This is a genomic window from Kitasatospora sp. NPDC094015 (assembly GCF_040304075.1).
Taxonomy (GTDB): Bacteria; Actinomycetota; Actinomycetes; order Streptomycetales; family Streptomycetaceae; genus Kitasatospora.
The window spans coordinates 55,570-113,057 of sequence record NZ_JBEOUL010000005.1 but is presented as its reverse complement, the minus strand read 5'-3'; the positions used below and the strand labels follow the sequence as shown (position 1 = coordinate 113,057).

General features: G+C 74.5%; 46 protein-coding genes and 1 tRNA gene (2 of these 47 only partly in view). 15 read left to right on the top strand and 32 right to left on the bottom strand.

The genetic code is table 11. The features are described from left to right. From ABT014_RS08500 to ABT014_RS08490, 3 genes are all read right to left on the bottom strand, one after another. Positions 1 to 60, bottom strand: the start of a protein-coding gene (locus ABT014_RS08500) for a tetratricopeptide repeat protein (protein ID WP_350637904.1). It extends 927 nt beyond the left edge of the window; 60 of the gene's 987 nt are visible here — the first part of the coding sequence; it begins with the start codon at positions 58 to 60; its stop codon lies off the left edge, out of view. A 106-nt stretch (positions 61 to 166) separates the two neighbouring features. Further along, positions 167 to 1,492, bottom strand: a complete 1,326-nt coding sequence (locus ABT014_RS08495; protein WP_350637903.1) for an HD-GYP domain-containing protein — start codon at positions 1,490 to 1,492, stop codon at positions 167 to 169. Between the two features lie 17 nt (positions 1,493 to 1,509). Further along, positions 1,510 to 2,946: an HD-GYP domain-containing protein gene (locus tag ABT014_RS08490; RefSeq protein ID WP_350637902.1), complete on the bottom strand. Its 1,437-nt coding sequence runs from the start codon at positions 2,944 to 2,946 to the stop codon at positions 1,510 to 1,512. Positions 2,947 to 3,320: 374 nt separating this feature from the next. On the opposite strand from ABT014_RS08490, the gene ABT014_RS08485 reads away from it, so the two are divergent. Then, positions 3,321 to 4,598, top strand: a complete 1,278-nt coding sequence (locus tag ABT014_RS08485; protein ID WP_350637901.1) for a carbohydrate-binding protein — start codon at positions 3,321 to 3,323, stop codon at positions 4,596 to 4,598. Positions 4,599 to 4,726: 128 nt separating this feature from the next. Here the strand turns inward: ABT014_RS08485 and rsrA are convergent, their stop codons facing one another. The 4 genes from rsrA to ABT014_RS08465 form a co-directional block, all read right to left on the bottom strand. Next, on the bottom strand, positions 4,727 to 5,068 hold the full coding sequence (gene rsrA / locus ABT014_RS08480) for a mycothiol system anti-sigma-R factor (protein ID WP_350637900.1): 342 nt from the start codon (positions 5,066 to 5,068) through the stop codon (positions 4,727 to 4,729). Continuing rightward, complete coding sequence (locus tag ABT014_RS08475) at positions 5,065 to 5,748, bottom strand: sigma-70 family RNA polymerase sigma factor (RefSeq protein ID WP_350637899.1); 684 nt, start codon at positions 5,746 to 5,748, stop codon at positions 5,065 to 5,067. The genes rsrA and ABT014_RS08475 overlap by 4 nt, the downstream gene beginning before the upstream one ends. 362 nt (positions 5,749 to 6,110) lie before the next feature. After that, positions 6,111 to 6,764 carry an alpha/beta hydrolase family protein gene (locus ABT014_RS08470; protein ID WP_350637898.1) on the bottom strand — a complete coding sequence of 218 codons (654 nt, stop codon included), beginning with the start codon at positions 6,762 to 6,764 and terminating at the stop codon, positions 6,111 to 6,113. Between the two features lie 46 nt (positions 6,765 to 6,810). Then, positions 6,811 to 7,563, bottom strand: coding sequence for an SOS response-associated peptidase (locus ABT014_RS08465; protein ID WP_350637897.1), 753 nt, complete (start codon positions 7,561 to 7,563; stop codon positions 6,811 to 6,813). A gap of 240 nt (positions 7,564 to 7,803) precedes the next feature. On the opposite strand from ABT014_RS08465, the gene ABT014_RS08460 reads away from it, so the two are divergent. The 5 genes from ABT014_RS08460 to hisN all read left to right on the top strand — a co-directional run bounded on the left by ABT014_RS08460 (position 7,804) and on the right by hisN (position 12,289). Then, positions 7,804 to 8,517 carry a M50 family metallopeptidase gene (locus ABT014_RS08460; protein WP_350637896.1) on the top strand — a complete coding sequence of 238 codons (714 nt, stop codon included), beginning with the start codon at positions 7,804 to 7,806 and terminating at the stop codon, positions 8,515 to 8,517. A 63-nt stretch (positions 8,518 to 8,580) separates the two neighbouring features. After that, positions 8,581 to 9,900 carry a 3-phosphoshikimate 1-carboxyvinyltransferase gene (aroA, locus tag ABT014_RS08455; protein ID WP_350637895.1) on the top strand — a complete coding sequence of 440 codons (1,320 nt, stop codon included), beginning with the start codon at positions 8,581 to 8,583 and terminating at the stop codon, positions 9,898 to 9,900. Between the two features lie 16 nt (positions 9,901 to 9,916). After that, positions 9,917 to 10,972, top strand: coding sequence for a ribosome small subunit-dependent GTPase A (gene rsgA, locus ABT014_RS08450; RefSeq protein WP_350637894.1), 1,056 nt, complete (start codon positions 9,917 to 9,919; stop codon positions 10,970 to 10,972). A 116-nt stretch (positions 10,973 to 11,088) separates the two neighbouring features. Beyond that, positions 11,089 to 11,412, top strand: coding sequence for a DMT family transporter (locus tag ABT014_RS08445; protein ID WP_350637893.1), 324 nt, complete (start codon positions 11,089 to 11,091; stop codon positions 11,410 to 11,412). 79 nt (positions 11,413 to 11,491) lie between these two features. Continuing rightward, positions 11,492 to 12,289 carry a histidinol-phosphatase gene (gene hisN / locus ABT014_RS08440; RefSeq protein ID WP_350637892.1) on the top strand — a complete coding sequence of 266 codons (798 nt, stop codon included), beginning with the start codon at positions 11,492 to 11,494 and terminating at the stop codon, positions 12,287 to 12,289. A 113-nt stretch (positions 12,290 to 12,402) separates the two neighbouring features. Here the strand turns inward: hisN and ABT014_RS08435 are convergent, their stop codons facing one another. Then, the gene (locus ABT014_RS08435) at positions 12,403 to 13,881 is read right to left on the bottom strand and encodes a catalase (protein ID WP_350637891.1); all 1,479 of its coding nucleotides are present in this window, start codon (positions 13,879 to 13,881) and stop codon (positions 12,403 to 12,405) included. Positions 13,882 to 13,983: 102 nt separating this feature from the next. On the opposite strand from ABT014_RS08435, the gene ABT014_RS08430 reads away from it, so the two are divergent. Next, on the top strand, positions 13,984 to 14,400 hold the full coding sequence (locus ABT014_RS08430) for a Fur family transcriptional regulator (protein ID WP_350637890.1): 417 nt from the start codon (positions 13,984 to 13,986) through the stop codon (positions 14,398 to 14,400). 106 nt (positions 14,401 to 14,506) lie between these two features. On the opposite strand, the gene ABT014_RS08425 is transcribed toward ABT014_RS08430, so the two are convergent. From ABT014_RS08425 to ABT014_RS08415, 3 genes are all read right to left on the bottom strand, one after another. After that, on the bottom strand, positions 14,507 to 16,510 hold the full coding sequence (locus ABT014_RS08425) for a tetratricopeptide repeat protein (RefSeq protein ID WP_350637889.1): 2,004 nt from the start codon (positions 16,508 to 16,510) through the stop codon (positions 14,507 to 14,509). A 340-nt stretch (positions 16,511 to 16,850) separates the two neighbouring features. Beyond that, positions 16,851 to 16,924 (bottom strand) — tRNA-Met (locus tag ABT014_RS08420). Between the two features lie 56 nt (positions 16,925 to 16,980). Then, positions 16,981 to 19,974, bottom strand: a complete 2,994-nt coding sequence (locus ABT014_RS08415) for a UPF0182 family membrane protein (RefSeq protein WP_350637888.1) — start codon at positions 19,972 to 19,974, stop codon at positions 16,981 to 16,983. 182 nt (positions 19,975 to 20,156) lie between these two features. Between ABT014_RS08415 and ABT014_RS08410 the strand changes: the two genes are divergently transcribed. Further along, a complete protein-coding gene (locus ABT014_RS08410; RefSeq protein WP_350637887.1) occupies positions 20,157 to 20,735 on the top strand; it encodes a PPA1309 family protein in 579 nt (192 codons plus the stop codon). 86 nt (positions 20,736 to 20,821) lie between these two features. Here ABT014_RS08410 and ABT014_RS08405 read toward each other — a convergent pair whose 3' ends face one another. The 4 genes from ABT014_RS08405 to ABT014_RS08390 all read right to left on the bottom strand — a co-directional run bounded on the left by ABT014_RS08405 (position 20,822) and on the right by ABT014_RS08390 (position 24,031). Further along, positions 20,822 to 21,886, bottom strand: a complete 1,065-nt coding sequence (locus ABT014_RS08405) for a YlbL family protein (RefSeq protein WP_350637886.1) — start codon at positions 21,884 to 21,886, stop codon at positions 20,822 to 20,824. A 47-nt stretch (positions 21,887 to 21,933) separates the two neighbouring features. After that, a complete protein-coding gene (locus ABT014_RS08400) occupies positions 21,934 to 22,116 on the bottom strand; it encodes a hypothetical protein (protein ID WP_350637885.1) in 183 nt (60 codons plus the stop codon). A gap of 204 nt (positions 22,117 to 22,320) precedes the next feature. Continuing rightward, on the bottom strand, positions 22,321 to 22,761 hold the full coding sequence (locus ABT014_RS08395) for a molybdenum cofactor biosynthesis protein MoaE (protein ID WP_350637884.1): 441 nt from the start codon (positions 22,759 to 22,761) through the stop codon (positions 22,321 to 22,323). Between the two features lie 121 nt (positions 22,762 to 22,882). Next, a complete protein-coding gene (locus ABT014_RS08390) occupies positions 22,883 to 24,031 on the bottom strand; it encodes an NAD-dependent epimerase/dehydratase family protein (RefSeq protein ID WP_502894899.1) in 1,149 nt (382 codons plus the stop codon). Between the two features lie 190 nt (positions 24,032 to 24,221). On the opposite strand from ABT014_RS08390, the gene ABT014_RS08385 reads away from it, so the two are divergent. Together ABT014_RS08385 and ABT014_RS08380 are read left to right on the top strand one after the other, a co-directional pair. Next, a complete protein-coding gene (locus ABT014_RS08385) occupies positions 24,222 to 25,799 on the top strand; it encodes a zinc-dependent metalloprotease (RefSeq protein WP_350637882.1) in 1,578 nt (525 codons plus the stop codon). Further along, positions 25,796 to 26,380 carry an NUDIX hydrolase gene (locus ABT014_RS08380; RefSeq protein ID WP_350637881.1) on the top strand — a complete coding sequence of 195 codons (585 nt, stop codon included), beginning with the start codon at positions 25,796 to 25,798 and terminating at the stop codon, positions 26,378 to 26,380. The genes ABT014_RS08385 and ABT014_RS08380 overlap by 4 nt, the downstream gene beginning before the upstream one ends. A 92-nt stretch (positions 26,381 to 26,472) precedes the next feature. On the opposite strand, the gene ABT014_RS08375 is transcribed toward ABT014_RS08380, so the two are convergent. Further along, on the bottom strand, positions 26,473 to 27,186 hold the full coding sequence (locus ABT014_RS08375; RefSeq protein ID WP_350637880.1) for a M48 metallopeptidase family protein: 714 nt from the start codon (positions 27,184 to 27,186) through the stop codon (positions 26,473 to 26,475). A 282-nt stretch (positions 27,187 to 27,468) separates the two neighbouring features. Between ABT014_RS08375 and ABT014_RS08370 the strand changes: the two genes are divergently transcribed. Beyond that, positions 27,469 to 28,596: a ThiF family adenylyltransferase gene (locus tag ABT014_RS08370; RefSeq protein WP_350637879.1), complete on the top strand. Its 1,128-nt coding sequence runs from the start codon at positions 27,469 to 27,471 to the stop codon at positions 28,594 to 28,596. A 355-nt stretch (positions 28,597 to 28,951) separates the two neighbouring features. Continuing rightward, positions 28,952 to 30,295: an ABC1 kinase family protein gene (locus ABT014_RS08365; RefSeq protein ID WP_350637878.1), complete on the top strand. Its 1,344-nt coding sequence runs from the start codon at positions 28,952 to 28,954 to the stop codon at positions 30,293 to 30,295. Positions 30,296 to 30,429: 134 nt separating this feature from the next. On the opposite strand, the gene ABT014_RS08360 is transcribed toward ABT014_RS08365, so the two are convergent. The 4 genes from ABT014_RS08360 to ABT014_RS08345 form a co-directional block, all read right to left on the bottom strand. Next, on the bottom strand, positions 30,430 to 30,837 hold the full coding sequence (locus tag ABT014_RS08360; RefSeq protein WP_350637877.1) for a putative WhiB-interacting protein: 408 nt from the start codon (positions 30,835 to 30,837) through the stop codon (positions 30,430 to 30,432). Next, positions 30,834 to 31,199 (bottom strand): WhiB family transcriptional regulator, encoded by a 366-nt coding sequence (locus tag ABT014_RS08355; protein WP_350637876.1) that lies wholly within the window; start codon positions 31,197 to 31,199, stop codon positions 30,834 to 30,836. Before ABT014_RS08355 ends, ABT014_RS08360 begins: the two co-directional genes overlap by 4 nt. A 167-nt stretch (positions 31,200 to 31,366) precedes the next feature. Beyond that, positions 31,367 to 31,855, bottom strand: coding sequence for a hypothetical protein (locus ABT014_RS08350; RefSeq protein ID WP_350637875.1), 489 nt, complete (start codon positions 31,853 to 31,855; stop codon positions 31,367 to 31,369). 230 nt (positions 31,856 to 32,085) lie between these two features. Then, on the bottom strand, positions 32,086 to 34,431 hold the full coding sequence (locus ABT014_RS08345) for an ATP-dependent DNA helicase UvrD2 (protein ID WP_350637874.1): 2,346 nt from the start codon (positions 34,429 to 34,431) through the stop codon (positions 32,086 to 32,088). 223 nt (positions 34,432 to 34,654) lie between these two features. On the opposite strand from ABT014_RS08345, the gene ABT014_RS08340 reads away from it, so the two are divergent. Continuing rightward, positions 34,655 to 34,912, top strand: coding sequence for a mycoredoxin (locus tag ABT014_RS08340; RefSeq protein WP_350637873.1), 258 nt, complete (start codon positions 34,655 to 34,657; stop codon positions 34,910 to 34,912). Between the two features lie 58 nt (positions 34,913 to 34,970). Here ABT014_RS08340 and ABT014_RS08335 read toward each other — a convergent pair whose 3' ends face one another. From ABT014_RS08335 to ABT014_RS08310, 6 genes are all read right to left on the bottom strand, one after another. Further along, complete coding sequence (locus ABT014_RS08335) at positions 34,971 to 35,771, bottom strand: GntR family transcriptional regulator (RefSeq protein WP_350637872.1); 801 nt, start codon at positions 35,769 to 35,771, stop codon at positions 34,971 to 34,973. A gap of 381 nt (positions 35,772 to 36,152) precedes the next feature. Beyond that, complete coding sequence (nudC, locus tag ABT014_RS08330; protein WP_350637871.1) at positions 36,153 to 37,109, bottom strand: NAD(+) diphosphatase; 957 nt, start codon at positions 37,107 to 37,109, stop codon at positions 36,153 to 36,155. A 75-nt stretch (positions 37,110 to 37,184) separates the two neighbouring features. Further along, positions 37,185 to 38,585 (bottom strand): dipeptidase, encoded by a 1,401-nt coding sequence (locus ABT014_RS08325; RefSeq protein WP_350637870.1) that lies wholly within the window; start codon positions 38,583 to 38,585, stop codon positions 37,185 to 37,187. 121 nt (positions 38,586 to 38,706) lie between these two features. Further along, positions 38,707 to 41,577 (bottom strand): FtsX-like permease family protein, encoded by a 2,871-nt coding sequence (locus tag ABT014_RS08320; protein WP_350637869.1) that lies wholly within the window; start codon positions 41,575 to 41,577, stop codon positions 38,707 to 38,709. After that, entirely contained in the window at positions 41,574 to 42,329 is a 756-nt protein-coding gene (locus ABT014_RS08315; protein WP_350637868.1) for an ABC transporter ATP-binding protein, read from the bottom strand. Before ABT014_RS08315 ends, ABT014_RS08320 begins: the two co-directional genes overlap by 4 nt. Positions 42,330 to 42,432: 103 nt before the next feature. Continuing rightward, complete coding sequence (locus tag ABT014_RS08310; RefSeq protein WP_350637867.1) at positions 42,433 to 43,038, bottom strand: PadR family transcriptional regulator; 606 nt, start codon at positions 43,036 to 43,038, stop codon at positions 42,433 to 42,435. A 64-nt stretch (positions 43,039 to 43,102) separates the two neighbouring features. Between ABT014_RS08310 and ABT014_RS08305 the strand changes: the two genes are divergently transcribed. After that, positions 43,103 to 44,083 carry an endonuclease/exonuclease/phosphatase family protein gene (locus ABT014_RS08305; RefSeq protein WP_350637866.1) on the top strand — a complete coding sequence of 327 codons (981 nt, stop codon included), beginning with the start codon at positions 43,103 to 43,105 and terminating at the stop codon, positions 44,081 to 44,083. Between the two features lie 28 nt (positions 44,084 to 44,111). On the opposite strand, the gene ABT014_RS08300 is transcribed toward ABT014_RS08305, so the two are convergent. From ABT014_RS08300 to ABT014_RS08285, 4 genes are all read right to left on the bottom strand, one after another. Continuing rightward, positions 44,112 to 45,302: a PP2C family protein-serine/threonine phosphatase gene (locus ABT014_RS08300; protein WP_350637865.1), complete on the bottom strand. Its 1,191-nt coding sequence runs from the start codon at positions 45,300 to 45,302 to the stop codon at positions 44,112 to 44,114. 191 nt (positions 45,303 to 45,493) lie between these two features. Continuing rightward, a complete protein-coding gene (locus ABT014_RS08295) occupies positions 45,494 to 48,685 on the bottom strand; it encodes an ATP-dependent helicase (protein WP_350637864.1) in 3,192 nt (1,063 codons plus the stop codon). A gap of 36 nt (positions 48,686 to 48,721) precedes the next feature. Next, a complete protein-coding gene (locus tag ABT014_RS08290) occupies positions 48,722 to 52,237 on the bottom strand; it encodes an ATP-dependent helicase (RefSeq protein ID WP_350637863.1) in 3,516 nt (1,171 codons plus the stop codon). Between the two features lie 152 nt (positions 52,238 to 52,389). After that, positions 52,390 to 52,734 (bottom strand): MGMT family protein, encoded by a 345-nt coding sequence (locus tag ABT014_RS08285; protein WP_350637862.1) that lies wholly within the window; start codon positions 52,732 to 52,734, stop codon positions 52,390 to 52,392. 143 nt (positions 52,735 to 52,877) lie between these two features. Between ABT014_RS08285 and ABT014_RS08280 the strand changes: the two genes are divergently transcribed. After that, positions 52,878 to 55,556, top strand: coding sequence for a flippase-like domain-containing protein (locus ABT014_RS08280; RefSeq protein ID WP_350637861.1), 2,679 nt, complete (start codon positions 52,878 to 52,880; stop codon positions 55,554 to 55,556). Positions 55,557 to 55,639: 83 nt separating this feature from the next. On the opposite strand, the gene moeZ is transcribed toward ABT014_RS08280, so the two are convergent. Together moeZ and ABT014_RS08270 are read right to left on the bottom strand one after the other, a co-directional pair. After that, positions 55,640 to 56,818 carry an adenylyltransferase/sulfurtransferase MoeZ gene (gene moeZ / locus ABT014_RS08275; protein ID WP_350637860.1) on the bottom strand — a complete coding sequence of 393 codons (1,179 nt, stop codon included), beginning with the start codon at positions 56,816 to 56,818 and terminating at the stop codon, positions 55,640 to 55,642. 192 nt (positions 56,819 to 57,010) lie between these two features. Beyond that, a protein-coding gene (locus ABT014_RS08270) for an NAD-dependent epimerase/dehydratase family protein (RefSeq protein WP_350637859.1) crosses the window boundary here: on the bottom strand, positions 57,011 to 57,488 show its 3' portion. Its footprint extends 476 nt past the window's final position; only the last 478 of its 954 coding nucleotides appear in the window; the start codon falls outside the window, past its right edge; it ends in the stop codon at positions 57,011 to 57,013.

Below are 57,488 nucleotides of genomic sequence, written 5' to 3'. Positions count from 1 at the left end.
GTCGGTCGTCTGCCGCCAGGTGGCAGACGGCCGGTGCCGTGCGCGGTGGAAGATCCTCACGTTCCGTCCCTGCCGTTTGTCGTCACCGGGTCGCCCCGCCTCGGGTGTTCCCGCCACGACCGCATCCAACCACGGCACCCGTGACGCGCGCTTGCCGCGCGGCCGTTCAGCACGGCCCGCCGGCGCCGCCCACCGGCCCGCCGCCCGCCCCGCCACCCACTCTGACCAGGGCGTCCAGCACCACCGGGTCGTACGCCCGGCCGCGCTCCAGCCGCAGGCGCTCCAGCACCTCCAGGCGCCCCGCCGCCTCCGGCACCCCGGCGCCGCGGGCCGCCGTGAGCAGGTCGTCGTGGGCGTTGGCGACCCGGATGATCCGGGCGGCGACCGGCAGCGAGCGGTCCGGGCGCCCGTCCGGCAGCCGTCCGGGGTCGGCCAGCCTGGCCACCTGCTGCCAGACCTGTCGGGGCACCCCGGTGCGGCGGATCACTTCGCTGCCCAGCCGGGCGATCCGCTGCTGCTCCTCGGTGGGCAGCAGGGCGGTGGCGCCGCCCGGCACCGGCTCGACCAGGGACAGCTGGCCGATGTCGTGCATCAGCGCCGCGTACTCCAGCAGGGCGAGGTCGCGGCTGCCGAGCCCGAGCTCGCGGCCGAGCGCGCAGGCGGTGTCGGCGACCCGGCGGGCGTGCCCCGGGGTGGTGTACCCGGCCACCTCGGTGGCCCGGGCCAGCGCCTCGATGGTCTGGCCGGTGGTCGCCCGGGCCGCGGCCGCCCGGCGGAAGGCGGCCCGGGCGAGCAGCAGCGGGGTGCAGAACAGCGGCAGCGCCCACAGCCCGACCTCGCCGGCCAGCAGGCTGAGCAGCATGCCGGTGGCCACGATCGCGGTGCCGATGCCGGCCAGCGACCGCAGTTCGTCCTCCAGCACCGTGCCGAACCGGCCGCCCGTCCTGGCGTGCTGCAGCACGGCGGCCAGCGCCGCGTCGCACAGCGCCGCCAGCGCGGCCAGCACGATCAGGAACGTCCCGTAGCGGGGCCCGGTCAGCGGTAGCCGGTCGATCGTCCCGCTGGTGTAGAGCGGCTGGAAGAGCACCGCCGCGAAGGAGGCCGTCAGCAGCCGCCGTACGGCCGCGTCGGCCCGGGCCGGCGGCACCCGCGGCCCCGACCGCGGCCGGCCCGCCCGCAGGGTGCGGCGCAGCAGCGCGCCGGCCAACGTGCCGAGCCCGACCACCGCGACCACCTGGAGCGCGCCGTGCGAGGTCGGCAGTCCGCGCAGCGGGCCGAGCAGCGCGTAGGCGAGGCCGGCGGCGGCGGCCACCGGGGCCTGCTCCCGGTCGCCCGGCAGCACGCCCCGGACGCACTCGCCGGCCGCGACCAGCCCGGCGAAGGCCAGCGCCACGGTCGGCTCGGCCAGGCCGTGCAGGAGGGTGTGCAGCAGGGCCGCCCCGAGCAGTCCGGCCGCGGCGCCGTACAGCACCGCGGGCGCCGTGCCGGTCATCGCGGGCGCCGTGCCGGTCACGGCGAGCCGCCGGAGGAGACCGGGGAGCGCCGGCCGGGCCCGCGCCGGGTGGGTTCGGGGACGCCGAGCGGGATGTCCGGCACCTCGCCGTCCCAGCCGCCGGGCGGCGGCGGTTCGACCTGCCAGTCGTGCTCGGCCAGGGCGCGGACCAGGGCCCGGACCATCACCGGGTCGAACTGGCTGCCGGCGCACCGGCCCAGCTCGGCCACCGCCTCGTCGACCGGGCGCCCGCGCCGGTAGGAGCGGGTGGAGGTCATCGAGTCGAAGGCGTCGGCGACCGAGATGATCCGGGCAAACTCCGGGATCCGGGCGCCGGACAGGCCGTCCGGGTAGCCGCGGCCGTCGAGGCGCTCGTGGTGGTGCAGGATGCCGTCCCGGGCCTCGCCGAGGAAGGCCAGCTCGCGGACCAGCTCGAAGCCGGCCACCGGGTGCACCTCGACCGCCCGGCGCTCCGCCTCGCTGAGCGGGCCGTTGCGCCGCAGCAGTTCGGTGGCGACCGCGAGCTTGCCGACGTCGTGCAGGGTGCCGGCGAAGTGCAGGGTGCGGATCCGCTCCTCGGCCATCCCGAGCTGGCGGGCGATCAGCACGGAGGCGCGGCCGACCCGCTCGCTGTGGCCGCGGGTGTAGGCGTCCTTGATCTCCACCGCCTGCACCAGGGCCTGCACGGTGGCGCGGTGGGCCGCGTGCTCGATCTGCGTCTGGGCGCAGACCCAGGCGCAGATCGACAGCGGCAGCAGCGCCAGCAGCACCGCGAGCGGCCCGTACGCGCCCTGCCAGAGCACCGCGACCATCAGCCCGCCGGCGCCGTGCAGCAGCGCGGACGGCAGGCAGGCGGCCAGCTCGCGGAGCGCTCCCACCGCGGAGCCGCAGCCGGCCAGCCACCGGAGGAAGCCCACCAGCACGCCGTTGACCAGGCAGAACACCAGCACGGCGGCGAAGGCGCCGAGGGCCGCGCCGGGGAACCGGGCGCCCGCCAGCAGCCGCGGGCCGTCGACCAGGTGGAAGGTGGCGGCCGCCGCGAAGGCGGCCACCGCCAGCTGCCCGGCGTTCCACAGCCGGCGCGGCCCGCGCGGCGCCGGCACCCGCCCGACCAGCGCGGCCGGCACCGCGACCAGGGCGGCGGCGGCCGGCGGGAGCATCAGCACGCCGGTGAACAGCACCGGCAGGAAGCTGCTGCCCGGGCCCCCGGCCGGCTCGGCCGGGTCCTGGTCGCGGCGGCGCAGGACGCGCCAGATCCGGGCGCAGGGGGTGGGCAGCCCTTGGGCGATCGACTCCAGGCACAGGTGCAGCACGGCGAGCGGGGCCAGCCGGCGGAGGTCGACCGGCCCGCCGACCCACGGGGCCGGTTCGGCGACCAGCAGGGGCAGCAGGCAGCAGAGGGCGGCGGCGGCCACGGCCGCGACGCAGCCGACCACCGCGGGCGGCAGGGCCACCCGGTCGCGTTCACTGGTGATTCCGGCCTCCCCACGCCGCGTTCCGCCCATCTGACGTGAGGGCCAGACAGGAGGATAGGGCGCGGCCGGAGGGCTCGGACGCACGATGCGGGATTGCCGCTGTCGCCACCAGCCCAGCTCACCCGAACGAGTGAAACAGCTGGCCGTGGCGCCCAGTTGACGTTCTTTCCCGAGCCCCACCTTAAGAGAAGCCCAAGCCTTGGCCGCGCTCTTGACCCCCGCATGTGGTCCAGTCCATTTTATGGAGCAGCCCGGTCCGCGCCCGGGGCCCCCAACCCGCGTACCGCGCCACCCGCCTCCCCGCCGCCGTGCGCGCGGGGCGGTCCCCCACACCCCCGCTCGGAGAGGTTCCCATGGAACGAAACCGGCTCCGCTCCCCCGCCCCCGGCCGGCACCGCAGCCGCCGGGGCACCCTCGCGGCCGTCGCCACCGCCGCGCTCGGCCTGGTCGCCGGAGGCGTCGTCGCGCTGTCGACCGGCACCGACGCGCTCGCCGCCACCGACGCGCTGGGCAGCAACTGGTACGCCTCGGCGCCGTACCTGATGCCCGAGGACAACAGCCCGCCGGACCCGGCCGCCGTGATGGACGCCACCGGGCAGAAGGCCTTCCAGCTGGCCTTCATCCTGGACGCCGGCGGCTGCCGGCCGGCCTGGGGCGGCACCTCCTCGATCGACACCGACACCACCATGCCCGCGGTGATCCAGAAGATCCGCGCCAAGGGCGGCGACGTCTCGGTCTCGGTCGGCGGCTACGGCGGCAACAAGCTCGGCCAGAGCTGCGGCACCCCGGAGGCGACCGCCGCCGGGTACCAGAAGGTGATCACCAAGTACCAGCTGAAGGCGATCGACTTCGACCTGGAGGAGCCCGAGTACGAGAACACCGCGGCGATCCACAACGAGATCGGCGCGGCGCGGATCCTCCAGCGCGACAACCCGGGCCTGTACGTGTCGATCACGACGGCCGGCACCAACGCGGGCACCGGCTGGTTCGGGACCCAGATGCTGAACGAGGCCAAGTCCCAGGGCTTCACCCCGAACAACTTCTCGATCATGCCGTTCGACGGCGGCTTCAACGGGGCGTCCGCGCAGACCGACGCGCTGGTGAAGTTCAACCAGATCCTGCAGACCACCTTCGGCTGGAACGAGGCCACCGCCTACGCCCACGAGGGCGTCTCGCTGATGAACGGCCGCACCGACGCCGCCGAGTACTTCCGGCAGGCGGACTTCCAGACCGTGCTCGACTTCGCCACCGCGCACAAGCTGGCCCGCTACACCTACTGGTCCGTCAACCGGGACCGCCAGTGCGCCGGCACGGTCGACCCCGGCCTGTCCGGTTCCTGCTCCAGCGTCGCCCAGAACGACTGGGACTTCACCAAGTTCACGGTCCGCTTCGCCGGCGCGACCCCGCCCACCACGCCGCCGACCAGCCCGCCGCCCGGCAGCCCGAGCCCCAGCCAGACCCCGCCGCAGGGCAACTGCACCCAGCCCGCCTGGAGCCCGACCACCACCTACACCAACGGCAACGCGGTCTCGTACCAGGGCCACAACTACCACGCCAAGTGGTGGACGCTGAACGAGGTCCCGACCGCCAGCGGCCAGTGGGGCGTCTGGGCCGACGACGGCCCCTGCTGACGATCCGCCACGAACGGCGACGACCGGCCGCGACCGCCGGACAACGCCGCGGGCCGGCCACGGGAGATCCCGGGCCGGCCCGTACGCGGATGTCCGCGGTTGTCCGCGGCGACGAGGGGCTGCGGCTGTTACTCGGCCGCGGCGGTCGCCGGGGCGCCGTGCCCGGGTGCCGGGCCGTCACCGCCCTGCGCGGCCGCGGCGGCCGCGGCCCGCTGGCCGGCCCGGATCGAGTCGATCCTGGCCAGCACCTTGGTCCGCAGGTCGACCGGCGTGTCGTCGCAGCCGCAGGACCGCTTGATCAGCGCCTTGATGGCCTGTTCGAGACCGTACTTCTCCAGGCAGGGGGAGCACTCCTCGAAGTGCACCCGCAGCTTGGCGCAGTCGCCCTCGGCCATCTCGTTGTCGAGGAATTCGTAGAGGTGGTCGAGCACCTCGCCACACTCGGTGTCGTGCGGATCGCCGCAGCTCATGAGCCCGCGCCCTTCGCTTCCTGCCCTGCTCCACTGCCCGCCGGGACCAGCCCGCGGTCACGGGCGTAGTCCTCCAGCATGCCGCGCAACTGGCGACGGCCCCGGTGCAGTCGGGACATCACCGTACCGATGGGTGTACCCATGATGTCCGCGATCTCCTTGTAGGCAAAGCCCTCGACGTCCGCGAGATACACCGCGATGCGGAATTCCTCCGGGATCGCCTGCAGGGCGTCCTTCACGTCGCTGTCCGGCAGGTGGTCGAGCGCCTGGGCCTCGGCCGAACGCAGACCGGTCGACATGTGCGACTCGGCCCGGGCCAGCTGCCAGTCCTCGATCTCCTCCGCCGCGGTCCGCTGGGGCTCGCGCTGCTTCTTGCGGTACGAGTTGATGAAGGTGTTGGTGAGGATCCGGTACAGCCACGCCTTGAGGTTGGTGCCCTCGCGGAACTGGTGGAAGGACGCGTACGCCTTGGCGAACGCCTCCTGCAGCAGGTCCTCCGCGTCGGCCGGGTTGCGGGTCATCCGCAGCGCCGCCGAGTACATCGGATCGAGGTACATCAGCGCGTCCCGCTCGAAGCGGTCGCGCCGTGCCTCCTCGCTCTCGTCCGCGGAGACCCGGAAGGTGTCCTCACCGATCGCCTCGGCCAGCTCGTCACCGGAGAGCGCCTCGCCGGCGGGCACGCCCTCAACCGGACCGCCCACCTCCGGTACGGACTCGTCATCGGTCGCGACGACCGGACCCACCTCCTCGGCACTGCGGGCCCGGCCCACGGTGGGCCGACCCGAGATGGAGGATATCGGGCTCACGAGCTTCTCGCCCGCGACAAGCCACTCCGACCAGTCGGGAACGAGCGCACCTGGCACCGCTCGCTCCTCCGGCCGCTCGGGGCACGCGATCGAACCCATGGGCTGGGCCACCTTCCACCGGGACTGTGCTGACGGTGGGGTCAACCATCGGACCCCGGCCCGCATTCCCGGCCACGGACGGTGACCGCGGCCACGTCCCGTCGACACTTCCCGTCCGGCTCGCCTTCGGTGTCCGGTCAGGGCCGCCCGCCGGGCCCGGTCAGCTCGGTGAGCCAGCCGCCGACGGCGTCGGTGATCAGGGCGAGGACCTCCGGCCGGCCGAGCGCCGCCCGCTTGGGCACCTTGAACCCGTGGCCCGCCTCCGGCACCTCCACCAGCCGGTGGCCCGCCGGCAGCGCCGGGAACTCGGCCGGGCCGCCGAAGGTGTCGGCGCCGCCCTGCACCACCAGCGTGGGCAGGCCGGTGTCCAGCAGTTCCTGCGCCCGGCTCTTCTCCGGCCGCCCCGGTGGGTGCAGCGGGAAGGCCAGCGCCAGCACCCCGGCCGCGCCGCTCGCCAGCCCGGTCCGGCAGGCCACCCGGGCGCCCGCGCTGCGGCCGCCGACGTACAGCGGCACGCCGTCCGCGGCGAGTTCGGGCAGCACCGGCAGCCAGAGCGCGTCCAGCGTCCGGGGCGGCGGGGCCAGCTTCTTGCCGGCCACCCGCCAGGGCTGCTCGACCAGGGCGACGGTGAAGCCGAGCGGCGGCAGCGCGGCGGCCAGCGCCTGGAGGTCCGCCGCCTCGATCCCGCCGCCGGCGCCGTGGCCGAGGGCGAGCCGGGCGCGCGGGCGGCCGGCCGCCTCGAACAGGGTGATCCGGGCGTCGCCGGCGGGGGTGGGGACCAGGGTCTGCACGCGGGGCTCCGGGGATCGGGATCGGTTGCGCGAGGGGCGCAGCGGGTCAGAAGAGCGTGGTGCGGTCCTCGTCGGTCGGCTCGCGGACCAGCTCGGGACCGTTGTTGCGGATGTTGCCCACGGCCGCGCCGACCGGGTGCACCCGCAGCGCGCCGGGGCCGGGCGCCACCAGCAGCGAGCGCAGCTCGTCCGGGTCGGTGCGGGCCGGGTCGAGCCAGGCGTCGAAGCCGCCCGGGTCGAGGAACAGCGGCATCCGCTCGTGGATCGGCGCCAGCAGCGGCTCCGCCTCGGTGGTGACGACGGTGCAGGTCACCCGCCAGGCGTCCGGGTGGTCGCCGGGCACCGTGCGGTCGCGCCAGAACTCGTACAGGCCGGCCAGCGCGAGGACACCGCCGTCGGCCCGGGAGACGAAGTACGGCTGCTTGCCCGCCCGGCCCTTGGCCCCGGGTATGGACTGCCACTCGTAGTACCCGTCGACCGGGACCAGGCAGCGGCGGGCGGCGAAGGCCTGGCGGTAGGCCGGCTTCTCGTGCACGGTGTCGGCCCGGGCGTTGATCATCTTGACCGCGGTGTCCGGGGACACGGCCCAGGCCGGCACCAACCCCCAGCGCAGCACCCGCAGCTGGCGCACCGGCGGCCCGCCGCCGCCCCGGGGGGTGCGCTCCAGCACCACGAAGGCCGGATCGGTGGGGGCCACGTTCCAGCTCGGGGCGAGCGTCTCGGCCGGGTCCCACTGCCCCACCCCGAAGATCTCGACCAGGTCCTCCGGCTTGGTGGAGGAGGCGAATCGACCGCACATGGGGATCACTCTGCCACGCCCGCCGGCCCGCCACGGCGGCCTTCCACCGGTCGGGACCGGCCGGTCGAGCACCGGGGCGGACTGGGCGGGGCACCGGACCCGGAGCCGGCCGGAGCACCGGCGCGGAACCGTCCGGAGAACGGACGGAGAAACCTGACGGAGAACCGGACGCTACCGCCGGGCCGTCCTGGCATGGGAGGCTGCCGGTCCGGCAGCGGACCTGAGGGACGGGTGGTGAGGATGGACTACGCGGACGTGTGGCACCGGGTGGTGGACCCGCAACCGCTGCCCCCGGGCTGGCTGGCGCTGGCCACCGCCGGGGTCGCCCTGCTCGCCGTGCTGCCCGGCCCGGCGTGGCGGCTCAGCCGCAACGTGGTGACCATCGCGCACGAGGGCGGCCACGGCCTGGTCGCGCTGCTCACCCGGCGCCGGCTGTCGGGCATCCGGCTGCACTCCGACACCTCGGGGCTGACCCTCTCCTCCGGCCCGCCCACCGGCCCCGGCATGATCCTCACCGCCGCGGCCGGCTACACCGCGCCCTCGCTGCTGGGCCTGGGCGGGGCCGCCCTGCTGGCCGCCGGGCGGATCACCGCGCTGCTGTGGATCGCCATCCTGCTGCTGGCCGGCATGCTGATCATGATCCGGAACGCCTTCGGGGTGCTCTCCGTGGTGGTCACCGGGGCCGCCTTCGTCCTGGTCTCCTGGTACGGCGGCGACCAGCTCCAGGCGGCCTTCGCCTACCTCGGCATCTGGTTCCTGCTGCTGGCCGGCGTCCGGCCGGTGGTCGAGCTCCAGCGCAAGCGCCGCCACGGCGGGGCGCCCGACTCGGACGCCGACCAGTTGGCCCGGCTGACCGGGGTCGGCGCGCTGCTGTGGGTGACCCTGTTCCTGGTGATCGCCCTGGTCTGCCTGCTGATCGGCGGCGGCTGGCTGCTGGAGTGGCCGACCCGCTGAGCGCCCCCGCCGCGCCCCGGACGCCGCACCGGCGGGTACACCCACCACCCCTAGACTTGCCGCATGACCGACTCCCTGTGGCCCGCCCCCGTCGCCACCGCCGCCGTCGACGCGACCGTGACCATCCCCGGCTCCAAGTCCGCGACCAACCGCGCGCTGGTGCTGGCGGCGCTCGCCGACGGCCCGGGCTGGGTCCGCCGCCCGCTGCGCAGCCGCGACTCCCAGCTGATGGCGGACGGCCTGCGGGCGCTGGGCGTCGGCATCGAGGAGACGGTCAACGCGGCCAGCGGCGGCACCGGCGGCGGCGAGGCCTGGCGGGTCATCCCGGCCGGCCGGCTGCGCGGCCCCGCCCAGGTGGACGTCGGCAACGCCGGCACCGTGATGCGCTTCCTGCCCCCGCTCGCGGTGCTCGCCGACGGCGCGGTGCACTTCGACGGCGACCCCCGGTGCTACGAGCGCCCCCAGCACGGCGTGATCGACGCGCTGCGCGCCCTCGGGGCGCGCATCGACGACGGCGGCCGCGGCGGTTTCCCGCTCACCGTGCACGGCACCGGCTCGCTGGACGGCGGCCCGGTGGAGCTGGACGCGTCCTCCTCCTCGCAGTTCATCAGCGCCCTGCTGCTCTCCGGCGCCCGCTACAACAACGGCGTGGAGATCCGGAACACCGGCGGCAGCGTCCCCTCGCTCCCCCACATCCGGATGACGGTGGACATGGTCCGCAAGGCCGGTGGCCAGGTGGACGCCCCCGAGGACGGCGGTGAGAAGGACGTCTGGCGGGTCACCCCCGGCGCCCTGATCGGCCGCGACCTGGTGGTGGAGCCGGACCTCTCCAACGCCGCCCCGTTCTTCGCCGCAGCCCTGGTCACCGGCGGCCGGGTGGCCGTCCGCGACTGGCCCCGGCACACCTACCAGCCGGGCGACCAGCTGCGCGAGATCTACACCCGGATGGGCGGCAGCTGCCGGTTCACCGACGAGGGCCTGGAGTTCACCGGCACCGGCCGGATCCAGGGCATCGAGGCCGACCTGCACGACGTCGGCGAGCTCACCCCGGTGATCGCCGCCGTGGCGGCGCTGGCCGACTCCGAGTCCCACCTCTACGGCATCGCCCACCTGCGGCTGCACGAGACCGACCGGCTCGCCGCACTCGCCAAGGAGATCAACGACCTCGGCGGCGACGTCACCGAGACCGAGGACGGCCTGCGGATCCGCCCGCGCACCCTGCACGGGGGCGTCTTCCAGACCTACGAGGACCACCGGCTGGCCACCGCCGCCGCCGTGCTCGGCCTCGCGGTCAAGGGCGTCGAGGTGGAGAACGTGGCGACCACCGCCAAGACCCTCCCGGACTTCCCGCAGATGTGGGCCGACCTGCTGGGCCAGAGCTGACGGGGAGGGGGACCGCATGCGCCGCTACGGCAAGGACGCCGACGAGGACGACATCCGCAACCGCCCGGGCCGCAAGGGCTCCCGGCCGCGGACCCGGATCCGGCCCAAGCACGAGGACGCCGCCACGGCGATGATCCTCACCGTGGACCGGGGTCGGCTGACCTGCCTGGTGGACGCGGGGACCAAGCAGGAGCGCCAGGTCACCGCGATGAAGTCGCGCGAGCTGGGCCGCAAGGGCGTGGTGGTCGGCGACGTGGTCCACGTGGTCGGCGACCTCTCCGGCGAGCCGGACACGCTGGCCCGGATCGTCCGGGTCGAGGAGCGCAGCTCGGTCCTGCGGCGCACCGCCGACGACGACGACCCGTACGAGCGGATCGTGGTCGCCAATGCCCAGCAGCTGGCCATCGTCACCGCGCTGGCCGACCCGGAGCCGCGGCCCCGGCTGATCGACCGCTGCCTGGTCGCCGCGTACGACGCGGGCATGGAGCCGCTGCTGGTGCTCACCAAGTCGGACCTGGCGCCGGCCGCGCCGCTGCTGGAGTCGTACGCCCCGCTGGGCATCCGGTACGTGGTGACCCGGCGGGACGAGCTGGCGACGGCGGGCGCGGAGGCGGTCCGCGAGCACCTGCGCGGGCGCTCCACGGTCTTCATCGGGCACTCGGGCGTCGGCAAGACCACCCTGGTCAACGCGCTGGTGCCGGACCGGCAGCGGACCACCGGCGTGGTCAACGCGGTGACCGGCCGGGGCCGGCACACCACGGTTTCGGCGCTGGCGCTGCGGCTGCCCCCGCCGCCCGGGGCGAAGCCCGGCTCGAAGAAGGCGCTCGACCCGGGCTGGGTGATCGACACCCCGGGCTTCCGCTCCTTCGGGCTCTCGCACATCGACCCGTCCCGGGTGATCCTCGCCTTCCCGGACCTGGAGCCGGGCACCGTCGACTGCCCCCGCGCGTGCAGCCACGACGAGCAGGACTGCGCCCTGGACGCCTGGGTGGCGGACGGTCACGCCGATCCGGCCCGGCTGTACTCGCTGCGCCGGCTGCTGTCGACCCGCGAGGCCGGCGAAGGGGACTGACCGGCGCCGCCGAACACCGTTCGGCCGGTCGGAGGTGTCAGCGGCCGCCACGCTGGTGATCATAAGGAGGTCGGACCGTCCGGTCCGGCACCACCAGGTGGCAGGGAGTCAGCTCGATGCCATGGGCCATGGTGATCCTGGCCGGTCTGCTGGAGACCGGCTTCGCGGTCAACCTCAAGCTGAGCCACGGGTTCACCAAGCTCGGGCCCACGATCGCGTTCTGCGCCTTCGCCCTGGGCAGCTTCGGCCTGCTCACCCTCTCGCTGAAGTACCTCCCGGTCGGCAGCGCCTACGCGGTGTGGACCGGCATCGGCGCGGCCGGCACCGCCGTGTACGGGATGGTCTTCCTGGACGAGTCCAGCAGCACCCTGAAGCTGGTCTCGATCAGCCTGGTGATCGCCGGCGTGGTGGGGCTCCAGATCAGCGGCAGCGGGCACTGACCCGGCCGCGGCCGGGGCCGGGGCGTCCGCTGTGCGAGCCGTGGTGCCGGGAGGGCGGGCGGCTCGCTATCGTTCGGGCATGGCCGACTACCACGACGATCTCCGCCTTGCCCACGTCCTCGCCGACTCGGCCGACTCCGTCACCATGGAGCGCTTCAAGGCCCTGGACCTCAAGGTCGAGACCAAGCCCGACCTGACCCCGGTGAGCGACGCCGACAAGGCCGCCGAGGAGCTGGTGCGCAGCGTGCTCCAGCGCGCCCGGCCGCGCGACGCGGTGCTCGGGGAGGAGTACGGCCTGCAGGGCAGCGGCCCGCGGCGCTGGGTGATCGACCCGATCGACGGCACCAAGAACTACGTCCGCGGGGTGCCGGTCTGGGCCACCCTGATCGCGCTGCTGGAGGAGGGCGTGGACGGCGAGGCGCAGCCGGTGGTGGGCATCGTCTCCGCCCCCGCGCTGAACCGCCGCTGGTGGGCGGCGAAGGGGCTGGGCGCGTACGCCGGCCGCAGCCTCGCCAAGGCGAGCCGGATCTCGGTCTCGGGCGTGGCCGACCTCGCCGACGCCTCGCTCTCCTACTCCTCGCTGACCGGCTGGGAGGAGCGCGGGCGGCTCGACCCGTTCCTGGACCTCACCCGGGCCTGCTGGCGGACCAGGGCGTACGGGGACTTCTGGTCCTACATGATGGTCGCCGAGGGCGCCGTGGACATCGCCGCCGAGCCCGAGCTGAGCCTGTGGGACATGGCGGCGCCGTGCATCGTGGTGCAGGAGGCGGGCGGCCGGTTCACCGGTCTGGACGGCTTCGACGGGCCGAACGGCGCGGACGCGGTGGCCAGCAACGGGCTGCTGCACGAGGAGGCGCTGCGCCGGCTCAGCGTCTGAGCCGGACCGGCCTGCGGGCCGGGGCGCCCGGTGACGTGGCCGCGGGCCCGGGGGGATGCGGTGATCCCCCCGGGCCCGCGGGTGCTTCGGCGCCCGGTCGCCGGGGCGGGCCGCTACCGCTGCTTGCGCAGCGTGCGGACGGCCTCCGCCAGCCGGCGGCCGTAGTCGGCGTCGGCGCGGCGGAAGTTCTCGACCGCGCGCTCGACGATGTCCTCGCGGTCGGGCGAGACCTTGGCGATGAAGCCGGCCAGGTTGGCGATCAGGCGCTGCTTCTCGTCCTCGGAGTAGAGCCGGTAGAGGGCGCCGGCCTGCACGAAGTCGTCGTCCTCGGCGTGCGAGGGCGCCTCGTGGGTGCCGGTGGCGCCGGTGACCGGGAGGGCGGACCAGAGCGGGCGGCCGGTCTGGACCGGGCCGCCGAAGCTGTTCGGCTCGTAGTTCTTCTGCCGGCCGTGGCGGCCGTCGTAGAGGTGGCCGTCCCGGTGGTTGGTGCGCGCCTCGGCGGCGTGCGGGCGGTTCACCGGCAGGTGGTCGGCGTTGATGCCGACCCGGTAGCGGTGGGCGTCCGCGTACGCGAACAGCCGGCCCTGGAGCATCTTGTCCGGGGACGGGCCGATGCCGGGCACGAAGTGCGCCGGGGAGAAGATCGACTGCTCGACCTCGGCGAACACGTTGTCGGGGTTGCGGTCGAGCTCCAGGCGGCCGATCTCGATCGGCGGGTAGTCGGCGTGCGGCCAGACCTTGGTGAGGTCGAACGGGTTGAAGCGGTAGGTCGCGGCGTCGGCGGCGGGCATGATCTGCACCTGCACCGTCCAGCTCGGGAACTCGCCGCGCTCGATCGCCTCGCGCAGGTCGCGCTGGTGGCTGTCCGGGTCCTCACCGGCGAGCGCGTTGGCCTCGGCCTGGGTGAGGTTGCGGATGCCCTGGTCGGTCTTGAAGTGGTACTTCACCCAGAAGTGCTCGCCGGCCTCGTTCTGCCACTGGTAGGTGTGCGAGCCGTAGCCGTTCAGGTGGCGCAGCGTGGCGGGGATGCCGCGGTCGCCGAACAGCCAGGTCACCTGGTGGGTGGACTCCGGCGACAGGCCCCAGAAGTCCCAGACGTTGTCGGCCTCCTGGGAGCCGGTGTACGGGTCGCGCTTCTGGGTGTGGATGAAGTCCGGGAACTTGATGGCGTCCTTGATGAAGAAGACCGGCGTGTTGTTGCCGACCAGGTCGTAGTTGCCGTCCTCGGTGTAGAACTTCAGCGCGAAGCCGCGCGGGTCGCGGACGGCGTCCGCGGAGCCCAGGTTGCCCGCCACGGTGGAGAACCGCAGGAAGGTCTCGGTCTGCTTGCCGACCTCGGACAGGAACGCCGCCCGGGTGTACGGGGTGACGTCGGCGGTGACCGTGAAGGTGCCGTAGGCGCCGGCGCCGCGGGCGTGCACCACGCGCTCCGGGATGCGCTCGCGGTTGAAGTGGGCGAGCTTCTCGAACAGGTGCTGGTCCTGGAGGAGCGCCGGGCCGCCCGCGCCGGCCGTCTCGGTGTTCTGGTTGTCGGCGACGGGTGCGCCGGCCTCCGTGGTGAGGATGGGCCGCAGGTGGTCCTGGGTGGTCATGGCGTGCCTCCGCGTGGTCCGTTCGAGTCGAATCGATCCTAGCTTGGACATTGTCCAAGTCAAGAATCAATCCTGGATGAGAGCGTGCCTTACCCTTGGGCCATGAGTGACCTGCTGGAAAGACTCCGGACCCGCGGCTGGCGGCTGACCTCGCAGCGGCGCGTCGTGGCCGAGGTCCTCGACGGCGAGCACGTGCACCTCACCGCCGACGAGGTGCACGCCCGCGCGGTCGAGCGACTGCCCGAGATCAGCCGGGCCACCGTCTACAACACGCTGGGCGAACTGGTCGGCCTCGGCGAGGTCCTGGAGGTCGCCACCGACGGCCGGGCCAAGCGGTACGACCCCAACGCCCACCACGCGCACCAGCACCTGGTCTGCTCGGGCTGCGGCGCCATCCGCGACGTCCACCCCCAGGGTGATCCACTCGACGCACTTCCGGCCGGCGAGCGCTTCGGCTTTGTCATCTCGGGCGCCGAGATCACCTACCGCGGCCTCTGCCCGGACTGCGCCGGCCGCTGAGCCGCCGCCCGGCGCCGATCACCGCACAGCCGGGTCACCGCACAGCCGTCGCCGCACAGCCGTCGCCGGACACCCGCTCGCCGGGCACCCCGGGCCGGGCCTGTGGTCAGGCGCTCAGCTCGGCGTGCAACGCCCCGAGCAGCCGGCCGGCGCGCTCCGCGACCTCGGCCGGCCCGTACTCCGCCGCCCGGCGGCACCAGTTCTCCGCCTGCACCGGCTCGCCCCGGCGCAGCGCCAGCAGGGCCAGCCGCAGCGCCGCCCGCCCGTGCCCGGCGTCCGCGGCCCGGGTGTACCAGAGCACCGCCTCGGGCTCCGCGTCCTGCCGCGCGAGCAGCAGTCCCAGGTTGAAGGCCGCGCTGCGGCTGCCCGCCTCCGCCGCCCGGCGGTACCAGCTCTCGGCGATCTCCAGTGCCCCGCGCTCGGCCGCCCGCACGCCCATCCGGACCTGGGCCCGGCGGTGCCCGGCGTCGGCCGCCGTGGCGTACCAGTGCTCGGCCTCCGCGTCCGCGTCACCGCGCCGGTCCAGCACCGAGGCCAGCCGGAACGCGCCCTCGGCCGAACCGCCGGCCGCCGACTGCCGGTAGCGCTCCAGCGCCGCGGCCAGGTGGCCGCGCTGCTCCTGGGCCACCGCCAGCTGGAGCGCGGCCTCGCCGTGCCCCTCCGCGGCGGCGCGCGCGTACCACTCGTGCGCCTGCTGCTGGTCGCCGCGCCCGGCGTGCAGCACGCCGAGGTTGAAGGCGCCGTCCACGCTGCCGGCCTCGGCGGCCTTGGAGAACCACGGCTCGGCCCCGGACTCGTCGCCGCGCTGGAGCAGGATCACCGCCAGCGCGTTGCAGGCCTCCCGGTGCCCCGCGTACGCGGCCCGGCGGTACCACTGCTCGGCCTGCGCCTCGCGGCCCGCCCCCGCGCACAGCAGGCCGAGGTTGAAGGCGCCGTTGTGGTCGCCGGCCTGCAGCGCCACCCGGTACCAGCGCTCGGCCTCGGCCTGGGCACCGCGGCCCGCGTGCAGCGCCCCGAGCGCGTTGGCCGCCGTGCCGTCGCCCGCCTCGGCGGCCTCCTGCCACCACTCGGCGGCCGCGGTCAGGTCGCCGGCGTCGCGCAGCAGGAAGCCCAGCGCGCAGGCCGCCCGGGCCTCGCCGTTCTGGGCCGACTGCCGGTACCAGCGGGCGGCCTCCTCGACCAGGGACGCGTCCTCCTGGGCCCGCTCCTCCAGCAGCACGCCGAGCCGCAGCGCCGCGCGGGCATGGCTGCGCGCCGCGGCGGTGCGGTACCAGGTCTCGGCGGTCTCCTTGTCGCCGGCGGCCTCGCGCATCCGGGCCAGCCGGTACGCGGCCTCCCGGTGGCCGGCGTCGGCGGCGGCCTTGAACCAGCGCTCGGCGCGCACGTCGCGCCGGTGCTCCATCAGATCGCCCAGCGCGTACGCCCCGAGCGGGTGGCCGTGCTCGGCCGCGAAGTGCAGCCAGTACTCGGCCGCCTCCTCCTCGCCCTGGTCGCGCAGTTGCAGCCCGAGCGCGTGCGCCGCCGGGGCGCTGCCGGCCACCGCCGCCTGGCGCCACCACTGGGCGGCCTCCGCCCGCTGGCCCTGCTGGTGCAGCAGCACGCCCAGGTTGTTGGCGGCGGCCCGCAGCCCGGCCGCGGCGGCGGTGCGCAGGTACGGCTCCGCGTCCGCCAGGTCGCCGCGGCGCAGCAGCAGCGCGCCGAGCTGGCTGGCGGCGTTCGGGTCGCCGGCGTCCGCCGCGCGGCGGTGGCGGGACTCCAGGGCGGCCTGCTCGCGTGCGGCCAGCGCGCTCTCGAAGCTGGTGGCGTCCGGGTCGGCGTCCTCGCCCGCGGCGGGGCCGGCCGGCCCGGCGCCGGGCACGTAGGCACCGATGGCGTCGACGAGTTGCTGCGCGGAGACGTGCACCAGGCTCTCCGGGCCGTAGCCCTCCGGCCTGGGGGCGGTGCGGGCGGTGGCGCGCTGGGCGGGCAGAGCGGTGTGCGTGTCGTCCGGGCCGATCGCCCAGCCCTCGGTGTCCGCCTCGATCACGCGCGCGGCGGCGGCCCGGCCGCGGTCCGCGTCGCGGTCGGCCGCGATCCCCGCTCCTCGCTCGTTCCTGCCGATCAGCTTCATGCCGACTCCCGCTCCCCCAGAGTGCTGCGGCATCCTCCCCCGGCCTTCGACCGGGGGGAGCTCCGGGGGGCGTGACCGGGTCGACGGCGCGTCAACGGCCGTACTGCGTCCCCCATGTGCTCCATCGTCGCATCACCCGCAACCCGCGTACACCTGCCCCGGCCGAATTTGGCGGGGCGGGGCCGAAGCCCGGCGAGATTGCTTCAGCGCTTTGTCGATTTCCCGACACCTGCCCCCCACAAACCCCGGTCAGGCATCGTACCGGAGTTGATCACCCCTTTGCCCGACACACGGCGAAGGCCCGGAGGATTCTGGATCCTCCGGGCCTTCGGCTACTGAGTAGCGGGGACAGGATTTGAACCTGCGACCTCTGGGTTATGAGCCCAGCGAGCTACCGAGCTGCTCCACCCCGCGTCGGTACCTGAACAGTAGCACGGACGCGGGGCAGATCATCAATCGATTGCCGCAGCTCAGCCGGAGGCCGACGGCGAGGGTGCGGCGCTCGGCGTCGCACCGGCCGTCGCACCGGCCGTCGCGCCCGGCGTGGCGGGGGCGCTCGGCGAGGGCGCCGGCGCCGGCGTGGAGCCGGGCTTCTGCTGCGCCGCGGCGGCCCGGTTGATCGCGTCCTGGAGCGCCTTCTGGGCCTCGCCGTACTTGGCCCAGTCGCCGTTCTTCAACGCCTCCTGGCTGTCGTTGTACGCCTTCTGGGCGTCCTGGATGGCCTGGGTGACCACCGGGTCGGCCCCGGTGCCCGGGGTGGGCGTGGTCGGCGTGCCCGGCGTGGTGGTGCCGGGGGTGGTGGGCGTGGTGGGCGCCGTCGGGGTGGTCGGGGTCCCGGCCGCCGCGTTGCCGAACACCTTGGCGAGCGCCTTCTCCAGGGTGTCCTCCAGCGCGACGTTGTCGTTGCCGTACACCGCGAGGACCTTCTTCAGCACCGGCACCCGGGCGCCGCGGCCGATCAGGTAGACCGGCTCGACGTTGAGCAGGCCGCCGCCGACCGGGAGGGTCAGCAGGTTGCCGTACTCGATGTCGGAGTCGGTGCCGGTGCGCAGCAGGGTGAGCTGGTTGGCCACCGACTGGTCGGAGTTGAACTTCGCCTGGGTCAGCTTCGGTCCGAGCGCGCCCGAACCGCTGGGCACCTTGAGGATCCGGATCTTGCCGTAGTCCGGCCCCGGGTCCGCGCTGACCGCCATGAAGGCCGCCAGGTTGTCCCGCCCGCTGGGCACGAAGCTGGTGGTCAGCGAGAAGTTGGCCGCCTGGGCGTCGGGCATCCGCAGGGTCAGGTAGTACGGCGGCTGCACCTCACCGGTGTTGGTGGTCGGGTCGACCGGCACCTGCCAGATGTCCGTGCCGTTGAAGAAGCCGCCGGCGTCGGTCATGTGGTACTGCGAGAGCAGGTCGCGCTGGACCTTGAACAGGTCCTGCGGGTACCGCAGGTGCGGCATCAGCGTGGCGGGGATCTCGCTCTTGGCCCGGACCGTGCCGGGGAAGGCCTTCATCCAGGTCTTCAGCACCGGGTCGGCGTCGTCCCACTGGTAGAGGGTGACGTCGCCGGTGTAGGCGTCGACGGTGGCCTTCACCGAGTTGCGGATGTAGTTGACCGTGTTGACGGCGGTCAGCGTGCGGCCGCGCTGGTCGGTCAGCGAGTCCTTGGTGACGTCGCCCAGGGTGGTCTTGGAGGAGAACGGGAAGCCGTCCGAGGTGGTGTAACCGTCCAGCACCCAGACCAGCTTGCCGTCCTGCACCACCGGGTACGGGTCGGCGTCGATCGACAGCCAGGGCGCGACCTTCTCGACCCGCTCCTTGGGGGTGCGGTCGTAGATCACCTTGGCGCCGTCGGCGATCGCGCCCGAGTACAGGATCTGCGGCTCGGCGAACTTCACCGCGTACGCGGCCCTGGTCAGCGGGTTGTTCAGCGAGACGCCGCTGCCGCCGGTGTACTTGTAGGTCTCCGCGGCGCCCGACTCCGAGGTGTAGTCGATCTCCTCGTTGGTGCCGCCGACGATCGAGTAGGTGCTGGTCTTCTCGCCGTAGTAGACCCGCTGCTGGTAGTCGCCGAGGGTGCCGGTGGTCGGCAGCGAGGACTCGGTGTAGACCGGGTTGCCCAGCGCGTCGACCTGGTTGCCCTTGGCGGCCACCAGGCCGTAGCCGTGGGTGTACTTGAAGTGGTCGTTGATCCAGTTGCGCTGCTGCACCCCGCCGAGGTCCAGCTCGCGCACGCCGACCACGGTGTCCTGCGGGCCGTAGCGGTCCACGTCCAGGGTCTTCGGGAAGCCGTAGTACTTACGCAGCGCCTCGTTCTGCTGGAAGGTCGGCGCGACCACGTTCGGGTCCAGCAGGCGGATGTCGGCGATGGTCTGGGCGTCCGGCTTCAGCGCGTCCGCGCTGGTGGTGCCCTTCGGCTCGTAGCTCTGGGTCTGGCTGTCCGCGATGCCGTACGCCTGGCGGGTGGCGTCGATGTTCTTCTGGATGTACGGCGTCTCCTTGGCCTGCTCGTTCGGCTTGACCTGGAACTGCTGCACGATCGCCGGGTAGACCCCGCCGATCAGCACGGCCGACAGCGCCATCAGGCCGAAGCCGATCAGCGCCGGCGCCCAGGTGCGGCGGACCGGGGTCAGGAAGAACAGCAGGGCGCAGATGATCGCGACGAAGAACAGGATGTTCTTGGCCGGCAGGAAGGCGTTGGCGTCCACGTAGCGCAGGCCGGTCCAGCCGTCCACGCCCTTGTACGAGCCGGACTTCACCGCCAGCGCGTACCGGTCCAGCCAGTACGCCACCGCCTTCAGCAGCACGAACACGCCCAGCAGCACCGCGAGGTGGCCCTGCGCACCGGCACTGGCGCGCCGGCCGGGACCCTGCAGCCGCAGGCCGCCGTACAGGTAGTGCACCAGCAGCGAGGCCAGCAGCGAGACGATCACCGCGCTGAACGCGAAGCCCAGCAGGAACTCGTACCAGGGCAGTTCGAAGGCGTAGAAGGAGACGTCCAGGTGGAACTGGCTGTCCTTGACCCCGAACGAGGTCTCGTTGGTCCACAGCATCCAGGTCCGCCACTGCCCGGAGGCGGCGGCGCCGGCGACCAGCCCGATCAGCAGCGAGACGCCGATCAGCAGCCACTTCTTGTACGGCGCGACGCCCATCCGGTAGCGGTCCAGGCTCTGCTGCTCCACCGACATCGCGGCCAGCGGCGGGCGCAGCCGGTACGCCAGCCAGAGGTTGGCGCCCACGATCACGGCCATCAGCAGGCCGAAGACCGCGAACAGGCCGGCCTTGGTCCACAGCTGCGAGGTGAACACCGAGGAGTAGCGGACCGACTTGAACCAGAGCCAGTCCGTCCAGAGTCCGGAGAACATCACGAACAGCACGAACAGCAGGGCCAGTACGCCCGCGGTGAGCAGGAGCACCTTGGTGCGACGGGAGGGCGGACCGACTCGGGCACGGAACCCCGGGCCCGGGCGATCCGGCATCTGGAATACCAAGGTGGCACCTCTGCTGTTGTGTCGTGGACTTCGTGAGGGGTCGGACTCCAGTGCAACTTAATCGGTCTTTACCGGAGTTCCCACGGTTGGGAACGAGATCGCACCGTCACCGGACCCGGCCCGCGGCCCGGCGGGCCACCGGCCGCCCGGCCCCGTGTGAGGATTGGGGCATGTCCGATGCCCACAACACCCCCTCCGGCACGCCGTCCGAGGCCGCCGGCCTGCCTCCCGCCGCGACCCCGCTCACCCGGGCCGCGCTGGAGATCGACGAGTACGCCGCCACCCTCGGCTGGGACCTCCCGGCCCGCCTGTTCGCCCTGGTGGACACCGCGAAGCTGCGCAAGGCCGACCCGCGACTGGCCAAGCAGCTCGGCCTGACCGACGGCGACAGCGCCGGCCTCACCCCGGTCGAGCAGGAGGAGCTGCCGGCCGGCACGGCGCTGGACAAGTTCCTCGGCACCATCGCCTGGCCGGACCAGGTCGTGGGCTGCGCGCTGGTGGTCGAGCGCCTGATGCTCCCGCCGGGCGCCGAGCAGTCCCGCCCGAAGAACGCGACCGAGGCCGAGCTGGCCGACTGGGTGGCCAACCACCCGGCCCGCCAGGAGGTCCGGATCACCGCCGCGGTGCTGCGCGACGGCTCCCGGGAGATCGCCCTGCGGCTGCGCGAGAAGGACGTCGCGCGCGAGGTGCTGACCGGCCCCGACCTGGTGCCGGGGCTGACCGAGGCGCTGCTCGCCACCTTCTCCTGACCGCCGGCCGTCCCACCGGGCTGCCAGGGGCGGCCCGGTGGGACGGCCGAGGCCGGACAGGACGGGGACTCGGCGCGCCCCGCGGTTCAGCGGGGGCAGGCCGGCAGCGCGGAGGTCTGCCCGGAGCGGATCCCGTCCAGTGCCTTGAGCGCGTCCGCCAGGGTGTCCACCTTGACCAGGGTGAGGCCGCCCGGCGTGCCCTGGACGGCCTCCGAGCAGTTGTCGGCCGGGGTGAAGAAGTACTGGGCGCCCTTGTTGCGGGCCGCGATCAGCTTCATCTGGATGCCGCCGATCGGCCCGACCTTGCCGTCGTCGGCGATGGTGCCCGTACCGGCCACGAACTTGCCGCCGGTGAGGTCGTCCGGGGTGAGCTTGTCGACGATGCCGAGCGCGAACATCAGGCCGGCGCTGGGGCCGCCGACGTCCTGCAGCCCGATGTCGATCTTGAACGGGTAGGTGTGGTCGATCCCCGGCACGATGCCGACGATCGCCCGGTCCGAGCCCTGCGCCTGCGCCGTGGTGATGGCCACCTCGGCACGGTCACCGTCGGCCGCGCCGCGCGGGACGACCGTGAACACCGTGGTCTCGCCCGGCTTGTGCTTGGTGACCTGCTCCGCCACCCCGGCCGCGGTGGTCACCGCCGTGCCGTCCACCGCGAGGATCCGGTCCCCGGCGTGCAGCTTGCCCTCGGACGGCCCGCCCGCCGCGACCGAGGCCACGATCACCTGCGCGCCGACCGGGATGCCCAGCTGGGTCAGGGCGGCGGTCTTCGCGCTGTCCTCGGAGGAGGCGAACTCCTCCGCGTTCTGCTGCTGCGCCTCGCTGTCCGTCTGGCCCTTGGGGTAGACGTTGTCGTGCGGCACCACCAGCACGTCGTCCCGCAGCCAGCCGACCACCGCGGAGACCAGGCTCGGCTGGTACTTGGCGCCGGTGACCTGGACCGTGGTCATGTTGAGGTGACCGGTGGTCGGGTAGGTCTCGTGCCCGGTGATGCTGATCACCGGCTCCCCGGTCTTCTCCTGCACGCCGAGGGTGTTGTACGTCGGCCCCGGGCTCATCTCGGTGTACGGGACCTTCATCACGACCGAGGCACAGAGCAGGCCTATCAGCAGCAGGGTGGCGGCGAGCATCGTCGCGGAGCGGCGTGGCATGGCTCGACAGTACGGGAAGCGGGTGACCGGCCGCGGGCGGGGCCGGACTACCGTCCGCCGCGACGGGCGTCGGCGGCGGTACTGCGTTCCATCGCGGCCCGGAACCGCTCGTGCTCGGCGAGCGAGGCCGGATCCGCGGTGGCCCGCGGGGACCGGGCGGCCCACAGGGCCCAGAGGGTGCCCAGCAGCAGGGCGGCGACCGGAATGATCAACCAGGCGAGCGCAGCCATGTCCGTACTCCCAGCTCGTCGTGTCTATGAGCAGATTAGCCGCCCGGTGGAGAACGGCCACGGCGGCATCCGGGTTACGGCGGCGGCGTCCGGCTCACCAGCACGGGGGAACCCGTGCCGGGAGCTGGGCCGAAAGGGTGAGCCGGGTGGGAGCATGCGGGCCGGGCGGCGGTCCGGGCCGGTCCGGGAGCGGTCCGGGGCGGGTCAGCAGCTGCCGGCGCCGACCCACTCCTCCTCGCCGTCCGCGAACACCTGGTGCTTCCAGATCGGCACCTCGTGCTTGAGGTCGTCGATCAGCCGGCGGGCGGCGGCGAAGGCCTCGCCCCGGTGCGGGCAGGAGACCGCGACGATCACGGCCTTGTCCGTGATCTCCAGCCGGCCGACCCGGTGCACCGCGGCAAGCGCCCGGACCGGGAAGTCCGCCACGATCTTCTCGGCGATCCGGCGCAGCTCGCGCTCGGCCGTCGGGTGGGCGCTGTACTCCAGCGCGGCGACCGATTTGCCGCCGTCGTGGTCGCGCACCGTCCCGACGAACACGGTGGTGCCGCCGGCCGCGTCGTCGCCGACCGCCTCGTAGACCTCGTCGAGCGAGAGCGGGGTCTCGCGGATCGCGAGCAGGCGGATCGGGTCGTGGTTCTCGGACATGCTCCCCATGATTGCCCATGCCGGGTACCGGAGGACAAGGCCCTTCCGCATCACGATTGGGAAATTTCGCATCGCGGTAATGCGGTGCGCAGCCCCTGCGGAAGGCCGAGGTCGGCGGCGATCAGAAGCGGCGCCGCTTGCGCGCCCGGCGGACCAGCGCCGCCGTACCCACCAGCGCCACCGTCGCACCGGCCGCGCCCAGGCTGGTCGCCGCCTCCTTGCCGCCGAGCCGCCGACCGGCCACCGCGTGCTTCCCGGCGACCTGGGCCAGCAGTTCGGCCAGCACCTCCTCGTTGCTGTAGACGGGCCGCCAGCCCGCCTCGTGCAGCCGGCTGCCGGACACCACCCAGGGGTACATGGTGTACGCCAGGTCGCCGGCCGGGGCCGGGGTCAGACCCAGCCGGTGCAGCCGGGCCGCGGTCCCCAGGGCCAGCGAGGCGGGCAGCTCCATCCGCCGGATCCCGGAGAGCGTCTCCACGTCCTCCTGCTCCAGCCAGCCGTCGCAGCCGACCGTCACCTCGCCCTCGACCAGCCCGAGCGCCGCGTACTCCAGCGCGGCCGCCAGGTCGTCCACGTGGCAGAACTGCCAGCAGGGGCGGGAGCCGGCCACCACCAGCAGCCTCGGCGCCTCGAAATGCCTGGTCAGCACGGTGTCGACACCGGGGCCGACCACCACGGCCGGGCGCAGCACGGTGACCTGGAGGCCCGGGTGGGCGCGCGGCGCCCGGCGGGCCAGGCGCTCGATCTCCAGCAGGTCACCGACCAGCGAGGCCTCCTCGGTGGCGCGCAGCTCGGAGTCCTCGGCGAGCGGCACCTCGTTGTCCGCGAGGGCTCCGTAGACCATCGCCGAGGTACACAGCACCACCCGGTGCACGCCGGCGGCCGCAGCGGCGGTCACCACCGTCTGCGCGCCCCTCACGTTGTACGCGCTCCGGGCGCGCGGGTCCGACTCCATCCCCAGGTCCATCGCCAGGTGGACCACCACGTCCACGCCGGCCAGCCGCTCGGCCACCGCCGGGTCGCGGATGTCCAGCACCCGCCACTGGGCGCCGGGCACCTCGCCGCGCCGGTCGTCGACCGCGAGCACCTTGCGCACCGCTGGCGAGGCCACCAGCCGTGCGGCGACCCGCTCACCGAGCACACCGGCCGCGCCGGTGACCGCCACGGTGAGCGGCCGACCGCCGTAGGCTGGAGACGGCGAACCCGTGGTGACAGGGGCGTCCTCATCTCCGGTCAGCCCAGAGCGAACGTCCGAAGGCGGGGAACTCACCGACCATCCTCCACGGTTAGCTTATGTGCGTACGTACGAGTGTCACGTACGGTCCATCCTGCCCGAGGCGCGGGCCCAGCGGTGCACCCGGCGCGGTCAGGCCGCGAGACCATTGCCCCGCCCGCCGCCGCGGGTGCGACGTTTCCCCCCGCCACACCACCCCGTGACGGCCGACCAGATCGAGGACCCCGTGAGCGACCTCCCCTTCGGATTCTCCAACACGCCCGAGGAGCCTGAGGACGGCAAGGGCAAGCCCGAAAAGAGCGGCCAGGACAGCGGCGGCCAGGACCAGGGCTCCCCCTCGGAAGGTACCCCCCAGCAGCCGTTCGGCTTCGGCCCGGGGAACCCGCTGGGCGCGTTGTTCGGCATGGGCGCCCCCGGCGGCCCGGCCGGCGACAACCCGTTCGGTGCGATGCTCGGCAACCTCAACCCCAACGACCTGGGCGCGGCGTTCCAGCAGCTCGGCCAGATGCTCTCGTTCGAGGGCGGGCCGGTCAACTGGGACCTCGCCAAGGACATCGCCCGCCAGACCGTGGTCGCCGAGCAGCCCGAGGGTCGCAGCAAGGACCGCTCGGTCGGCGCCGCCGAACGCACCGCCGTCGCCGACGCGGTCCGGCTGGCCGAACTCTGGCTGGACTCCGCCACCGAGTTCCCGGCCGGCGCCAACACCGCCGTGGCCTGGAGCCGGGCCGAGTGGATCGAGGCCACCCTGCCGGTCTGGAAGGACCTGGTGGACCCGGTCGCCGAGCGGGTCGGGAACGCGATGGGCGGGGTGCTGCCCGCCGAGATGCAGGCGATGGCCGGGCCGCTGCTGGGCGTGATGCGTTCGATGGGCGGGGCGATGTTCGGCACCCAGATCGGCCAGGCGCTCGGCGCGCTGGCCGCCGAGGTGCTCGGCTCCACCGACGTGGGCCTGCCGCTCGCCCCGGCCGGCAAGGCCGCCCTGCTGCCGCAGAACATCGCCGAGTTCGGTGACGGCCTGAGCGTGCCCGCCGAGGAGGTCCGGCTCTACCTGGCCCTGCGCGAGGCCGCCCACCAGCGGCTGTTCGCCCACGTGCCGTGGCTGCGGGCGCACCTGTTCGGCGCGGTCGAGGCCTACGCCCGCGGCATCAAGGTCGACAGCTCCCGGATGGAGGAGCTGGTCGGCCAGCTCGACCCGGCCAACCCGGAGGCGCTCCAGGAGGCCCTGGCCGGCGGCCTGCTGCAGCCCGAGGACACCCCCGAACAGAAGGCCGCGCTGGCCCGGCTGGAGACCGCGCTCGCGCTGGTCGAGGGCTGGGTGGACGCGGTCGTGCACACCGCCGCCGAGCCGCACCTGCCGCAGTCCGGCGCGCTGCGCGAGACCCTGCGCCGCCGCCGCGCCACCGGCGGGCCGGCCGAGCAGACCTTCGCCACCCTGGTCGGCCTGGAGCTGCGCCCGCGCCGGCTGCGGGACGCCTCCCGGCTGTGGGCCTCGCTGGCCGACGCCCGGGGCATCGAGGGCCGGGACGCCCTGTGGAGCCACCCGGACATGCTCCCCACCGCCGCCGACCTGGACGACCCGGACGGCTTCGTCCACCGCCCGGCCGACGAGGGCCTGGAGGGCGGCATCGACTTCGACGCCTTCGACAAGCTGCTCGGTGACGCCGCCAAGGGCCGCACCGAGAGCGGCGAGGGCACGGACACCGCCACCGGCACCGGTGAGAGCCAGGGCGACAAGCCCCGGACCGACGGCAAGGACGACACCGCAGGTGACGCCGAGGGCGACGGCGAGGGCCCGAAGGCATGACGATCGCGGACACCTCGCTGCACGCCGACGCGGTCCGCGCGCTGACCACCTGGACCGGCGGCGACGCCGGCCAGGAGGCGCTGCGGCAGGACTACCTCGACCACCTCGCCGCGCACCCCGACGGCATGTGGCGGGCCTGCCGGCCGGCCCACATCACCGCCAGCGCCCTGGTGCTGGACCTCACGGGCGGCCGGGTGCTGCTCACCCTGCACCCCAAGGTCGGCCGCTGGCTCCAGATGGGCGGCCACTGCGAGCCCGGTGACCTGGACCTCGCGGCGGCGGCGCTGCGCGAGGCCACCGAGGAGTCCGGCATCCCCGACCTGACGCTGCTGGCCGTCGACGGCCGGCCCGCCCCGGTCAAGCTCGACCGGCACGCCGTCCGGTGCGCCGGCAAGGACCGGCCGGACAACACCCACCTGGACGTCCAGTACGTGGCCCTGGCACCGGCCGGGGCGCGGGAGCTGATCAGCGAGGAGTCGCTGGACCTGCGCTGGTTCGACCTCGACGGGCTGCCCGAGCAGACCGACAGCTCGGTGCGCGAGCTGGTCGCGATCGCCCGGCGGCTGACGGCTCACGGCTGACCGGCCGACCGGCCGGCTGAGCACCCACCTGGTCCCGCCGGGTCGGTGCTCGGCCGGTCGGGCGGTGCTCGGCCGGTCGGCCCAGCCCGCGCTCAGCCGCAGGTCTCGCGACTGCCGTCGAGGTCCTCGGCCGGCTCGCCCGGGTGCCCGGGGCCGGTCCGCGCCCCCGGGATGTGCGGCAGCCGGGCCGCGCCGGCCACCCCCTCCAGGTAACCCCTGGCCCGCTCGGTGCGCGGATAGCTCTCCAGCAGCGCCCAGAACCGCGGCCCGTGGTCGGGCACCAGCAGGTGGGCGAGCTCGTGCAGCAGCACGTAGTCGACCACGTACTCGGGCATCCCCTGCAGCCGGTGGGAGAGCCGGATGGTGCGCTCGCTCGGCGTGCAGGAGCCCCAGCGGGAGTTCTGGTTGGTGACCCAGCGGACCTGGCCCGGCACGGCGCGACCGCCCAGGTAGGTCCGCGACAGCTCCCGCGCCCGGGCCTCCAGAGCGTCGTCACCCAGCGTGCGGCGGCTCTCCTGCGCGGCCAGCCGGTCCAGCATCTGGGCCACCCAGCGCTGCTCCTCGGCGTGCGACATCCGGGCCGGGATCAGCACGATCGTCCGGTCGCCCTCGCGGTACGCGGAGACCGTACGGCTGCGCCGGGCGCTGCGCCGGACCTCGACGTCGGGCCGGTGGGCGGGCGCCGGCGCCGGGGTGGGCGCGGCGTCCGCGGGCGGCCTGGGCTCGGCCGGGCGCTGGGCGGGGCCTGCGGCTGGACGGCCGCGCGCGCCGGGCGCCGCGACCCCTGCCCCGGAGGCCGGCCGCACACGCCGACGCGACGCCGACCGCTGGAAATCCCGTTCGGCTGTCACGGCACAGGACGTTACCCCGAGGTGCCGACAGAAGTCCGCAGTCGTGGCCGGAGTCTCACCGGGGCGACCCGATCGGGCGGGCGGCGGGCCCAGGACGTTGTCCACAGGCTGTGCATACAGCTGGTCGGACCGTATGCCCGGCCCTGTGGACAACCGGATTCCCGCCCGGCGCCCGCTCCGCCATGCTGCTCGCACCAGGGCGCCCGGCCCTGGTGTCCGACGGCCCTGGAGGCAGCGATGCGTCCGATGCTCAAGCCTGCGCTCGCCCGGCTCTGGCGCGACCGGGAGACCCTGCAGTTCGGTGCCGTCCGCCGGCACGCCCGGGTGGTCGAGTCGGTGGACCGCGCGGTGGCCGCCTTCCTGGAGCTGATCGACGGCAGTCGGGACGGCCCCACCCTGCTGGCCGCCGGCGAACGCCTCGGCCTCGACCGGGAGTACTGCAACGCGATACTCGAGTCGCTGGCCCGCAGCGAGCTGCTGGACGACGCCGACGCGCTCCAACAGGCGCTGGGCCGCCACCCGCGCCCTCGCCAGGAGCTGCTGGGGCCCGACCTCGCCTCGCTCTCCCTGGTCCACCCGGAGCCCGGTGAGGCCGCCGAGGTGCTGCAGGGCCGGGCGCTCGCCCGGGTGGAGGTGCGCGGCGCCGGCCGGGTCGGCGCCGCCCTCGCCGCGGTGCTGGCCGCCGGCGGCATCGGCACGGTCACGGTGTCCGACCGCGGCCGGGTCTCCGCCCGGGACTGCGCCCCGGCCGGCTTCCCGCCGACCGAGATCGGACGGCTGCGGGCGACGGCCGCCCGCGAGCTGGTGCACCGGTCGGCCGGGGCCGCCACGACCGACCGGCGCCGCCGCCCCGGGGCCGGACCGGCCGGCCCGCCGACCCTGGTGGTGCTGGCACCGCGCAGCGGCAGCGGCGCCTTCACCGGGCTGGCGGCCGAGGCCCAGGAGCTGATGCGGGCCGGCCGGCCGCACCTGTACGCGGGGGTGCTGGAGCACCTCGGGGTGGTCGGCCCGCTGGTGGTGCCCGGCGCGTCGGCCTGCGGCAGCTGCGCCACACTGGCCCGGACGGACGAGGACGAGGCCTGGCCGAGACTGCTCGCCCAGCTCGCGGACGACGGCCCGGGCCGGGCCCGCAGCCCCGCCTGCGACAGCGCCCTGGCCACCGCCGTCGCCGGGCTGGCCGCCCTGCACGTCGAGCTCTACCTGGACGGCGTGCTGCCGCCGAGCGTGGACGGCTGGTGCGAGATCTCGGCCGCCGACGGCATGGTGCGGCGGCTGCGGCTGCCCGGCCATCCGGACTGCGGCTGCCACTGGCAGTCGCTGCCGCTGGCCCGGCCGGGCCCGGCCGGGACGGTCCGCGGTGGATGACACCGCTGCCCTCGGCGGGCCGCCGAGGGCAGCGGCAGGCCGCCGGGCGGGACCGACGCGCCCGGATGGCGCGCGCCAGGCAGCACGCGCCCCGACCCACCACCGTGCGACGGCGTACCCGCCCCGGCCCCGCGCCGACCCCCGCGCCCGCCACGGCCCGCCCGACCGGCGCCGGGTCCGCCCGCCACCGCCCCGCGCCCGCCGTCCGCCGGCGGACCTGACGGACCGAACGGCAGTCCGGATTTTCCGTCGGCCCCGCCGGGGCGAGCGGGCACAATGGCTGGTGACCACTGTCCCGTGGGTGCCGTGCCCGTCCCCGGCGGCCTCGCGGGGCGTACCAAGAGGGAGGCCCGGGTTGAGCGATCTTCCGCGCAAGGCAGTGACCCGAACGGCGCGGCTCGCCGCCCTGCCGCTGGGCATCGCCGGCCGCGCCACCCTGGGCCTCGGCCGGCGGATCGGCGGCCGGCCCGCCGACGAGGTCACCGCCGAGCTCCAGCAGGCCACCGCCGACCAGTTGTTCAAGGTCCTCGGTGAACTCAAGGGCGGCGCCATGAAGTTCGGCCAGGCGCTGTCGGTCTTCGAGGCCGCCCTGCCCGAGGAGGTGGCCGGCCCCTACCGGGCCGCCCTGACGAAGCTTCAGGAGGCCGCGCCGCCGATGCCCGCGGGCAAGGTGCACGCCGCCCTCGCCGAGCGGCTCGGCCCGAACTGGCGCAAGCAGTTCCGCAGTTTCGAGGACCGGCCGGCCGCCGCCGCCTCGATCGGGCAGGTCCACCGCGCGGTCTGGCACGACGGCCGCAAGGTCGCCGTCAAGGTGCAGTACCCGGGCGCCGGCGAGGCGCTGCTCGCCGACCTGGGCCAGCTCTCCCGGGTGGCCTGGCTGATCGGCCCGCTCATCCCCGGGCTGGACGTCAAGCCGCTGATCTCCGAGCTGCGCGCCCGGGTCGCCGAGGAGCTGGACTACGAGCTGGAGGCGGCGGCGCAGCAGCGGCACGCCGAGGAGTTCGCGGACGACCCGGACATCGAGGTGCCCCGGGTGGTCGCCCAGGCCGACCAGGTGCTGATCACCGAGTGGATGGACGGCACCCCGCTCTCCGAGGTGATCGCCAAGGGCTCCCAGGCCGAGCGGGACCGGGCCGGGCAGCTGCTGGCCCGCTTCCTGTTCGCCGGGCCGTCCCGCACCGGCCTGCTGCACGCCGACCCGCACCCGGGCAACTTCCGCCTGCTCAAGGACGACGGCCCGATCGAGCGGTGGCGGCTCGGGGTGCTGGACTTCGGCACGGTGGACCGGCTGCCCGGCGGGCTGCCCCGCCCGATCGGCGACTCGCTGCGGATGGCGCTGGCCGGCGACGCCACCGGGGTGCTGGAGATGCTCCGCGAGGAGGGCTTCGTCAAGCCCTCGATCGCGCTGGACCCGGACGCGGTGCTGGACTACCTGCTGCCGATCATCGAGCCGGCCGAGGTGGAGACGTTCCACTTCACCCGCAGCTGGATGCGCTCCCAGGCGGCCAGGATCGGCGACCCCCGCTCGCCGGCGTACAACCTCGGCAAGCAGCTCAACCTGCCGCCCTCGTACCTGCTGATCCACCGGGTCACGCTCAGCACCATCGGCGTGCTCTGCCAGCTGGGTGCCAACGCGCCGTTCCGGGCGGAGATGCTGGACTGGCTGCCCGGGTTCGCCGGGGAGGCCGCTCCGGCCTGAGCCCGGGCGGGCCACCCCGGACCGCGCACGCGAACGGCGATGGCCGCTCCCCCGTCGGGGAGCGGCCATCGCCGTTCGTCCGTTCAACGCCGCCGGGCGGCACCGCGCTCGGTGCCGCCGGCGGCGGGTGGTCGTCACATCAGGGCGACGGCCAGCGCCCGACGGGCGCGCAGAGAGGCCCGCTCGGCCTTCCGGACGAGCTTGGCCGCCCGGTGGGCCCGCAGGGCCATCCGTTGGTGCTCAGCCTCTTGGAGGCGTTCCTGCATATGGGCTCGGGCCAGGGATTCCTGGAGGAGATGCATTTCGAGGGTCCTGTTCTGGATCTGAAGTTCGTCGCCCTGCTTGGTGCGGGCGGTGATGTCGATGGCGTGGGGGGTCATGTGGTGGTCCTGCTTGTGGTGCGGAGTCGGGAAGTGGCTGGCTGCGGCTGCGTCCGCCTTGGCGGCGGCGAGGCGTACGGAGAGGCGCAGGGCGCGGTCCGTCGGGGGCTGCTCTCCCCGTCGGGCGGCCGGATGCGCGGCGGTCGTACCGGCGGGGTTCACGCCATGACCTCGGTCTTGCGCGGGCGGCCACGCGGCCGCTTGCGGGCCACGACCACACCCTGGACGAAGAGCTCGCCACCCCAGACGCCCCACGGCTCGCGGCGCTCGAGCGCACCGGTCAGGCAGGCCGCCTTCACCGGGCAGGTGCCGCAGAGGGACTTCGCGTACTCCACGTCCGCCGGCGTCTCGGCGAAGAAGACCTCCGGGTCGAAGGAGCGGCAGGGGACGGGCACGCCGAGGGCGTCGGCCTCGTCGATCGCGGTGAGCTGCATGAGAGAAACCTCCGGTGGGTCGGCCTGGTCGGCCTTGACGGTCTTGTCGGTCGGTACGGACGGGAGTGGCGGTGTGATGACCGTGGACACTGTTGGCGTCTTCCTCGTCTTTTGCTGTGGGTCCGGCTTCAGCCGACTGGTTGGGCTGGGCCGGAGGCCCCGGAGGGCCTGGGTGGTCTTGCGTACCGGACAAAACAGAAGGGCCGCGGATCCCGGTGAAGGATTCCGCGGCCCTGGAGGGTCGACCCGAGGGTTTCTCAGGTTCGTTCGCTCCAGGGTTCAGGCCCGCGGAAGGCCCGCATCCGGATGGCCGAGGCGCCGTTGCGGGCGGCCTTGGCCTGGTTGATCTGCTGCTCGTCCTGCTTCTTGGTGGCTCCGGCACCGAGGACCTGCAGATAGCCGCCATGCTTCGCAGCTGCTACCGCCGTCTTCGATGCCTGGGTCGGTCGCTCATCGCGCAGCCCGAGGCCGCCGGCGAACTCCGCCCAGTCACGGGACAGACCCGTCTCGACACGCATGCCCGCAGTGTCGCCCAGGCCACTGACAGTGAGACCACTGCCGGTGGTACCCGCGGCAACGCAGACACCGGTGACGTCGAGACCCAGACCGTTGTCGGACAGCACGACCACGTCGCGCAGCTGCGCGGATCGGGTCGAGGTGCCGAGAATGCCGAACGATGAGACAGCTCCCGGAGGCATGGCGATAACGGTCTGGCCAGTCAGTTTGGTGATCATCTTGGTTTCCACTGTCTTCGCCTCCTCTCGGCGTCTCGCGGTGCCCGGTTACCCAGGTCCCGATGTTCGGATGTCGGTCAGGTCAAGCAGGTGTGCCGGCAGGCAGAAAGGAGCCCTTCCGCGCGCGGCTTGCGATCTCGTCCCCTTGACCGCTCCGGCAGGCTATTGCGCTCCATGCACGGGGCGCAAACTATTTTCCCGGCGAGTTTCCCGGCCGGTCCGGCGGCCGCCCTCGCGGGCGGTCAGGCCGGCTCGTCCGACGGGTCGTCGGCGGGCTCGGCAAGGGGTTCGACGGGCGGTTCGGCGGGCAGTTCGACGTGCAGCCCGTCGGGCTCGGCCGCGGGATCGTCCCCGGGCTCGCCCGCAGGCTCCTCCGCGGAGTCCTCCCACGGATCCTCCCCCGCACACAACGAGAGCACGGCGGCGCCGTACTTGTCCAGCTTCATGGCGCCCACACCGGAGATCAGGGCCAGCTCGCGCTCCCCGCCGGGCACGTCCTCGGCGATCGCCATCAGGGTCGCGTCGGTGAACACCACGTAGGCCGGCACGCCCTGCTGCTTGGCCTGCCGGGCCCGCCACTCCCGCAGCCGCTCGAACAGCGCCTCGTCCATCGAGGACGGGCAGCTCTCGCACCGGCGCAGCTTGCGCTCCACCGCGTCGGTCAGCGTGCGGTCGCAGACCCGGCACTTGACCGGACCGCGCGCACGGCGCGCGGCCGAGCGGTCCGCGCCGGGCTCCACGCCTCCGCGCCCACCGCGCGAGCGCGCACCGGCCGAGCCCGAGCCGGGGCGCAGCCCGTCCAGGAAGCGCGTGGGCTTGCGGCTCGCCCGCCCCCCGGGGGAGCGCGACAGCGCCCAGGAGAGCGAGAGGTGGGCGCGGGCCCGGGTGACGCCGACGTAGAGCAGCCGGCGCTCCTCCTCGACCTGCTCGTCGGTCTTGGCGTAGATGATCGGCAGGGTGCCCTCGGTCAGGCCGACCAGGAAGACCGCGTCCCATTCCAGGCCCTTGGCGGCGTGCAGCGAGGCCAGCGTGACGCCCTCGACCGCGGGGGCGTGCTGGGCGGCGGCGCGGGCGTCCAGCTCGGCGACGTAGGCGGCGAGGTCGGCCCGCCCGCCGGCGGCCCGGCGGCCCGCCTCGAACTCCTCGGCCAGCCGGACGAGGGCGGCCAGCGACTCCCAGCGCTCGCGCACCGCGCCGGAGCCGGCCGGCGGGTTGGCGCCGAAGCCCCGGGTGGCGAGCACCGCGCGGACCTGGGCGGCGAGGTCGGGCGCGTCGGCGGTGAGCGGGTCCTCCCCCGCCCGGGCGGCGCCCTTGAGCAGCACCCCGGCCTCCCGGACCTCCGGGCGCTCGAAGAACCGCTCGGCGCCCTTGAGCTGGTAGGAGATCCCCAGGTCGGCGAGGGCCTGCTCGTACACCTCGGACTGGCCGTTGGTGCGGAACAGCACCGCGATCTCGCTCGCCCGCACGCCCTGGGCCATCAACTCCTTGATCCGCTGCGCGGTGCTCTCGGCCTCGGTCGGCTCGTCCACGTACTCGGTGTACACCGGCTCGGGGCCGGCCTCGCGCTGCGAGACCAGCTCCAGGCGGTGCTGGGCGGCGTGCCCGCGGGCCTGCGAGAGCAGCCCGTTGGCCAGGTGGACGACCTGCGGGGTGGAGCGGTAGTCCCGGACCAGCTTGACCAGGGTGGCGTCGGGGTGCCGGTGGCGGAAGTTCAGCAGGAAGTCGGGGGTGGCCCCGGTGAAGGAGTAGATCGTCTGGCTGGCGTCGCCGACCACGCAGAGGCTGGCGCCGCCGGCCGTCCACTGGTCGAGCAGCCGCTGCTGGAGCGGCGAGACGTCCTGGTACTCGTCGACGGTGAAGTGCCGGTACTGGGCCCGCACCTGGGCGCCGATCTCCGGGCGGTCCTCCAGGATGGCGGCGGTGAGCAGCAGCACGTCCTCGAAGTCGATCACGCCGCGGTCGCGCTTGGTCTGTTCGTACGTGGCGTAGACCCGGGCCACCTCGGCCGGGTCGCGCGGGGCGTCGCGGCCGGTCTTGAGCACGGCGGCCGGGTAGTCGTCCGGCACGATCTGGGTGACCTTGGCCCACTCGATCTCGGCGGTGAGGTCGCGCAGCTCGGTGCGCTGCACCCGCAGCCCGCTGCGGCCGGCCGACTCGGCGACCAGCTGGACCTTGCGCTCCAGCAGCCGGGGCACCTCGCCGCCGACGGCCCGCGGCCAGAAGTACTGGAGCTGGCGCAGCGCGGCGGAGTGGAACGTCCGGGCCTGGACGCCCTCGGCGCCGAGCTGGCGGAGCCGCCCGCGCATCTCGCCGGCCGCCCGGGCGGTGAACGTCACGGCGAGCACCTGCTGCGGCTGGTAGACGCCGCTGCGCACGCCGTAGGCGATCCGGTGGGTGATGGCCCGGGTCTTGCCGGTGCCGGCGCCCGCGAGCACGCAGACCGGCCCGTGCAGGGCGGTGGCGACGGCCCGCTGCTCGGGGTCGAGTCCGGCCAGCACGGCGTCGGCGCCGACCGGCGGCTCGCCGCCCTGGCCGTACCCGTCGTAGCGGCCGAAGTCACCCAAGAGCTCTTCCTGCATACCGTCCATCCTCTCAGCCCGGCGGGCCCGGCCGGCCGGTCCGGACATCCTGACAGGGTCTGCCGACACTCTGCCCACGGTTGTCCACAGGGCGACCACAATGGTCCGACCATCACCACGCACCCCGGGGTGTGCGCCGAGTCACACGCCGGAGCGGCCGCGGAATGGCCGGGCCGTCCCGGGCGTTCACTGCTGCGACCGCACGCCCCCCGTCTTCGAAGGAGCTCCCGCCATGTCCGGCAGCGTCACGATGTACAGCACGACCTGGTGCGGCTACTGCAACCGCCTCAAGAGCCAGCTGGATCGCGAGGGCATCGGCTACACGGTGATCAACATCGAGGAGGACCCGGACTCGGCGACCTTCGTGGAGTCGGTGAACGGCGGCAACCAGGTGGTCCCGACCGTGCTGGTGGTGCCGGCCGCCGGCGGCGACCAGGTCGTGATGACCAACCCGAGCCTGCGCCAGGTCCAGGCCGCGCTGGCCGGCTGAGCCGGCCCGCGGCGGTCCGTGGCCCCGTCCCCCATCGCGGGGGGCGGGGCCGCGGTCGTCAGTGCGGCTCGTACGCGCGCCCGGCGGCCTCGCCGAGCCCGTAGAGCAGCCGGCAGCGGTCGGCCGCGTAGCGGGTCTCGATCACCCGGACCGGGCCGCGCCGGTCGGAGCTGACCCGGGTCTGGACCAGCAGCGGCACCCCCGGGCCGATCTCGAACCAGGCCGCCTCGGCCGGCCCCGGCATCCGGGAGACCAGGTGGTCGACCCCGCCGGTCTCGGTGCGGCCGATCGCGGCCAGTGCCGCCTCGTCGCCGCCGGCCACCGGTTCGGGCTCCATCAGGGCCGTCCCGGCCGCCAGCCCGGCCCGGTAGTGGCTCTCCTCGATCGAGTACGGCTCGCGGTCGGTCATCCGCAGCTGGCGGCGGACCACCACGGCCTCGCCGGGAGCCAGGCCGAGCCAGTCGGCGACGTCCGCCCGGGCCCGGACGATGAGCATCTCGAAGTCCACCGTGAGCCGGCGCCCGGCCGCCCGGGCCTCCCTGGTGTAGACCTCGGAGGGCGCCGCGAGCGAGTCGCGCTGGCCGGGCACCCGGGCCGGCGCGTAGGCCCGGTGGTCGAGCAGCGGCTGCTGCTTGAGGTAGGTGCCCTTGCCCTGGAGGCGGACCAGCCGCCCCTCGTTGACCAGCAGGTCGACCGCGAGCCGGACGGTGTTGCGGGCCACGCCGTAGTGGTGCTCCAGCTCGCTCTCGACCGGGAGCTGGGCGCCGCCCTGCCACTCGCCGGCCTCGATCCGGCGGCGCAGATCGGCCGCGAGGCGCTGGTACTTGGGGGACGGCACGCCGCCGCGAGGGATTGTCACCCGAGTGAATGTATCCATTCGACTTGCGGCGTTTCAGGAGAACCCGCCAATACCGGTCGGCCCGGGCGGATTGCCGGTCCGGGGCGGGCCGCGCCGATTACCGCGGAATTCCGCTGCCGCACCGGCCCGGACGCCCGGCGGGCCGGGGTTCCCGGGCCGGACGGGCCGGTGGCGGGGCACCGGGCGGTTGTTCGACCACGCCCCGCCGCGATCGCGCCGGTGACGGGAAAAGCGATTCTGCCGTACCAAAGGGGCGCGCGGAGAATTCCACGCGCCCCATTTCTGTCACGCACCCCGGGCGCTGCCCGTGCCTCCGGGCGCCCCGTTTCCCCGGGCGCCCCGCGTTCCTGCCGGCCCCGGCAACCCGGCGGCAACCCGCAGCTACCAGCGGGCCGCCGCCGGCAGCGGCTCGCCGAACCAGAGCTCGACCAGGTGCCGGGCGATCGAGATCCCGGACGGCGGCAGGATCTCCCCCGCCGCCATCCCGGCCCGCAGCTCCTCGCGGGAGACCCAGCGAGCCTCCGCCAGCTCCTCGCCGTCCACCGTGATGTCGGTGCCGCCCGGTTCGGCCCGGCCCATGAAGCCGAGCATCAGGCTGGACGGGAACGGCCACGGCTGGCTGGCCACGTACGCCACCTCGCCGACCCGGACCCCGGCCTCCTCCAGCACCTCGCGGGCCACCGCCTGCTCCAGCGACTCGCCCGGCTCGACGAACCCGGCCAGGGTGGACCAGCGCCCCTCCGGCCAGAGCGCCTGCCGGCCCAGCAGGCAGCGGTCCTGCTCGTCGGTGATCAGCATGATCACCGCGGGGTCGGTGCGCGGGTAGTGCTCCGCCGCGCAGGAGGTGCAGCGGCGGACGTGCCCCGCCCCGGCCTTCTCGGTCGGGTGCCCGCAGCGCGAGCAGAAGCTGTGCAGCCGGTGCCAGTGCTCCAGCGCCACCGCGTGCACCAGCAGCCCGGCGTCGCGGTCGGACAGGGTCGCCCCGACCTCGCGCAGCCCGGCCGGCCGGGCGTCGCCGTCGAGGCGGCCCGGCAGGCTGTCGCAGGCCAGCGCGAAGTACGAGACGCCCGCCTCGTCCGTGCCGAGGAAGTAGCGGTCACCGGCCGCCGGCGCCTCGAAGGAGGGCAGCAGGACCAGCTCGCTGCCCTGCCCGGTGTCGACCACGAAGGCCTCGCCGCCGGAGATCGGCAGCACCTTGGTGCTCGGGTGGCTCCAGGCCGCGGCCAGCCACGGCTCGTCGAACCGGTGGTGCGCGGCCCGGTCCACCCCGGCGCGGGCCAGGGCCAGGTGCTTGCTGTCAGGCACGCTGCTCAACTCGGTCCATCCCGTTCGGATCATCAGGATCGCTCGTCGTGGTGGTGATGGTGGTGGTGGTCGTCGTGGCGGTCGCGGCCGCGGTGGTGGCCGGCCCGCTCACGCCTGCGGCCAGGTCTCGGCGAGGTCGCCCCAGAGGTACGCGGCCGCCTCGACACCCTTGCGCAGCAGGTCCAGCTCGACCTTCTCGTTCACCGAGTGCCAGCCGTCCGAGGGCACCGAGATGCCCAGGAACAGCACGGGGGCGCCCAGCACGTCCTGGAGGTCCGCGGCCGGGCCGGAACCGCCCTCACGGGTGAACAGGATCTTCTGCTCGAACGCCCGGCCCATCGCCCGGACGGTGGACTGCAGCGCCGGGTGGTCCAGCGGGGTGAGGCAGGGGCGGGTGGCCCCGGGGAAGACCAGCTCGTACCGGATGCCCTCCGGCACCCGCTCGGCCACCCAGGCGCGGACGGCCTCCCGGACCTTCTCCACCTCCTGGCCGGCCACCAGCCGGAAGGAGAGCTTGAGGTGGGCGTCGGCCGGCACGATGGTCTTGCCGCCGGGGCCGGTGTAGCCGCCCCAGATGCCGTTCACCTCGGCGGTCGGCCGGGCCCAGACCCGCTCCAGGGTGGAGTAGCCGGCCTCGCCCTGGGTCCCGTACGACTTCGCCACCCGCAGCCACTGCGCCTCGTCGAAGGGCAGCTCGGCGAAGAGCGCGCGCTCCTCGTCGGTCAGCTCGACCACGCCGTCGTAGAAGCCCGGGATCGCCACCCGCCGGTCGCCGTCGTGCAGCGCGGCGGCCAGCTCGGCCGCGACCGAGGCCGGGTTGGGGACGGCGCCGCCGAAGGAGCCGGAGTGGATGTCGGTGTCCGGGCCGCGGAGGTCGATCTGGCAGTCGGCCAGGCCCCGCATACCGGTGCAGACGGTCGGGGTGTCCTCGGCCCACATCCCGGTGTCCGAGATGATCACGACGTCCGCGGCCAGCCGCTCGGCCTCGCGCCGCACCAGCGCGGCGAAGTTCGGCGAGCCGGACTCCTCCTCGCCCTCCACCAGCAGCTTGAGGTTGACCGCCGGGGCGGTGCGGCCGGTGGCGGCCAGGTGCGCGCGCAGCCCGAGGGTGTGGAAGAAGACCTGGCCCTTGTCGTCGGCGGCGCCGCGGGCGAACAGCTGACGGCCGATCACGGTCGGCTCGAACGGCTCGGTCGCCCAGCCGTCCTCCTTGGCCGCGGGCTGCACGTCGTGGTGCCCGTACACCAGCACGGTGGGGGCGTCCGGGTCCCCGGACGGCCACTCGGCGAACACCGCCGGCAGGCCCTCGGTCTCCCACACCTCGGCCACCGGGAAGCCGGTCGACACCAGCGAGGCGGCCAGCCACTCGGCGGACCGGCGGACCTCGCCGGCCCGCTCCGGGTCGGCGGAGACGGAGGGGATGCGCAGCCAGTCGGCCAGCTCCCGCAGGAAGTCGGCCTCGTGCTGGTCGATGTAGGAGCGGACGACGCTGTCCGGGGTTTTCGTCATACGGACGACTTTAGTTCGCCCGGCCGGGCGCTCGCCCACGGCCCTGTGCCGCCGGCCCCGTAACCTCCGTCACTCGACGGGGTTCCGGGGCCGGCGGCCTCCTGCACGGGTGTCCGGGCGGTCAGTCGCCGCGGCGCACCAGCACCAGCCGGGAGCGGGTGAGCAGCATCGCCAGCACGGTGGCCACCACCGGCAGCCCGATCAGGGTGAGCGCGAGGCTCCCCCACGGGACGGCGATCACCGGGTCGTGCGGGACGCCCATGCCCATCATCATCGCCGGGCCCGAGGCGGCCTCGACCTTGCGCAGCGCCACCGCCGGGACGATGCCGGCGAGGGTGCCGAGCACCGCGCCCATCGCGGCGATCACCCCGCACTGGAATCCGGCCAGCCGGCGCCGGATGCCGCCGGCCGCACCGACCGCCGCGAGGGTGGTCAGGTCGCGCTGGGAGTCGGCGGCCGCCAGGCCGGTGGCGATGCCGGCCGCGCCGAGCGCGACCAGCGCCGCGAAGCCGGTCAGACCGAGCGTGACCAGCGTCTGCTCCGACTGGTAGCCGCGCTCGACCTGGAGGTACGCGCCGTCGCTGGCCTTGGCGACCGCCGCCGAGGCCTTCTGCTCCGGGCCGTCGGCGGGGACGGCGTCCGGCAGCCAGACCGAGCCGACCTCGGCCACCTGGAAGCCCAGCCGGCGGGCGGTGTCCGGGCTGACGAAGGCCGAGCCCGGGGTCTGCGCCTTGACCACCACCGCGTCCACGCTGACGTGGTCGACCTTGCGGTCCGAGCGCCCGCCCGGCACGGCGGCGCCCTGGTCGTCGGTCGCCGCGCGCTCGGTCAGGTCGAAGGTGACCTTCCCGTCCTTGACGTAGAGCTCGTCGAAGACCACGGCCTTGCCCTGGGCGAGCGCCTGCGCGCCCGCCGGGTCGTCCACCCCGAACAGGTTGTGCAACGCGGTGGCGTCGCCGACCGGGAGGTCACCGAAGCCGGAACCACCCATCGGGTAGCGGAAGGTGACGCAGCGCGGGTCCTCGCGCATCAAGCGGTTGAACTCCGGGTCGCCCGGGTCGCGGTCCGCCCGGAGGTCCGGGTCGGTCGCCGGGCAGCGCCGCTCCTTCGGGACGGACAGCTCGATGGTGCCGCAGTCGCCCGCGAGCACCCGGCAGTTGCCCTGGAACCCGGCACTGGAGACGTCCGCGCGCCGCCCGAGGTCGGGGATCGACTGCTCGACGGCCGCCCGCAGCTTGGGCAGTTCGGCCAGATCGGCCTCGCCGCCGTAGCCGGTGACGACCGAGACCGCGCCGGCCGGCAGCCCGGGCCGGTAGTTGTCGCGGCTCTCCTGGTCGAGGCTGGTGCTGTAGATCCCGACCGCGACCGAGCCGGCCACGGCCGCCATCACGGCGGCGACCGCCGGGGCGGTCCGTCCGCGGTGCCGGACGGAGTCGCGCAGGGCCAGCCGCGGGGCGAGCGGCAGGTGCCGGCCGAGGCGGCCGAACAGGCCGACCAGCACCGGGGTGAGCAGCACCATGCCGAGTTCGGCGAGCACCGAACCGCCGAGCACCGAGGTGGCCCGGCCGCCGACGCCGGTGCTGGCGCCGAGCAGGGCGAGCGAGGCGCCGCCGACGACCATCAGCAGGCCGAGCAGGGCGAGCTTGCGGTTGGCCGGCTTGATCGAGCCGCGGCCGGTGAGCGCCTCCACCACGTCCTGGCGGGAGGCCTGGACGGCCGGCACGACGGCCGCGAGCAGCCCGGTGATCAGGCCGACGGCCGCCACCGCGAGCAGGTCGACCGGCTGCACGTTCAGGTGGCCGAAGCGGGTGCCGCCCTGCACCTCCAGCCACGGCCTGGCGACGGCCACCAGGGCGACCGCGAGCACCACGCCGACGACCGCGCCGGCCAGGCCGAGCACCACGCCGCCGCCGAGCACCACGGCCCGGATGTGCGAGCGGTCACCGCCACCGGCGGCGAGCAGGCCGAGCTGGCGGCGCGAGCGCCGGGCGCCGACCGCGAAGGCGGGGCCGGCCAGCAGGACGATCTCCAGCAGCGCCATGCCCGCCACCGTCCCGGCGATGATCAGCCCGGTCTGGTCGAACCCGCTGCTGCCGCCGTTGTGCTGGTCGCTCCAGACGTCGTACGGCACCTGGGCGCGCGCCGGCGGGTCCACCAGGACCGCCCGCGAGGTGGCCGCCAGGCCGTACTTGTTGAGCTCCATCACCTTCGGCCAGTCCAGCCGGGCGCCGGCGGGGAGCTCGACCAGCCAGCGCGGCTCGGCCGCGAAGCGGTCGTCCCGCTGGGCCTGGGCGGCGCGCAGCGGCTCGACCAGGGCGCCGGGGCGGCCGATCAGCTCCACGTTGCGGAGCGAATCCGGGTGCTCGACGGCCGCGGTGATGGTGAACGGCTTGTTCTCCAGGCCGCGCAGCGAGGTGGTGTCGCCGATCTTGAGTTTGGCCTCGTCGAGGAAGGCCTGGGTGGCGGCCACCTCCTGCGGGCCGGCGGGTGCCCGGCCGGCGGTCAGGTTGATCCTGCCGCGCCACACCGGGTCGGTGAGGTCGGCCTCCGTGGTCTCGGCCCTGACCCGGCCCTCCTTGCTGGTGGCCGAGGTGCCGTTGCCCTGGACGAGCGGCACCAGCACGGTGCCGGCCGGCAGCAGCTGCTTGACCAGCGCGGCCGGGTCGGCCGCGGCCGCCGCCGCGCGGGTCTGCTCGGGGGTGGGCGGCGTGCCCTTGGGGACCTCGGCGAGGGTGCGGCCCTGGTCGGCGTCGGGCTCCTGGAGCACGGTGCCGCCGAGCTGCTCGACCATGAGCAGCGCGTCCGCCCGGCCCATCAGCCGGTCGGACCGTTCCGCCCCGCTCAGCTCGGAGCTGCGGAAGACCACGTCGGCGCCGGTCACCCCGAGCACCGGCAGCGCGATCATGGCGAGCACCAGGGCGCTACGACCCTTGGCGCGCAGCGCGTCGCGGCGGGCTATGCGCAGGCTGGCGCGCCAGGCGGAGAGCTTCACTCGGATCCGCCCTTGATGCTGTTGGTGGCCGCGGTGACCAGCAGGGTGGCCGCGTCCTGCTGGGCGGTCTCGTCGACCAGCCGGCCGTCGCGCAGGAAGACCACCCGGTCCGCCCAGGCGGCGTGCCGGGCCTCGTGGGTGACCATCATGGCCGCCGCACCGGCGTCGCAGCGGGCGCGCAGCACGGCGAGCACGGTCTCGCCGGTGGTGGAGTCCAGTGCGCCGGTGGGCTCGTCGGCCAGCACCAGGCGGCGGTCGCCGATCAGCGAACGGGCGATCGCCACCCGCTGCTGCTGGCCGCCGGACATTCCGTCCGGGAAGCGGTCCGCCAGCTCGGCGATGCCCAGCTCCTCCAGCGCGGCCATGGCCTCGCGGCGGGCGGCCCGCGCGGAGACGCCGTCCAGCTCCCGGGGCAGGGCGATGTTCTCGGCGGCGGTGAGCGCGGGGATCAGGTTGTAGTCCTGGAAGACGTAGCCGACCGCCCGGCGGCGGACCTCGGCCTGCCGCTTGCGGCTGAGCTCGCCGAGGGAGACGCCCTCCACCAGCACCCGCCCGCCGGTCGGCGAGTCCAGGCCGCCGGCCAGCGTGAGCAGGGTGGACTTGCCGGAGCCGCTCGGGCCCATCACGGCGACCAACTCGCCCGGGTGCACCTTGAGGTCGACGCTCCGCAGGGCGTGCACCTCGGCGGCGCCCTGACCGTGGACCCGGCTGACCTGCTCCAGGTGCAGTACCGGCGCTTCGGTTTGAGACATGGTCAACTTCCCCCTGAGCTTGGTGGTTCGTGGTTCGTGGGTGGCGCCGGCCGCGCGGGCCGGTGCCGGGAGGGGCCGGCCGGTGGGGCGGCCGACGGACGGTTCACAGCCGCGAGCGGCGGCGGCCGGGCGCGGGGACCGGGGGCGCCGCGGCCTGCTCCTGCGCCTCCTGCATCTGCTCCTGCCGCCGGACGAGCCGGGTCTCGCAGTGGTCGAGCCAGCGGATCTCGGCCTCGGTCTGGAAGATCAGCTGCTCCAGCACCAGCAGCCAGGCCAGGTCGGTCTCCCGCCCGGCGTCGGCGGCCAGCGCCTGCCCCTTGAGGCGGGTGTAGTCCTGGAGCGCCTTCATGCTGTGCCGCCGCTGGCCCTGGACCACCGCGGGCACGTCGACGCCCGGGACGGTCACCGCCATCGCCAGCTTGATCGCCAGCTCGTCCCGGGGCGGATTGGTCCGCGGCACCGGGGTGTCGAACCAGCGACGCAGTTCCGCGCGTCCTTCATCGGTGGCGGCGTAGAAGAGGTGCCCCTCCTCGTCCTCGCCGGCCGGGGCGACCAGGCCGTCCCGCTCCAGGCGGCCCAGCGTCGTGTAGACCTGGCCGACGTTGAGCGGCCAGGTGGCGCCGGTGCGGGCCTCGAACTCGGTGCGCAGCTGGTAGCCGTAGCGCGGGCCCTGGTCGAGGAGGGCGAGAAGACCGTGACGGATGGACATACCAGGTATGTATACCCGGTATGTCCAAACTGCTCAAGCCCGGCACCCGGTACCGTCGTACGGTGTGAGCCAGCTGCGCATCGCCACCTTCAACCTGCTGCACGGTCAGCCCGTGGCCGCCGACGGCAGTCCGCTGCCGTTCCCGGAGCCCGCGGGCGACCCGGGCGGACCGCTCGCCGACGCCGTCACCGCCCTGGACGCGGACGTGCTCGCGCTCCAGGAGGTCGACCGCCACCAGGACCGCTCGGGCCTGGTCGACCAGAGCGCCGTCGCCGCCAAGGCGATGGGCGCCGCCGACTGGCGGTTCGCCGCCGCGGTGCACGGACGGCCCGCCCCGGTGGCCGGCTGGCTGACCGACCCGGAGATCACCGGCCTGAAGGTCTACGGGCCCGCCGAGGTCGACACCGCCACCGACCGGCCCTGCTACGGCACCGCCCTGCTCACCCGGCTGCCGGTGCACCACTGGCGGGCCCGCCGGTTCGCGCCGGCGCCGTTCGGGCTGCCGCTGCGAGTGGCCGGCCGGCGCGGCCTGACGCCCGTCCCGGACGAGCCCAGGGCGGCGCTCGCCGCGGTGCTGGAGGGGGCGCACGGCCCGTTCACGGTGGTCGCCACCCACCTGTCCTTCGTGCCCGGGTGGAACGTGGCCCAGCTGGCCGCGATCCGCCGGTGGATCGCCGACCTGCCCAAGCCCTACCTGGTGCTGGGCGACTTCAACCTGGTCGGCGCGGTGCCGCGGACCGTGCTCGGCGGGGCCAGCGCGCTGGAGCGCGGCACCTCGCAGGAGCGGATCCGGGAGCTGCGGGCCGCCCGCCGGGCCCGGGCCGCGCAGCCGGGGCCGCGGCGCCGGCGGGTGCGCGAGCCCCGGCCGCGGCTGCAGGGCTGGTACGACCTGGCCAGGACCCCGACCTACCCCTCGCACCGGCCGGCCGTGCAGTTCGACCACGTGCTGGCGGTCGGCGTGCCGCGCCGCGCGGTCGGCCCGGCGGCCGCCCCGCACACCGGCGTCTCGGACCACCGGCCGCTGGTGGTGGAGGTCACCCTCTGAGGCCGGGCGCCCTCTCCGGGCGCCCGGGTCAGGCGTTGCCGACGGCCTGCCGGCCGCCCGCCTGGTGCGGGAGCTGGCAGCCGGTCGGCTCGTACTGGAGCAGCAGCATCGCCGCGTCGTCCCCCAGCTTGTGGCCGACGTGCCGCACCACGTCCTCGTGCAGGCGGCGGAGCACCTCGACCGGACCACCGACCGCGAGGCCGGGCAGCCGCTCGCCGAGCGGGTAGAACACGCCCCGGTCGTCGCGGGCCTCGATCACGCCGTCGGTGTACAGCAGCACGCGGTCGCCCGGCCGCAGCGCCAGCCGCTGCACCGGCGGGTGGACGTCCGGCGGGTCGAGCACGCCGAGCGGCGGCACCGGCTCGGCCGGCTCCTGCAGTTCGAGCTCGCCGTCGGCGCGGACCAGCATCGGGCCGGGGTGGCCGCAGTTGACGATCTCCGCGGTGCCGTCCGGGCAGACCCCGATCAGTACCAGCGTGACGAACTCCTCCTCCACGCCCGGGTGGTCGTTCTCGTGCAGCGCGCGGTCCAGGCTGTCGGCCAGCCAGCCGGCCACCCGGGGCAGCGAGGGCTCCTGGTGGGCGGCCTCGCGGAAGGCGCCGAGCACGGCGGCGGCCGTCTCCACCGCGTTCAGGCCCTTGCCGCGGACGTCGCCGACCACGGCCCGCACGCCGTGCCGGGTGTTGACCACCTCGTACAGGTCACCGCCGATCGAGGCGTGCGCGGCGGCGGCCGCGTAGTGCACGGCCGCCCGGACGCTGCCCACCCGGTCGGGCACCGAGCGCAGCAGCACCCGGCGGGCGACCTCGGCGACCAGCTGCGCCTCGGCCAGCGCCCGTTCCTGGCGCAGCCGCAGCGTGGCGCTGACCCAGCCGATACCGGCCACCAGGGCGATCGCCAGCACCGTCGCGGTGTGCACCGACTCGCCGAGCACCCGGTTGTAGGCGGCCATCAGGAAGGCCACCAGCTCGGCCACCGCGCCGATGAACAGCGGGTACCAGGTGCGGCGGCTGACCACGGCGGCCAGCGCGGGGACGGCGGTGAGGGCCGGCTCCACGGTGACCCGGCTGTCGCTGAACCAGTCCAGCGAGGCCACCAGCAGCAGCCCGACCAGCGGCAGCGCGTGCGAGAGCCGCGGCCAGGTGCCGGTAGGGGTGCCGGGCAGCGCCCCGGGGGCGGGCCCGGCGATCCGTTCTCTGATCCATCCGGTCGCGCTCAACTTCGCTCACTCCAGCGGAGGTGGCCGGTGCCAGGGGACACCTGCAGTGATGACGGAAAGTCAGGGACTGCCGTCCCTGCGGGTGGGCCCGGGTACGGAGGTGACCGGTTACCGACCCCACAATAGGCGCGAAACGTGCACACCGCACAGGTTTCGCATGATCCCGTGACGACTTGGATGCTCTGCGTGACTCATTCTTCACTATTCCCGATCAGAAGCCGGGTCAACTCTTTTCGGTCGGGAAGTCCTGACGGTCTTTCCACCCGGCCGCTGCGGACGTACAGGAAGGAAGCCGTGACCTGCTCCACCGGAACGCCCGCCAGCTCCGCCCAGGCCACCCGGTAGATGGCCAGTTGGAGCGGGTCGGCGGTCTCCTCCCGGTGGGTCTTCCAGTCCACGACCTCGTAGCGTGACGAAGCCGGTGACGCCGCGTCACCGTCACCCTCCCGGTAGACCGCATCGATCCGGCCGCGCACCACCCGCCCCGCGAGCATCAGTTGGAAGGGCGCCTCGACCCGCAACGGCCGCCGCGTGGCGTACGGGCTGCGCAGGAACGCCTCCTTGAGCCGCTCCAGGTCGCGCTCGTCCTCGATGCCGTCCTCGTCCGCCCCGGGCAGCTCGAACGGCTCGATCAGCATCAGCGGTTCGATCCGGGACTGCACCCAGGCGTGGAACCGGGTGCCCCGGCGGGCGGCCGGCTGCGGCGGGCGGGGCATCGGGCGGGCCAGCTCGCGGGCGAAGCCGTCCGGGTCGGCCGCCAGCCGCATCAGCTGCGAGGCGGACAGCGACGCCGGCAGCGGCACCTCCCGGACGCCGCGCCTGGACTTCTCCAACTCGCCGAGCAGGGAGCCCAGATCGCGGTCCCAGGAGGCCACCGTGCGGCGGGCCTCCGGGGTGAGCTCGGCCGGTTCGGGGGCCGGCCGCCCGGCCAGCCGGGCCTGCACCACGCCGGCCACCCGGCGGCGGGCCGCCTGCGCGTCCCGGTCCAGCGGGAGCGGCCACGGCGTCTCCACCGAGACGGTGAGCGCCGGATTCTCCGCGTCCGGCAGCGGCTCCTCGGCCCACCGCTCGACCTCACCGCTCCCGGGCAGCTCGCAGAACTCCGCAAGCCGGCGCAGGAAGTCGGACGGGCCGCGGCGGCGCTTCTGGCTCGGCCCCCACCAGTGCCCGGCGGCCAGCAGCAGCGAACGCGGCCGGGTGAAGGCCACGTAGCCGAGCCGCAGCTCCTCGGTGGCCGAGTGGGCGGCCATCTCCTTCTTGAACAGGGTCATGCCCTTGGCGGTCCACTGCGGATCGGCGGGCAGGGTCGCCGCGTCCCCGCGCAGGGCGTGCGGCAGCACCTTCTTGGTGCTGGTCCAGCGCTCGCGCCCCTTGCCGCTCGGGAACGCGTCCTTGACCAGGCCCGGGACCACCACCACGTCCCACTCCAGCCCCTTGGACTTGTGCGCGGTGAGCACCTTCACGGTGTCCTCGCCGCCGGGCAGGCTGTTGTCCAGCCCGCGCTCGTACTCCTGGGCGGCGCGCAGGAAGGCCAGGAAGGCGGACAGGCCCGGGTCACCGTCCAGGTCGGCGAAGCCGGCCGCCACGTCCAGGAAGCTGTGCAGGGTCTCGCGCCGGCGGGCGGCCAGCGCCAGCGGGGAGGCGGACAGCTCCACCTCCAGGCCGGTGGCGGCCAGCACCCGGTGCAGCACGTCCATCAGCGGCTCGGCCAACGAGCGGCGCAGCTCCCGAAGCTCCCTGGCCAGCCGGGCGAACCGGACCTTGGCCTCCGGCGAGAACGGCAGCTCGTCCGGCGGCTGCGGCTCCAGGAAGGTCTCCAGCGCGTCGGCGAGCGAGACCACCTCGGTCGGGTCGGTCTCGGCGACCGCGGCGGCCAGCGGGTCGGCGCCCGGCAGCCGCTCGGTGCGCACCAGGTCGGCGGCGCGGCGGCCGAGCAGCGCCAGGTCGCGCGGGCCGATCCGCCAGCGCGGGCCGATCAGCAGCCGGACCAGCGCCGCGTTGGCCGTCGGGTCCTGGAGCACCTCGCAGACCGCCACCAGGTCCGCCACCTCCGGCAGCTGGAGCAGCCCGCCCAGGCCCACCACCTCGACCGGCACCTCGCGGGCGACCAGTGCGGCGTGGATGTCGGGGAAGGCGGCGCCGCCCCGGCAGAGCACCGCGATCCGGCCCGGCGCGGTGCCGGTCCGCACCAGGTGCGCGATCGAGTCGGCCAGCCAGTCGATCTCCTCGGCGTGGGTGGGCAGCAGGGCGCAGCGCACGAAGCCGTCCTGCTCCACCCCGGGCGCCGGGCGCAGCGCCTCCACGCCCTCGTGCATCGCGCGCAGCGGTGCGGCCAGCCGGTTGGCGAAGTCCAGCAGCCGCCCGCCGCTGCGGCGGTTCTCGCTCAGCGCGTACCGGGCGGCGGGGGTGCCGTCGCGGCGCGGGAAGTGCACCGGGAAGTCGTCCAGGTTGGCCACCGAGGCGCCCCGCCAGCCGTAGATGGCCTGGCACGGGTCGCCGACCGCGGTGACCGGGTGGCCGGCGCCCGCGCCGAACAGGCCGGCCAGCATCAGCCGCTGGGCGACCGAGGTGTCCTGGTACTCGTCCAGCAGCACCACCCGGAACTGCTCGCGCAGCAGCCGCCCCACCTCCGGCCGCTCCTGGGCGAGCCGGGCGCCGGCGGCGATCTGGTCGCCGAAGTCCATCAGGCCGGCCGCGCGCTTGCGCCGGCGGTAGTCCTCGACCAGGTGCAGCAGCTCCTGCCGGGCGCCGGCCGCGGCGGGCACCGCCCGCAGGTCGTCGTTGGTCAGCCGGACGGTGGCGAGGGCGTCCAGCAGCTCCTGGTCGTACGCGCGCAGCGCGGCCGGCTCGACCAGGTGCTCGGCCAGCTCGCCGTCGAGCGCGATCAGGTCCGCGACCAGAGTGGAGAAGGTGCCGGTCAGGCCGGGGTAGGGGCCGGGGGCCGAGCGGAGCACCTTGGCGGCGAGCTGGAAGCGGGTCGCGTCGGCGAGCAGCCGCACGTCCGGCTCTATGCCCAGGCGCAGGCCGTGCTCCTTCAGCAGCCGGCCGGCGAAGGCGTGGTAGGTGGAGATCTCGGGCTCGCCGAGCACCTCCTCGTCCGGCTCCAGCACCTGGGCCCGGACCAGGGCCTTGCGGACCCGCTCGGACAGCTCGCCGGCCGCCTTGTTGGTGAAGGTGAGGCCGAGCACCTGCTCCGGCCGGACGGCGCCCGAGCCGACCAGCCACACCACCCGGGCGGCCATCACCGTGGTCTTCCCGGAGCCGGCGCCGGCCACGATCACGGCAGGCTCCAGCGGGGCGCCGATGGCGAGCATCTGCTCCCGGTTGAAGGGGACGCCGAGCAGCTCCTTCAGCTGGTCGGGGTGGGTGAGCACGGCTTGCACGCCGACAACGCTAACCGCTGGCACCGACAGCGCGGGTCACTCGACCAGCTGGCGGCCGTCCCGCTGGGCGGAGCAGCTGGCGCGGAAGGAGCACCGGGCGCAGCCCTCCCCGGCGGTCGGCACGAAGCGTTCGGCCAGCACCCGGCCGGCCGCGTCGGCCAGCAGGTTCTCGATCCACGGTTCGCCCTCCGGCGGGCCCTGGTGCTGGACCTTCGGCCCCTCGGCCTCCCGCTTGGCGGGCTCCCGCAGGTGCACCAGCTCGGCGCCGCCGACGGCCGCGCCGTCCGCGAAGCCGGGCAGGGCGTCGAGCGCGCCGTTGCGGGCGGCCAGCTGGTAGACCGCGAGCTGCTTGTGCTCGGGCAGCGACTTGTCGGTCGGGATCCGCTTGCCGGTCTTGAAGTCGACCACGTACGCCCGGCCGACCGCGTCCTGCTCGACCCGGTCCATCGAGCCGCGGATGCGGACCGCGACGCCGCCGACCGTCAGGGTCAGGTCGAAGCCGTGCTCGGTGGCGACGGTGGTGCGGTCGCGCTCCAGGACGTGCCAGTGCAGGAAGCGCTCCAGCGCCGAGCGGGCCTCGGTCTTCTCCTGCTGGGACTTCCAGGGGGCGTCGAAGGCGAGCGCGTCCCAGACCGTGTCCAGCCGCTCCATCAGCACGGCGAGGTCGGCCGGGGTGCGCCCGGAGCCGACCTCGTCGGCCAGCGCGTGCACCACGTTGCCGAAGCCCTGCGCGGCCGTGGTGGTGGTCGCCGCCTTCACGTCCTTGTCCAGGAACCACTGCAGGGCGCAGTTCTCCAGCTGCTCCAGCCCGCTGCCGGAGAGCCGCACGGGCACGTCGGCCTCGCGCAGCGGCTCGGGGGCGGCGCTCTGGTCGACCAGCCCCCACCAGCGGTCCGGGTGGGCGGCGGGCACCAGCGGGACCCCGTCCTCGTCGGTGGCGCCCGCCAGCTGGGCCAGGCGCTCGGCGGCGGCCTGCCGCAGCCCGGCGGGCGCGGAGCCGTCCACGGTCACCGACCGCAGCTCGGCGACCAGCGCGGCCACCGACAGCGGCCGGCGCGGGCGGCTGGTGACGTCCTCCACGGTGACCTGGGGGGTACGGCTGCGCACCCGGCCGGTCGCCGGGTCGAGCTCCTCGCGGTACAGCTCGCGCAGGAACCGGGACGGCTCGTCACCGTCCTCGGCCTGGGCCTTCACGGCGGTGACGACCAGGCGTTCCTTGGCCCGGGTGGCGGCGACGTAGAACAGCCGGCGCTCCTCGCCGAGCAGCGCGGCCGGGGAGAGCGGCTCGGCGAGGCCGTCCCGGCCGATCCGGTCGGCCTCCAGCAGCGAGCCGCGGCGCCGCAGGTCGGGCCACAGGCCCTCCTGGACGCCGGCCACCACCACCAGCCGCCACTCCAGCCCCTTGGAGCGGTGCGCGGTCATCAGCCGGACCGCGTCCGGGCGCACCGCGCGGACGGTCAGCGTGTCGGCGGCGATGTCCTGCGCCTCCAGCTCGGCCAGCAGCTCCGCCGCGCCGCGGTGGCCGGCCACCTGCTCCTCCGCCCGGGCGGCGGTCTCGAACAGGGCGCAGAGCGCGTCCAGGTCGCGGTCGGCGTTGCGCCCGCCCGCGCCGCCGCGCAGCGCGGCCCGCTCCAGCCGCTCCCGCCAGCGCCGACTGCCGTCCCACAGCTCCCAGAGCGCCTCCTCGGCGCTGCCGCCGCCGGCCAGCAGTTCGCGGACCTTGCGGAGCAGCATGCCGAGGTCACGGGCGCGGCGGGCGTACAGCGGCTCCATCGCGATCAGCCGCTCGGGCTCGGCCAGCGCCTCCCGGATCAGCTCACCGGCGGCGCGCGGGGCCCTCGGCACCGGCCCCCGGTCGCCCTCCCGGCGCTGGGCGGGGACCAGCGGCGTGGCCGCCGGTTCCTGGTCCTGCTCCTGGTCCCACTCCGACTCCTGCTCCGGGGTCCACTCCGGCTCCCACGGCTCCTGCTCGGGATCCGGCTCGGGCTCCGGGTCGGGCTCGGTCAGGTCCCAGCCGCCGTCCTCGTCGCCGGCCGCGGTGTCCCCGCCGACCGGGCCCCCGCCGGCCGCGTGGTCCGCCGCCCGGGCGGCCGCCCGCAGCGCCAGGCGTTCCTCCTCGCGCAGCGCCCGCCCGAGCCGGCGCAGGTCGGAGCCGTCCAGGCCGCCGAGGGGCCCGGTGAGCAGGGTGTGCGCGACCTCCGCGGTCAGCGCGGCGAGCGGCTCGGCGCACACCCCCAGCGCCTGGAGCAGCGGGGTGACGGCGGGCTCCTCGCGCAGCGGCAGGTCGTCGCCGTCGATCTCCAGCGGGACGCCCGCCGAGGTCAGCGCCCGGCGCACCCCGGGGATCGACCGCGCGCCGGCGCGGACCAGCACCGCCATCTCGCCCCACGGCACCCCGTCCTCCAGGTGCGCGCGGCGCAGCAGGTCGGCGATCGAGTCCAGCTCGGCGCCGGGCGTGGGGTAGCTGTAGACCTCGACCCGGCCGCCCTCGCGGGCGGGCAGCAGCGCCCGGTGCTGGGCGAGCTTGTCGGCGGGCAGCCGTCCCATCGGCATCCGCCGGGCGAGCTCCCGGGAGGCGGCCAGCAGCACCGCGCCCGAGCGGCGGGACACCCGCAACACCTGGACCTCGGCCGGGGCGCCGCCGGCCTGCCGGAAGGTCTGCGGGAAGTCGAGGATGCCGTTGATGTCCGCGCCGCGGAAGGCGTAGATCGACTGGTCCGGGTCGCCCACCGCGACCAGGTCCCGCCCGTCGCCGGCCAGCTGCCGCAGCAGCCGCACCTGGGAGGGGTCGGTGTCCTGGTACTCGTCGACGAACACCACCTCGTACCGCTCGCGCAGCCCGGCGCCCACCTCGGGGCGCTCGGCGAGCAGCACCGCCCGGTGCACCAGCTCGGCGTAGTCGAGCACCCCGCGCAGGTCCAGCACGTCCAGGTAGTCGGCCAGGAAGTGGGCGGCGGCGGCCCAGTCCGGGCGCTGCACTCCGTCGGCGAAGCGGGCCAGCTCGGCCTCGCCGAGACCGAGCTCGCGGCTGCGGGCGAGCACCGCGCGGACCTCGTCGGCGAAGCCGCGGGTGGTCAGGCAGGCGCGCAGGTCCAGCGGCCAGCCGATCCGGCCGACCCCGAGGCGGGCGTCCTCGGCGTCGCCCGCCAGCAGCTCGCGGACCATCACGTCCTGCTCCGGGCCGGAGAGCAGGCGCAGCGGGTCGGCGTACTCCTCGGGGCTCTGGTGGGCGCGCAGCAGGGCGTAGCAGAACGAGTGGAAGGTGGTGGCCTGCGGGGCGAGGCCGTCGGCGACCCGCGCGGTCATCCGGTCGCGCAGCTCCATCGCCGCCTTGCGGCTGAAGGTGAGCACCAGGATCCGTTCGGGATCCGTGCCGGCGGCGATCCGCCGGGCCACCGCCTCGACCAGCGTGGTGGTCTTGCCGGTGCCGGGGCCGGCGAGCACCAGCAGCGGGCCCGAGGCGTGCTCGACCACCGCCTGCTGATACTGGTCGAGCGCAGGCGGGGCGGGGTGTGCGAGCGGGCTGCGCACCAGGCGGAAAGGGGAGGTCAATGCGGTCCAGAACGGTTGTGCCAGGGTCGTGCTTCGGGCTGCTGCACAGCGGCCCCGGGGCGGACCGCAGACATCGAGCCTACGATCCTGCCCCGTCATTCCCGTCCGCGCACCCGGTTCCCGGGGTTCGGGGGCGTGCCCGGGCGGGCGCGCTACCGGCCGTCCCAGCGGGCCAGGCGCAGGTCCACCCGGGGTTCGCCGGCCACCGTGCGCAGCGGGGTGCCCTCGGCCCGGTACTCCGGCAGCGCGCGGTGCTCGTGGCCGGGCAGCGGCCGGCCGTCGGCGCGGATCACCCGCCACCACGGCACCGCTCCGCCGTAGAGCGCCATCACCCGGCCGACCTGACGGGGGCCGCCCTGCCCGAGGTACTCGGCGACGTCCCCGTAGGTCATCACCCGGCCCGGCGGGATCCGCTCGGTCAGGTCGAGGACGAGCTCGGCGTAGGGTGGCAGACCGTCCTGGCCGGCCGGATCCAGCGGCTCGGTGGGTTCGCTCATCTGCCGCATTCTTCCGCATCCGGTCGATTTCGGGGCCCCGCGCGGATGATCCGCCGCGCCCGATGCGCCCCCTGTCCAGCACCGGGCGTCCGGGCATGGCAGCATCTTCGGGGCAACGCGTGGTGATACAAGGACAAGACCAGATGACCGGGACGGCAGACGTGAACGTGGACAAGGGCTCGGACGAGTCCGCCACCGACGATGCTGCGGGACCGGAGCACGCCGAACCCGAGGCGGTGTCGCTGTTCAAGACGCCGCCGCAGAGCGGGCCCGCGGGGCGCGAGCAGCAGGGGCCGCCCGGCCCGGCCGCGCCGTCCCCGGTCCCGTCCGCGCCGGAGCACTCGGGGGAGCACCGGCTGGCGGTCGACGAGCCGCTGCTGCCGCCGCGCGCGCACCGCCCGTCCGACCTGCTCCGGTTCATCGCCGGGCTGCTCGGCATCATCGCCGTCTTCGTGCTGGCGCAGATCGCGGTCTCGACCACCACCGGCATCGAGAACGACATCGCCAAGAGCGCCCACAAGGTCCCGAACCTGCTGAGCACGATCGCCGCGCTGGTCTCCAGCGTGGCCGTGCTGGCCGTCCCGCTGGCGTTCGCGGTGGAGCGGCTGATCAAACGCGACGGCCTGCGGGTCGCCGACGGGGTGCTCGCCTCGGTGCTCGCCTACGGGGTCTCGCTGGGCGTCGACTGGTGGGTCGCCGCGGGCGCGCCCGACACCGTCCGGGACGCCCTCACCCAGCTGCAGAGCGCGGCCGGGGACAAGCTGACCGATCCGGTGCACGGCTATCTGGCCCCGGTGATCGCGTACATGACAGCAGTGGGCATGTCCAGCCGACCACGCTGGCGGGTGGCGCTGTGGATAGTCGTCATCCTGAGCGGGACCACCGAGCTGATCAGCGGCTACACCACCCCGCTCTCGCTGCTGCTCACCGTGCTGATCGGCTGGTCGGTGGCGTACGGCACGCTCTACGCGATCGGCTCCCCGAACATCCGGCCGACCGGCAAGACCCTGATGGTCGGCCTGCGCAAGGTCGGCTTCAGCCCCTCGGCCGCCCACCGCGCCCCGGACGCCCCCGGCGACACCCGCCGCTACCTGGTCACCCAGCAGGACGGCCCGCTGCTGGACGTCCACATCATCGACCGCGAGCAGCAGGCCTCCGGCTTCTTCTACCGGGCCTGGCGCCGGGTACGGCTGCGCTCGGTGGCCGTCCGGCGCAGCCCGCAGTCGCTGCGCCAGGCACTGGAGCAGGAGGCGCTGATCGCGTACGCGGCCGCCGCCTCCGGCGCCCGCGCCCCGCAGCTGGTCGCCACCTCCGAGCTCGGCCCGGACGCCGCGATCCTGGTCTACCAGAACGTCTCCGGGCGGACCCTGGACGAGCTGACCGAGGAGGAGATCACCGACGACGTGATGGCCTCGCTCTGGGAGTCGGTCGGGGCCCTGCACGAACGGCGGATCGCGCACCGGCGGCTGACCGGCGAATCGCTGCTCGTGATGGACGGCACCACCGGCTGCCTGGTCAACCTCTCCGGCGGCGACATCGCGGCCGGCGACCTGACGCTGCGCATCGACGTCGCCCAGCTGCTCACCACCTTCGCGCTGCGGATCGGCCCGGAGCGGGCGGTGGCGGTGGCCAACGAGGTGCTCGGGCCGGAGCGGGTGGCCGCCGCGCTGCCGCTGCTCCAGCCCGTCGGGCTGAGCCGCTCCACCCGGATCGACCTGCAGCGGATGACCAAGGAGCGCAAGGCCGCCGCACAGGCACTGGCGGTCGAGCAGGTCGCGGCGGGCGAGCGCACCCAGGAGCAGGCCGAGGAGGACATCGCGGTGGCCGGCGAGGACCTGCTCAGCCGGATCCGCGGCCAGATCCTGCAGATCGCGCCCGAGGCGCCGATGGCCCCCGCCAAGCTGGAGCGGCTGAAGCCGAAGACGCTGATCATGGTGATCGCGCTGACCTTCGCCGCCTACCTCGCGCTCACCACGATCCAGCCGGGCCAGCTGAAGCTGTCCCAGATGGACTGGGCCTGGGCCTCGGTGGCGCTGGTCGCCGCGGCGGCCAGCTACGTCGCCGCGGCGATGAGCCTGACCGGCTTCGTGCCCGAGCGGCTGCCGTTCGAACGGACCGTGGCGGCCCAGCTGGCCGGCTCCTTCGTCAAGCTGGTGGCCCCCGCCGCGATCGGCGGCATCGCGCTCAACACCCGCTACCTGCAGAAGGCCGGGATCCGCCCGGGCCAGGCGGTGGCCAGCGTCGGCGCCTCCCAGCTGGCCGGCCTGGCCGGCCACCTGATGCTGCTGTTCGGCTTCGGCCTGATCACCGGCACCCAGACCAACGGCGACCTCGGCGCCTCCCGGGCGGTGATCATCGGGGTGCTGACGGCCGCCGTGCTGGCCCTGGTGGTGGCCGCGGTGGGCCCGCTGCGGCGGTTCGTGGTGACCAGGGTGCGCTCGCTGTTCTTCGGCGTGGTGCCCCGGATGCTGGACCTGATGCAGACCCCGCGCAAGCTGGTCAGCGGCTTCGGCGGCATCCTGCTGCTGACCCTGAGCTTCACCTCCTGCCTGTACGCCTCGGTGCAGGCGTTCGGCGGGTCGATGACCTTCTCGGCGGTCGCGGTGGTCTTCCTGACCGCCAACGCGGCCGGCTCGGCGATCCCCACCCCGGGCGGCATCGGTCCGGTCGAGATCGCCCTGATCGGCGCGCTGACCGTCGGCAACGTACCGGCCTCGGCCGCCACCCCGGCGGTCTTCCTGTACCGGCTGCTCACCTTCTGGCTCCCGGTGCTGCCGGGCTGGATCGCGTACAACGTCCTGCAGCGCAAGGGCGCCCTCTAGCGCTTGCCCCGTCCCGCCCGGACGCACCGAGGGCCGCCGTCCCCGGTGGGGACGGCGGCCCTCGGCCTGCCGGGCGGGACGGTCTAGTAGACCGGCTTGTGCGGCTCGATCTGGTTGACCCAGCCGATCACGCCGCCGCCCAGGTGGACGGCGTCGCCGAAGCCCGCCGACTTGAGCACGGCGAGCACCTCGGCCGAGCGCACGCCGGTCTTGCAGTGCAGCACGATCTTCTTGTCCTGCGGCATCTTCTCCAGCGCGGTGCCCATCAGGAACTCGTTCTTCGGGATCAGCGTCGCGCCCGGGATCGAGACGATCTCGTACTCGTTCGGCTCGCGGACGTCGATCAGGAAGATGTCCTCGTCCTCGTCCAGCCACGCCTTGAGCTGCTTGGAGGTGATGGTCGCGCCCTGGGCCGCGGCCTGCGCCTCCTCCGACACGACGCCGCAGAAGGCCTCGTAGTCGATCAGCTCGGTGACGGTCGGGTTCTCGCCGCAGAGCGCGCAGTTCGGGTCCTTGCGGACCTTCACCTGGCGGTAGGTCATCTCCAGGGCGTCGTAGATCATCAGACGGCCGACCAGCGGCTCGCCGACCCCGGCGAGCAGCTTGATCGCCTCGGTGACCTGGATCGAGCCGATCGAGGCGCACAGCACCCCGAGCACGCCGCCCTCGGCGCAGGACGGCACCATGCCCGGCGGCGGGGCCTCCGGGTAGAGGCAGCGGTAGCAGGGGCCGTGGTCGGCCCAGAACACGCTGGCCTGACCGTCGAAGCGGTAGATCGAGCCCCACACGTACGGCTTGCCGAGCAGCACCGCGGCGTCGTTCACCAGGTACCGGGTGGCGAAGTTGTCCGTGCCGTCCACGATCAGGTCGTAGCCGGCGAAGATCTCCATCACGTTGGAGTTGTCCAGGCGGTCCTCGTGCAGGATCACCTCGACGTAGGGGTTGATCTCCTTGACCGAGTCACGGGCGGACTCGGCCTTGGAGCGCCCGATGTCGGACTGGCCGTGGATGATCTGGCGCTGCAGGTTCGACTCGTCGACCGTGTCGAACTCGACGATGCCGAGCGTCCCGACACCCGCGGCGGCCAGGTACATCAGTGCGGGCGAACCGAGGCCGCCGGCGCCGACGCACAGCACCTTGGCGTTCTTCAGCCGCTTCTGCCCGTCCATGCCCACGTCGGGGATGATCAGGTGGCGGGAGTACCTGCGGACCTCGTCGACGGTGAGCTCGGCGGCCGGCTCGACCAGGGGTGGCAGCGACACGGAAACTCCGATGGTCGTCAGTTCGGTATTGCCTACGCCAACAGTGTCACGTGCCGCCGGTATTCCGAGACAGCATGTCCGATGGGCGAGACACCGCCCACCGGATCGTGGGACCACCGCGCACCGCCCCGACCAGCCCCAACGCGCTTGCCGCCAGGGCCTGTCGGACGATTCGCGGGGCCGGGCGGCCGGTCAGACCCGGCAGGCGGTCTCCAGCCAGATGTCGCCGAGCGACTCCTCCAGCGGGACGTGCGTCCGCCAGCCGAGACGGTCCCGGGCGGTGCGGACGTCGGCCTGCCGCCAGGGCACCGGCTCCGCCGCCGGCCGGGCCTCGGCCGGCCGGTACAGCCCGTCCGCGTGGCCCGGACCGGCCTGGGCGGGCAGCAGCACCTGCCGGCCGTCCTCCGCCACCGAACCCTCGAAGCCGGAGGCCCGGACCAGCAGGTGGGCCGCCTCGCGGGCCCGGACGGCGTGCCCGCTGCCGATGTTGATCACGCCGGTGGCGGCCGAGACCGCCGCCGCCTGGATCGCCCGGGCCACGTCCCGGACGTCCACGAAGTCCCGGTACCCGGACAGGTCCGGCATCCGGACCTGGAGCTCGTCCTGCTCCAGCGCCCGCCGCAGCCCCTCGGCCAGTCGGCCGAACAGCGAGGCGGTCGGCGAACCGGGG

Bases quoted from the DNA above. Each gene is read 5' to 3' on its own strand.
- ABT014_RS08425 (WP_350637889.1), bottom strand. From the start codon at position 16,510: ATGAAGCTGATCGGCAGGAACGAGCGAGGAGCGGGGATCGCGGCCGAC.
- ABT014_RS08325 (WP_350637870.1), bottom strand. From the start codon at position 38,585: ATGACGAAAACCCCGGACAGCGTCGTCCGCTCCTACATCGACCAGCAC.
- ABT014_RS08310 (WP_350637867.1), bottom strand. From the start codon at position 43,038: ATGTCCATCCGTCACGGTCTTCTCGCCCTCCTCGACCAGGGCCCGCGC.
- ABT014_RS08460 (WP_350637896.1), top strand. From the start codon at position 7,804: ATGGACTACGCGGACGTGTGGCACCGGGTGGTGGACCCGCAACCGCTG.
- ABT014_RS08370 (WP_350637879.1), top strand. From the start codon at position 27,469: ATGCGTCCGATGCTCAAGCCTGCGCTCGCCCGGCTCTGGCGCGACCGG.
- nudC (WP_350637871.1), bottom strand. From the start codon at position 37,109: ATGATCCGAACGGGATGGACCGAGTTGAGCAGCGTGCCTGACAGCAAG.
- rsgA (WP_350637894.1), top strand. From the start codon at position 9,917: ATGCGCCGCTACGGCAAGGACGCCGACGAGGACGACATCCGCAACCGC.
- ABT014_RS08465 (WP_350637897.1), bottom strand. From the start codon at position 7,563: ATGTGCGGTCGATTCGCCTCCTCCACCAAGCCGGAGGACCTGGTCGAG.
- hisN (WP_350637892.1), top strand. From the start codon at position 11,492: ATGGCCGACTACCACGACGATCTCCGCCTTGCCCACGTCCTCGCCGAC.
- ABT014_RS08485 (WP_350637901.1), top strand. From the start codon at position 3,321: ATGGAACGAAACCGGCTCCGCTCCCCCGCCCCCGGCCGGCACCGCAGC.
- ABT014_RS08415 (WP_350637888.1), bottom strand. From the start codon at position 19,974: ATGCCGGATCGCCCGGGCCCGGGGTTCCGTGCCCGAGTCGGTCCGCCC.
- aroA (WP_350637895.1), top strand. From the start codon at position 8,581: ATGACCGACTCCCTGTGGCCCGCCCCCGTCGCCACCGCCGCCGTCGAC.
- ABT014_RS08410 (WP_350637887.1), top strand. From the start codon at position 20,157: ATGTCCGATGCCCACAACACCCCCTCCGGCACGCCGTCCGAGGCCGCC.
- ABT014_RS08495 (WP_350637903.1), bottom strand. From the start codon at position 1,492: ATGACCGGCACGGCGCCCGCGGTGCTGTACGGCGCCGCGGCCGGACTG.
- ABT014_RS08345 (WP_350637874.1), bottom strand. From the start codon at position 34,431: ATGGACGGTATGCAGGAAGAGCTCTTGGGTGACTTCGGCCGCTACGAC.
- ABT014_RS08315 (WP_350637868.1), bottom strand. From the start codon at position 42,329: ATGTCTCAAACCGAAGCGCCGGTACTGCACCTGGAGCAGGTCAGCCGG.
- ABT014_RS08405 (WP_350637886.1), bottom strand. From the start codon at position 21,886: ATGCCACGCCGCTCCGCGACGATGCTCGCCGCCACCCTGCTGCTGATA.
- ABT014_RS08400 (WP_350637885.1), bottom strand. From the start codon at position 22,116: ATGGCTGCGCTCGCCTGGTTGATCATTCCGGTCGCCGCCCTGCTGCTG.
- ABT014_RS08445 (WP_350637893.1), top strand. From the start codon at position 11,089: ATGCCATGGGCCATGGTGATCCTGGCCGGTCTGCTGGAGACCGGCTTC.
- ABT014_RS08285 (WP_350637862.1), bottom strand. From the start codon at position 52,734: ATGAGCGAACCCACCGAGCCGCTGGATCCGGCCGGCCAGGACGGTCTG.
- rsrA (WP_350637900.1), bottom strand. From the start codon at position 5,068: ATGAGCTGCGGCGATCCGCACGACACCGAGTGTGGCGAGGTGCTCGAC.
- ABT014_RS08280 (WP_350637861.1), top strand. From the start codon at position 52,878: ATGACCGGGACGGCAGACGTGAACGTGGACAAGGGCTCGGACGAGTCC.
- ABT014_RS08395 (WP_350637884.1), bottom strand. From the start codon at position 22,761: ATGTCCGAGAACCACGACCCGATCCGCCTGCTCGCGATCCGCGAGACC.
- ABT014_RS08435 (WP_350637891.1), bottom strand. From the start codon at position 13,881: ATGACCACCCAGGACCACCTGCGGCCCATCCTCACCACGGAGGCCGGC.
- ABT014_RS08380 (WP_350637881.1), top strand. From the start codon at position 25,796: ATGACGATCGCGGACACCTCGCTGCACGCCGACGCGGTCCGCGCGCTG.
- ABT014_RS08340 (WP_350637873.1), top strand. From the start codon at position 34,655: ATGTCCGGCAGCGTCACGATGTACAGCACGACCTGGTGCGGCTACTGC.
- ABT014_RS08430 (WP_350637890.1), top strand. From the start codon at position 13,984: ATGAGTGACCTGCTGGAAAGACTCCGGACCCGCGGCTGGCGGCTGACC.